Annotated in this window: 54 protein-coding genes, 1 pseudogene and 1 riboswitch (2 of these 56 cut by a window edge); of the genes and pseudogenes, 27 read left to right on the plus strand and 28 right to left on the minus strand. The window is 71.0% G+C overall.

Translation table 11 applies throughout. The features are described from left to right. The 5 genes from CHC05_RS34660 to CHC05_RS34680 all read left to right on the plus strand — a co-directional run. Positions 1-187 carry the 3' portion of a TfoX/Sxy family protein gene (locus CHC05_RS34660; protein ID WP_089254854.1) on the plus strand. It extends 146 nt beyond the left edge of the window, so 187 of the gene's 333 nt are visible here — the last part of the coding sequence; its start codon lies beyond the left edge, outside the window; the stop codon is at positions 185-187. Beyond that, positions 184-1,074 carry an NAD(P)H-binding protein gene (locus CHC05_RS34665; RefSeq protein WP_218824775.1) on the plus strand — a complete coding sequence of 297 codons (891 nt, stop codon included), beginning with the start codon at positions 184-186 and terminating at the stop codon, positions 1,072-1,074. Before CHC05_RS34660 ends, CHC05_RS34665 begins: the two co-directional genes overlap by 4 nt. Further along, positions 1,067-1,831 carry a putative protein N(5)-glutamine methyltransferase gene (locus CHC05_RS34670; RefSeq protein ID WP_089254855.1) on the plus strand — a complete coding sequence of 255 codons (765 nt, stop codon included), beginning with the start codon at positions 1,067-1,069 and terminating at the stop codon, positions 1,829-1,831. Before CHC05_RS34665 ends, CHC05_RS34670 begins: the two co-directional genes overlap by 8 nt. A gap of 62 nt (positions 1,832-1,893) precedes the next feature. Further along, positions 1,894-2,910, plus strand: coding sequence for an aspartate-semialdehyde dehydrogenase (locus CHC05_RS34675; RefSeq protein WP_089254856.1), 1,017 nt, complete (start codon positions 1,894-1,896; stop codon positions 2,908-2,910). Continuing rightward, positions 2,907-3,323: a PPOX class F420-dependent oxidoreductase gene (locus CHC05_RS34680; RefSeq protein ID WP_089254857.1), complete on the plus strand. Its 417-nt coding sequence runs from the start codon at positions 2,907-2,909 to the stop codon at positions 3,321-3,323. Before CHC05_RS34675 ends, CHC05_RS34680 begins: the two co-directional genes overlap by 4 nt. On the opposite strand, the gene CHC05_RS34685 is transcribed toward CHC05_RS34680, so the two are convergent. Continuing rightward, a complete protein-coding gene (locus CHC05_RS34685) occupies positions 3,320-4,669 on the minus strand; it encodes a M16 family metallopeptidase (RefSeq protein WP_089254858.1) in 1,350 nt (449 codons plus the stop codon). The two genes, CHC05_RS34680 and CHC05_RS34685, sit on opposite strands and share 4 nt — an antisense overlap. After that, positions 4,666-5,958 carry a M16 family metallopeptidase gene (locus CHC05_RS34690; RefSeq protein ID WP_089254859.1) on the minus strand — a complete coding sequence of 431 codons (1,293 nt, stop codon included), beginning with the start codon at positions 5,956-5,958 and terminating at the stop codon, positions 4,666-4,668. Before CHC05_RS34690 ends, CHC05_RS34685 begins: the two co-directional genes overlap by 4 nt. A 41-nt stretch (positions 5,959-5,999) precedes the next feature. Between CHC05_RS34690 and CHC05_RS34695 the strand changes: the two genes are divergently transcribed. Beyond that, positions 6,000-7,367, plus strand: a complete 1,368-nt coding sequence (locus tag CHC05_RS34695; protein ID WP_089254860.1) for a metallophosphoesterase family protein — start codon at positions 6,000-6,002, stop codon at positions 7,365-7,367. On the opposite strand, the gene CHC05_RS34700 is transcribed toward CHC05_RS34695, so the two are convergent. Together CHC05_RS34700 and CHC05_RS34705 are read right to left on the minus strand one after the other, a co-directional pair. Then, positions 7,353-7,637, minus strand: coding sequence for a GlsB/YeaQ/YmgE family stress response membrane protein (locus CHC05_RS34700; RefSeq protein ID WP_089254861.1), 285 nt, complete (start codon positions 7,635-7,637; stop codon positions 7,353-7,355). The two genes, CHC05_RS34695 and CHC05_RS34700, sit on opposite strands and share 15 nt — an antisense overlap. After that, the gene (locus tag CHC05_RS34705) at positions 7,634-8,038 is read right to left on the minus strand and encodes a YidB family protein (protein ID WP_089254862.1); all 405 of its coding nucleotides are present in this window, start codon (positions 8,036-8,038) and stop codon (positions 7,634-7,636) included. Before CHC05_RS34705 ends, CHC05_RS34700 begins: the two co-directional genes overlap by 4 nt. A gap of 149 nt (positions 8,039-8,187) precedes the next feature. Between CHC05_RS34705 and CHC05_RS34710 the strand changes: the two genes are divergently transcribed. Next, positions 8,188-10,635, plus strand: a complete 2,448-nt coding sequence (locus CHC05_RS34710; RefSeq protein WP_089254863.1) for a penicillin-binding protein — start codon at positions 8,188-8,190, stop codon at positions 10,633-10,635. 251 nt (positions 10,636-10,886) lie between these two features. On the opposite strand, the gene CHC05_RS34715 is transcribed toward CHC05_RS34710, so the two are convergent. The 3 genes from CHC05_RS34715 to CHC05_RS34725 all read right to left on the minus strand — a co-directional run bounded on the left by CHC05_RS34715 (position 10,887) and on the right by CHC05_RS34725 (position 12,494). Further along, complete coding sequence (locus tag CHC05_RS34715; protein ID WP_089254929.1) at positions 10,887-11,819, minus strand: redoxin domain-containing protein; 933 nt, start codon at positions 11,817-11,819, stop codon at positions 10,887-10,889. A 240-nt stretch (positions 11,820-12,059) separates the two neighbouring features. Continuing rightward, positions 12,060-12,254, minus strand: a complete 195-nt coding sequence (locus CHC05_RS34720; RefSeq protein WP_089254864.1) for a hypothetical protein — start codon at positions 12,252-12,254, stop codon at positions 12,060-12,062. Positions 12,255-12,257: 3 nt separating this feature from the next. Then, complete coding sequence (locus CHC05_RS34725) at positions 12,258-12,494, minus strand: DUF6158 family protein (protein ID WP_089254865.1); 237 nt, start codon at positions 12,492-12,494, stop codon at positions 12,258-12,260. Positions 12,495-12,593: 99 nt separating this feature from the next. Between CHC05_RS34725 and CHC05_RS34730 the strand changes: the two genes are divergently transcribed. Together CHC05_RS34730 and CHC05_RS34735 are read left to right on the plus strand one after the other, a co-directional pair. Next, on the plus strand, positions 12,594-13,103 hold the full coding sequence (locus CHC05_RS34730; RefSeq protein ID WP_089254866.1) for a hypothetical protein: 510 nt from the start codon (positions 12,594-12,596) through the stop codon (positions 13,101-13,103). A 22-nt stretch (positions 13,104-13,125) separates the two neighbouring features. After that, positions 13,126-13,455, plus strand: a complete 330-nt coding sequence (locus tag CHC05_RS34735; protein ID WP_089254867.1) for a DUF3817 domain-containing protein — start codon at positions 13,126-13,128, stop codon at positions 13,453-13,455. Here the strand turns inward: CHC05_RS34735 and CHC05_RS34740 are convergent. Then, complete coding sequence (locus CHC05_RS34740; RefSeq protein WP_245871371.1) at positions 13,445-13,612, minus strand: DUF397 domain-containing protein; 168 nt, start codon at positions 13,610-13,612, stop codon at positions 13,445-13,447. The genes CHC05_RS34735 and CHC05_RS34740 overlap by 11 nt on opposite strands. A gap of 274 nt (positions 13,613-13,886) precedes the next feature. On the opposite strand from CHC05_RS34740, the gene CHC05_RS34745 reads away from it, so the two are divergent. The 3 genes and pseudogenes from CHC05_RS34745 (at position 13,887) to CHC05_RS34755 (ending at position 16,017) form a co-directional block, all read left to right on the plus strand. Continuing rightward, complete coding sequence (locus tag CHC05_RS34745; protein WP_089254869.1) at positions 13,887-14,066, plus strand: DUF397 domain-containing protein; 180 nt, start codon at positions 13,887-13,889, stop codon at positions 14,064-14,066. Between the two features lie 159 nt (positions 14,067-14,225). Further along, complete coding sequence (locus CHC05_RS34750; protein WP_179266502.1) at positions 14,226-15,086, plus strand: helix-turn-helix domain-containing protein; 861 nt, start codon at positions 14,226-14,228, stop codon at positions 15,084-15,086. 29 nt (positions 15,087-15,115) lie between these two features. Further along, positions 15,116-16,017: pseudogene (locus CHC05_RS34755) on the plus strand (helix-turn-helix domain-containing protein). On the opposite strand, the gene CHC05_RS34765 reads toward CHC05_RS34755, so the two are convergent. From CHC05_RS34765 to CHC05_RS34800, 8 genes are all read right to left on the minus strand, one after another. Continuing rightward, positions 15,988-18,570: an NACHT domain-containing protein gene (locus CHC05_RS34765; protein WP_089254873.1), complete on the minus strand. Its 2,583-nt coding sequence runs from the start codon at positions 18,568-18,570 to the stop codon at positions 15,988-15,990. The pseudogene CHC05_RS34755 and the gene CHC05_RS34765 overlap by 30 nt on opposite strands. Before the next feature lie 112 nt (positions 18,571-18,682). Then, a complete protein-coding gene (locus CHC05_RS34770; RefSeq protein WP_089254874.1) occupies positions 18,683-19,180 on the minus strand; it encodes a DUF6232 family protein in 498 nt (165 codons plus the stop codon). Between the two features lie 333 nt (positions 19,181-19,513). Further along, positions 19,514-20,797 carry an ABC transporter substrate-binding protein gene (locus tag CHC05_RS34775; RefSeq protein ID WP_089254875.1) on the minus strand — a complete coding sequence of 428 codons (1,284 nt, stop codon included), beginning with the start codon at positions 20,795-20,797 and terminating at the stop codon, positions 19,514-19,516. Between the two features lie 9 nt (positions 20,798-20,806). Then, positions 20,807-21,928 (minus strand): branched-chain amino acid ABC transporter permease, encoded by a 1,122-nt coding sequence (locus CHC05_RS34780; protein WP_089254876.1) that lies wholly within the window; start codon positions 21,926-21,928, stop codon positions 20,807-20,809. Then, the gene (locus tag CHC05_RS34785) at positions 21,925-22,809 is read right to left on the minus strand and encodes a branched-chain amino acid ABC transporter permease (RefSeq protein WP_089254877.1); all 885 of its coding nucleotides are present in this window, start codon (positions 22,807-22,809) and stop codon (positions 21,925-21,927) included. The genes CHC05_RS34780 and CHC05_RS34785 overlap by 4 nt, the downstream gene beginning before the upstream one ends. After that, entirely contained in the window at positions 22,806-24,671 is a 1,866-nt protein-coding gene (locus CHC05_RS34790) for an AMP-dependent synthetase/ligase (protein WP_089254878.1), read from the minus strand. The genes CHC05_RS34785 and CHC05_RS34790 overlap by 4 nt, the downstream gene beginning before the upstream one ends. Continuing rightward, positions 24,668-25,444, minus strand: coding sequence for an ABC transporter ATP-binding protein (locus tag CHC05_RS34795; RefSeq protein WP_089254879.1), 777 nt, complete (start codon positions 25,442-25,444; stop codon positions 24,668-24,670). Before CHC05_RS34795 ends, CHC05_RS34790 begins: the two co-directional genes overlap by 4 nt. Further along, positions 25,441-26,289, minus strand: a complete 849-nt coding sequence (locus tag CHC05_RS34800; RefSeq protein WP_089254880.1) for an ABC transporter ATP-binding protein — start codon at positions 26,287-26,289, stop codon at positions 25,441-25,443. Before CHC05_RS34800 ends, CHC05_RS34795 begins: the two co-directional genes overlap by 4 nt. Before the next feature lie 268 nt (positions 26,290-26,557). Further along, positions 26,558-26,689, plus strand: a riboswitch (cyclic di-AMP (ydaO/yuaA leader). A 7-nt stretch (positions 26,690-26,696) separates the two neighbouring features. Here CHC05_RS34800 and CHC05_RS34805 point away from each other — a divergent pair. Further along, on the plus strand, positions 26,697-27,653 hold the full coding sequence (locus CHC05_RS34805) for a C40 family peptidase (RefSeq protein WP_089254881.1): 957 nt from the start codon (positions 26,697-26,699) through the stop codon (positions 27,651-27,653). Between the two features lie 62 nt (positions 27,654-27,715). On the opposite strand, the gene CHC05_RS34810 is transcribed toward CHC05_RS34805, so the two are convergent. The 5 genes from CHC05_RS34810 to CHC05_RS34830 form a co-directional block, all read right to left on the minus strand. Next, positions 27,716-28,657, minus strand: coding sequence for a DNA-3-methyladenine glycosylase family protein (locus CHC05_RS34810; RefSeq protein ID WP_144022902.1), 942 nt, complete (start codon positions 28,655-28,657; stop codon positions 27,716-27,718). Between the two features lie 136 nt (positions 28,658-28,793). Beyond that, positions 28,794-29,717: a sigma-70 family RNA polymerase sigma factor gene (locus CHC05_RS34815; RefSeq protein ID WP_425426892.1), complete on the minus strand. Its 924-nt coding sequence runs from the start codon at positions 29,715-29,717 to the stop codon at positions 28,794-28,796. 397 nt (positions 29,718-30,114) lie between these two features. After that, positions 30,115-31,026 carry an N-acetylmuramic acid 6-phosphate etherase gene (locus tag CHC05_RS34820; protein WP_089254884.1) on the minus strand — a complete coding sequence of 304 codons (912 nt, stop codon included), beginning with the start codon at positions 31,024-31,026 and terminating at the stop codon, positions 30,115-30,117. Beyond that, a complete protein-coding gene (locus CHC05_RS34825; protein WP_425426890.1) occupies positions 31,023-31,901 on the minus strand; it encodes a MurR/RpiR family transcriptional regulator in 879 nt (292 codons plus the stop codon). The genes CHC05_RS34820 and CHC05_RS34825 overlap by 4 nt, the downstream gene beginning before the upstream one ends. 80 nt (positions 31,902-31,981) lie before the next feature. After that, on the minus strand, positions 31,982-32,995 hold the full coding sequence (locus tag CHC05_RS34830) for an NAD-dependent epimerase/dehydratase family protein (RefSeq protein WP_089254886.1): 1,014 nt from the start codon (positions 32,993-32,995) through the stop codon (positions 31,982-31,984). A gap of 74 nt (positions 32,996-33,069) precedes the next feature. Between CHC05_RS34830 and CHC05_RS34835 the strand changes: the two genes are divergently transcribed. Then, a complete protein-coding gene (locus CHC05_RS34835) occupies positions 33,070-33,750 on the plus strand; it encodes an SDR family NAD(P)-dependent oxidoreductase (protein WP_089254887.1) in 681 nt (226 codons plus the stop codon). Here CHC05_RS34835 and CHC05_RS34840 read toward each other — a convergent pair. After that, a complete protein-coding gene (locus CHC05_RS34840) occupies positions 33,680-34,390 on the minus strand; it encodes a dTMP kinase (RefSeq protein ID WP_089254888.1) in 711 nt (236 codons plus the stop codon). The two genes, CHC05_RS34835 and CHC05_RS34840, sit on opposite strands and share 71 nt — an antisense overlap. Before the next feature lie 135 nt (positions 34,391-34,525). Between CHC05_RS34840 and CHC05_RS34845 the strand changes: the two genes are divergently transcribed. The 10 genes from CHC05_RS34845 (at position 34,526) to CHC05_RS34885 (ending at position 43,663) form a co-directional block, all read left to right on the plus strand. Further along, positions 34,526-35,104: a nucleotidyltransferase family protein gene (locus CHC05_RS34845; RefSeq protein WP_089254889.1), complete on the plus strand. Its 579-nt coding sequence runs from the start codon at positions 34,526-34,528 to the stop codon at positions 35,102-35,104. Then, a complete protein-coding gene (locus CHC05_RS34850; protein ID WP_089254890.1) occupies positions 35,101-35,343 on the plus strand; it encodes a hypothetical protein in 243 nt (80 codons plus the stop codon). The genes CHC05_RS34845 and CHC05_RS34850 overlap by 4 nt, the downstream gene beginning before the upstream one ends. After that, entirely contained in the window at positions 35,340-36,086 is a 747-nt protein-coding gene (locus CHC05_RS34855; RefSeq protein ID WP_089254891.1) for a metallophosphoesterase family protein, read from the plus strand. Before CHC05_RS34850 ends, CHC05_RS34855 begins: the two co-directional genes overlap by 4 nt. Positions 36,087-36,091: 5 nt before the next feature. Then, positions 36,092-36,235 (plus strand): GPGG-motif small membrane protein, encoded by a 144-nt coding sequence (locus CHC05_RS41845; RefSeq protein WP_179266503.1) that lies wholly within the window; start codon positions 36,092-36,094, stop codon positions 36,233-36,235. A gap of 204 nt (positions 36,236-36,439) precedes the next feature. Beyond that, a complete protein-coding gene (locus CHC05_RS34860; protein WP_089254892.1) occupies positions 36,440-37,258 on the plus strand; it encodes an MHYT domain-containing protein in 819 nt (272 codons plus the stop codon). A 237-nt stretch (positions 37,259-37,495) separates the two neighbouring features. Continuing rightward, entirely contained in the window at positions 37,496-38,842 is a 1,347-nt protein-coding gene (locus tag CHC05_RS34865; RefSeq protein WP_089254893.1) for an ABC transporter substrate-binding protein, read from the plus strand. A gap of 86 nt (positions 38,843-38,928) precedes the next feature. Further along, positions 38,929-39,987 (plus strand): carbohydrate ABC transporter permease, encoded by a 1,059-nt coding sequence (locus CHC05_RS34870; protein WP_089254894.1) that lies wholly within the window; start codon positions 38,929-38,931, stop codon positions 39,985-39,987. Positions 39,988-39,989: 2 nt separating this feature from the next. Then, positions 39,990-40,955: a carbohydrate ABC transporter permease gene (locus CHC05_RS34875; protein ID WP_089254895.1), complete on the plus strand. Its 966-nt coding sequence runs from the start codon at positions 39,990-39,992 to the stop codon at positions 40,953-40,955. Positions 40,956-40,996: 41 nt separating this feature from the next. Beyond that, positions 40,997-42,019, plus strand: coding sequence for a LacI family DNA-binding transcriptional regulator (locus CHC05_RS34880; RefSeq protein ID WP_089254896.1), 1,023 nt, complete (start codon positions 40,997-40,999; stop codon positions 42,017-42,019). Positions 42,020-42,049: 30 nt separating this feature from the next. Beyond that, complete coding sequence (locus CHC05_RS34885) at positions 42,050-43,663, plus strand: glycoside hydrolase family 13 protein (protein ID WP_245871372.1); 1,614 nt, start codon at positions 42,050-42,052, stop codon at positions 43,661-43,663. A 153-nt stretch (positions 43,664-43,816) separates the two neighbouring features. On the opposite strand, the gene CHC05_RS34890 is transcribed toward CHC05_RS34885, so the two are convergent. Together CHC05_RS34890 and CHC05_RS34895 are read right to left on the minus strand one after the other, a co-directional pair. Continuing rightward, positions 43,817-45,289, minus strand: a complete 1,473-nt coding sequence (locus CHC05_RS34890) for an MFS transporter (RefSeq protein WP_245871373.1) — start codon at positions 45,287-45,289, stop codon at positions 43,817-43,819. A 35-nt stretch (positions 45,290-45,324) separates the two neighbouring features. Next, positions 45,325-46,389, minus strand: coding sequence for a LysR family transcriptional regulator (locus CHC05_RS34895; RefSeq protein ID WP_089254898.1), 1,065 nt, complete (start codon positions 46,387-46,389; stop codon positions 45,325-45,327). Positions 46,390-46,737: 348 nt separating this feature from the next. On the opposite strand from CHC05_RS34895, the gene CHC05_RS41050 reads away from it, so the two are divergent. Further along, positions 46,738-47,106, plus strand: coding sequence for a hypothetical protein (locus CHC05_RS41050; protein WP_144022903.1), 369 nt, complete (start codon positions 46,738-46,740; stop codon positions 47,104-47,106). Positions 47,107-47,157: 51 nt separating this feature from the next. On the opposite strand, the gene CHC05_RS34905 is transcribed toward CHC05_RS41050, so the two are convergent. After that, positions 47,158-48,219: a LysR family transcriptional regulator gene (locus CHC05_RS34905; protein ID WP_089254900.1), complete on the minus strand. Its 1,062-nt coding sequence runs from the start codon at positions 48,217-48,219 to the stop codon at positions 47,158-47,160. 382 nt (positions 48,220-48,601) lie between these two features. Between CHC05_RS34905 and CHC05_RS41055 the strand changes: the two genes are divergently transcribed. Both CHC05_RS41055 and CHC05_RS34910 read left to right on the plus strand, forming a co-directional pair. Next, entirely contained in the window at positions 48,602-49,039 is a 438-nt protein-coding gene (locus tag CHC05_RS41055) for a hypothetical protein (protein ID WP_144022904.1), read from the plus strand. Beyond that, positions 49,036-49,263, plus strand: a complete 228-nt coding sequence (locus CHC05_RS34910) for a hypothetical protein (protein ID WP_144022905.1) — start codon at positions 49,036-49,038, stop codon at positions 49,261-49,263. The genes CHC05_RS41055 and CHC05_RS34910 overlap by 4 nt, the downstream gene beginning before the upstream one ends. A gap of 43 nt (positions 49,264-49,306) precedes the next feature. On the opposite strand, the gene CHC05_RS34915 is transcribed toward CHC05_RS34910, so the two are convergent. The 3 genes in view from CHC05_RS34915 to xylA are tightly spaced (at most 32 nt apart) and all read right to left on the minus strand, a layout consistent with a single transcriptional unit that may run on beyond the window. Continuing rightward, complete coding sequence (locus CHC05_RS34915; protein WP_089254902.1) at positions 49,307-53,581, minus strand: AAA domain-containing protein; 4,275 nt, start codon at positions 53,579-53,581, stop codon at positions 49,307-49,309. 32 nt (positions 53,582-53,613) lie between these two features. Beyond that, positions 53,614-55,020, minus strand: a complete 1,407-nt coding sequence (xylB, locus tag CHC05_RS34920; protein WP_089254903.1) for a xylulokinase — start codon at positions 55,018-55,020, stop codon at positions 53,614-53,616. Between the two features lie 13 nt (positions 55,021-55,033). Then, a protein-coding gene (gene xylA, locus CHC05_RS34925) for a xylose isomerase (protein ID WP_089254904.1) crosses the window boundary here: on the minus strand, positions 55,034-55,456 show its 3' portion. Its footprint extends 768 nt past the window's final position; the window shows 423 of its 1,191 coding nt (coding positions 769-1,191); the start codon falls outside the window, past its right edge; its stop codon occupies positions 55,034-55,036.

Consider the following 55,456-nt stretch of genomic DNA (forward strand, 5'->3'; position numbering starts at 1 on the left):
GCGGGTCGGCAAGGAAGCGACCGAGGCGGCCCTGGCCGAGCCGCACGTCACCCCGTTCGAGATGGGTGGCGGCCGGCGTCCCGGCGGTTGGGTGGTGGTCGGCCCCGCCGGCCTGGCCAGCGAGGCGGCATTGCGCGACTGGGTCGGCCGGGGCGTCGCGTACGCGCGCACGCTGCCCGCCAAGTGAGCGCGACCCCGGCCCGCGAGGCCGGCCGCAGCCAGGCGCCGGGCCCGGGCGTGCTGGCCGTTACCGGGTCGACCGGTGAGCTGGGCTCCCGGGTGGCCCGCCGGCTCGCGGACGCCGGCCAGGCCCAGCGGCTCGTGGTCCGCTCCCCCGACCGGGCGCCCAAGCTGCCCGGCGCGACCGTCGCGGTGGCCGACTACGGCGACGCCGCGGCCGCCGAGGCCGCGCTGTCCGGCGTGGACACCCTGTTCATGGTGTCGGCCGCCGAGAGCGTCTACCGGGTCACGCACCACCTCACGTTCATCGACGCGGCCATCGCGGCCGGCGTGCGGCACCTGGTCTACACGTCGTTCCTGGGCGCCGCGCCGGACTCGACCTTCACCCTCGGCCGCCACCACTACGCGACCGAGCAGCACATCCACGCGAGCGGCATCTCGCACACCGTCCTGCGTGACAACCTCTACCTCGACTTCCTGCCCGACCTGGCGGTCGACGGGGTGATCCGTGGGCCGGCGGGCGAGGGGCGGGTGGCGGCGGTCGCCCGGGACGACGTCGCCGACGTGGCGGTCGCGGTGCTCGGCGAGCCCGGGCGGCACGCCGGCCAGGCGTACGCGCTGACCGGGCCCTTCGCCATCACCATGGAAGAGGCCGCGGCCACGATGACCGCGGTGCTCAACCGCCCCTGCTCGTACGCGGAGGAGACGGTCGAGGAGGCGTACGCGTCGCGGGCCCACTACGGCGCTCCGGCCTGGCAGGTCGACGGGTGGGTGAGCACCTACACGGCGATCGCCCACGGCGACCTGGCCGAGGTGAGCGGCGACGTCGAGCGGATCGCCGGACACCCGCCGATCGACTTCGCCGAGGTGCTGCGCCGGGCCGCCCGTGCCTGAGCGGGAGATCGTGGCCCGGCTGCGGGCCGCGGGGTGCGTGTTCGCCGAGGACGAGGCGCGGCTGCTGATCGGCGCGGCGCCGGACCCGGAGCGGCTGGCCGAGCTGGTCGCCGAGCGGGTCCGCGGTGTGCCCCTGGAGCAGGTCGTCGGCTGGGCCGAGTTCTGCGGGCTGCGGGTCGCCATCGGGCCCGGCGTGTTCGTGCCGAGGCACCGCACCGAGCTGCTGGTCCGGCTCGCCGCCGCGGCGATCCGCGCCGACCAGGTGCTCGTCGACCTGGCCTGCGGCTCGGGTGCGATCGCCGCCGCGGTGGCCGACCGGGTACCGGGCCTGTCGGTGCACGCGGCCGACATCGAGCCCGCCGCCGTCGAGGTGGCCCGGCGGAACCTGGCGCCGATCGGCGGTCACGTCTACCGCGGCGACCTGTTCGAGCCGCTGCCGCAGACCCTGCGCGGGCGGGTGGACGTGCTGGTGGCCAACGTCCCGTACGTGCCCAGCGGCGCCGTCGGCCTGCTGCCGCCCGAGGCCCGCGACTACGAGCCGCTGCGCGCCCTCGACGGCGGTGCCGACGGGCTCGACGTGCTGCGCCGGGTGGCCGCCGGGGCGCCCGGCTGGCTGCGCCCGGGCGGCACCCTGCTCAGCGAGATCGGCGTCGACCAGATCGACTCCGCCAAGGCGGCGCTGAGCGCGGCCGGGCTGGCCCCGGAGGTCGTTTCCGACGACGAACTGGACGCCACGGTGATCTTGGGACGTGGGTGAACGCCACCACAGCGTGGGAAACCCGATCAGCCCGAGGCCCCGGGCTCGGTAGATTCGCGGGCATGAGGATCGGAATCGTGGGTGCCACCGGTCAGGTCGGCGGTGTGATGCGGCGCATCCTGGCGGAGCGCGCCTTCCCGGCCACCCAGCTGCGGCTGTTCGCCAGCGCCCGTTCGGCTGGGCGCACGCTGCCGTGGCAGGGCACCGAGATCACCGTCGAGGACGCCGACACCGCCGACTACCGCGGTCTCGACATCGTGCTGTTCTCGGCCGGCAAGGGCGCCTCGAAGACGCTCGCGCCGAAGGTGGCCGAGGCCGGCGCCGTGGTGATCGACAACTCGTCGGCCTGGCGGATGGACCCGGCGGTGCCGCTGGTCGTCGCCGAGGTCAACCCGCACGCGATCGCCAACCGCTCCCTCGGCATCATCGCCAACCCCAACTGCACCACGATGGCCGTGATGCCCGTGCTGCGCCCGTTGCACGCCGCGGCCGGGCTGGTCTCGATGGTCGTGGCGACCTACCAGGCGGTGTCCGGTGCCGGGCTCTCCGGCGTCGCCGAGCTCGACGAGCAGGTCCGCAAGGTCGGCGAGCGGGCCACGGAGCTGACCCACGACGGCGCCGCGGTCGAGTTCCCCGAGCCGCACCAGTTCAGTCAGCCGATCGCCTTCAACGTGCTGCCGCTGGCCGGCTCGATCGTCGACGACGGCTCGGCCGAGACCGACGAGGAGCAGAAGCTCCGCAACGAGAGCCGCAAGATCCTCGAGATCCCCGGGCTGCGGGTCTCCGGCACGTGCGTGCGGGTGCCCGTCTTCACCGGCCACTCGATGCAGGTCAACGCCCGCTTCGCCGCCCCGCTGAGCCCGGCCCGGGCCGCCGAGCTGCTGGCCGGCGCGCCCGGTGTCGTCGTCGACGAGGTGCCGACCCCGCTCAAGGCGGCCGGCCGCGACCCGTCCTACGTCGGCCGGCTGCGCACCGACGAGACCGCCGACAACGGCCTGGCCTTCTTCGTCTCCAACGACAACCTCCGCAAGGGCGCCGCCCTCAACGCGGTGCAGATCGCCGAGCTGCTGACAGCGTGAGCTTCCACGAGCTGCTGGAGAGCAGTGACGCGGGCGTCCTCGCGACGATCAAGCGCGACGGGCGCCCGCACCTGTCCAACGTCAACTACACGTACGACCGCGCGGCCGGCACCATCCGCGTCTCGGTGACCGACCACCGGCAGAAGACCGTCAACCTGCGGCGCGATCCGCGGGCCAGCTTCGAGGTGACCACGCCCGACCTGGGCCGCTACGTGGTGGCCGAGTGCCGGGCCGAGCTGTCGGACGTGGCCGCGGACCCGAACGACGCCGCCGTCGACGCGCTCGTCGACATCTACCGGAAGATCGCCGGCGAGCATCCCGACTGGGCCGAGTTCCGGGCGGCGATGGTCACCGACCATCGCATCGCCCTGACCCTGCACGTCGAGCGCCTCTACGGCTGGCCCCGCGACTAGATAGCGGCGACGACCACCTCGCCGAGGCCGGTGGCCTCGAGCTCCGGGCGGATCGCGGCCGCGTCACCCTCGATCACCAGGGTGATGCCCTCGGCGTTGAGGTGGGCCGCGGTGGCCGCGGACACCTCCTCGACGGTGGCGTGCAGCAGCGACTCGCGCAGCCGGGCGTGGTAGTCGTCCGGCAGGTCGTGCACGACGAGCGTCGACAGCGCGCTGGCGTAGGCCCGCGGCGTCTGCAGGCCCACCGAGAGCTGCCCGGCCCGCCAGTCGCGGGCGACCGCGAGCTCCGGCTCGGTGACCCCCTCGGCCTGGGTGCGGGCGATCTCGCCGACGGCGTCGACCAGGGCCGGCGCGGTCACCGCGGTCTGCACCCCGGCGCTGGTGACGAACCGGCCGAAGCGCCGGGACAGGCCGTATTCCGAGCGGATGCCGTAGGTGTAGCCGCGCACCTCGCGCAGCAGGTGGTTGAGCCGCGAGGTGAACGCGCCGCCGAGCACGATCGCGCCGAGCGTCATCGGCACGTAGTCCGGGTGCGACCGGTGCGGCGCGGTGTGGCCGAGCCGCAGCGTCGACTGGACGGAGCCGGGCCGGTCGACCAACACGATCCGCCGGGTCGTCCGGCCGCCCGCCGGGAACGGGTCGCCGACCACCGGCGACGCCTCGTCGGCGCCGGCGAAGGCCGCCCGGCCCAGCGCGTCCAGGTCGATCCGGGACAGGTCGCCGGCCACCAACAGCGTGCCGGGCGCCATGAACCAGGACCGGTGGAAGCCGACCACGTCGGCGACGGAGAGCGCGCCCACCGTGCGCGGGTCGCCGGACAACGGCCGGCCGTGCCGCACCTCGGCGCCGAACAGGTCGCCGCGCAGCACCGCGTCGGCCCGCGGGCCGGGGTTGGCCCAGTAGAGGCGCAGGGACTCGGCCTCGTCGTCGCGTACCCGCTCGATGTCGGCCGGGTCCAGCTTGGGCCGGCGGACCGCCTCCGCGAGCAGCTCGACCGCCGCCGGCAGCGACGCGACCGGCACCTGGACGGTCGCCGAGAACGAGTCCCAGTCGACCGACAGGGACAGGTCGGTGCCGAGCGACTCGAGCGCGACCGCGTAGTCGGCGGCCGAGCGCGCGGCGGTGCCCTCCTCGAGGGCCTTGGCCAGCACCTCGGCGACGCCTTCGACGCCGATCGTCTCGCGCCCGCCGCCCGCGTCGAGCAGCAGCGAGGCCACGGCCAGGTTGGCGCCGGGCAGGTCGGCGGCCACCACCGAGCCCCCGGCCACCGACCGCCGGACCACGGGCGGGAAGCGGTAGGGGCGCGGCGTCCCGGGTTCCGGGCGCTGCGCGATGAGCTGCGTCATGCCACTGCCTCCATCGGCTCGTAGACGAGCGTCACGCGGTCTTCGGGGCGGAGCACCTCGCGGGCGACCTCCGCCAGGGCGGACGTGGTCACCGCGCGCCAGCCGGGCAGCCGCGAGCCGACCAGGGCCGGGTCGCCGAACAGGGTGGCGTAGCGGCTGAGCAGGTCGGCCCGGCCGTCCACGGTGGCCACCGCGGTCCACCACTCGGTCTCCAGCAGCGCCTGGGCGCGGGCCAGCTCCTGCTCGGTGACCCCGCCGGTGACGAGCTCGTCGACCACCTCGGCCAGGGCCGCGCCGAGCCGCGCGGCGGTGACGCCGGGGCGGGCGGTGGCGGAGGCGATCAGCGGCGCGGGCGCGTAGGCGAGGTCCACGCCGTATGCCCCGACGGAGTCGGGCTGGGCGAGCCGGGCGCCGTCGGCGAGCAGCCGGTAGAGCCGGCTCCCCCGGCCCTGGCCGAGCACCGTGGCCAGCACGGTCACCGCGTCGTGCTCGGGTGTGCCGTAGGGGTAGGTGCGGTGGGCCACGTACACCCGGGGCGCGGGCACCTCGGCCGCGACCACCGACGAGACCGGCCCGGCCCAGCCGTCGAGGGACCCGGTCGGCGCGGCGGGCCGCGAACCGCCGGCGGTGAGCCCGCCGAAGTATTTCTCGGCCAGCTCGAACACCTCGGCCGGACCGGCGTCACCGGCCACCGTCAGCACCGCGTTGTCGGGCGCGTAGTAGCTGCGGTGGAAGGCCTGGAACGTCGCCAGCTCGGCGGCGTTGAGGTCTTCCATCGACCCGATGGTCGGGTGGTGGTAGGGGTGGCCCTCGGGGTAGAGCAGCGGCAGCAACCGCAGCCAGGCGTCGCCGTAGGGCACGTTCTCGTAGCGCTGGCGGCGCTCGTTCTTGACCACGTCGCGCTGGTTGTCGAGGGTCTCCTGGACCAGCGCGGGCACGAGCCCGCCCATCCGGTCGGCCTCCAGCCACAGCGCGAGCTCCAGGTGCTCGGCGGGCAGCGTCTCGAAGTAGTTGGTGCGGTCCGGGTTGGTCGTCGCGTTGAGCGAGCCGCCGTTGCCCTGCACGAGTCGCATGTGCTCGGTCTTGGGGACGTTGACCGAGCCCTCGAACATCAGGTGCTCGAAGAGGTGCGCGAAGCCGGTCTGCCCGGCGGGCTCGTGCCGCGACCCCACGTCGTACCAGAGGTTGACCGCCACGACCGGTGCGCTGCGGTCCTCACTGACCACGACGCGCATGCCGTTGGCGAGCCGGGTGGTCTCGATCGGCCAGGGATAACCCGTCTCGGACATGGAGTGACGTTATCGGATGAGCGCCCGGGGATACTTGCCCGGTGCACAGCGAGCCGTATCTTCTCGACCCTTCCGCCGACGGGGTGCACGTGCTCTGGCACACCGGCGCGCCGGCTTCCGGTGCGGTGCTGTTGGGAAACCGGCGCGTCGAAGCGACCAGCTCCGCGCTGGTCGCCCTCCATGACGAGGATGGGGTACGCGCGACGGTGTACCGCCACTGGGCGGACGTACGCGGGCTCGGCGCGGGACGCACCCCGTACCGCGTGGTCACGGTCCTGTCCGACGGGGCGGTTGACGAGTCGGACACCTACACGCTGGCTCCCGCCGTGCCGGGCGGCCACCCCGTGCGGCTGTTGCTCACCAGCGACCACCAGCTGTGGCGGATGACGCCGGCCAACCTGGCGAAGGTGGCCGAGACGGTCGGCGTCGAGCTCGACGGGGTGCTGTTCGCCGGCGACATGGTCGGCGTGCCGGCGCGCGCCGGCGACTGGTTCGACCACCCGAACGGGCGGGGCTTCTTCGCGGCGCTGACCGGACGGGCCGACACGGTGATCGCGGGACGGCACTACCGGGGCGCGCCGCTGCTCCAGCACGCCCCGTTGTTCCCGGCGATCGGCAACCACGAGGTGATGGGGCGGCGGCACCACACGCTCCAGGAGCGGTTCGACGACCCGGCGCCGGGCGACTGGGACACCGCTGCCTACGAGGAGCTGTTCCCGGTGCCGCGCGGGCCGGCGGGGCCCCGCTGGTGGTCCCGGACCATCGGCGACGTCTTCGTCGTGTCGCTGTTCGTCACCCGGGCGTGGCGCGACCCGGTGGCCACGTATCTGGAGCCGGGGCAGTTCCTGTTCGAGCGGGTCGACGCCGGCTCGCCCCAGCACACCTGGCTGACGGCTGAGCTCGGCTCGGCGGCGGCCCGGGCGGCCCGGTTCCGGGTGGTGGTGTTCCACCACGCCAGCCACGGGCTGGGTGCGCACGTCGTGCCGGCCTACACGGATCCGGTCGAGGCGGGCGGGCGCTACGCGTACCCGGTCGAGAACGATGTCGTGTTGCGCGACCTGGCGCCGCTGCTCGGCGCGGCCGGGGTCGACCTGGTCCTCAACGGGCACAACCACCTGTGGAACCGGTTCCGCGACGCGGCCGGCGTCAACTGGCTGGAGAGCTCGAACGTCGGCAACTCCTACGGCGCGTTCCCGGAGCGCGGCGACCCGGGCGGCCTGGCGCCGGTACTGCCGACGGTCGCGCCGCTGACCGACCCGGCCGGCACGCCGCTGCCCTACGTGGCGGACGACGACGTGACCGTGTTCTCGGTGCTCGACTCGGCCGCGGGCGCCGTCCACTCGTACCGGTTCGACACCCGCGACCCGGACGGGCCGGTCGTGCTCTTCGACGAGCTACCGCTCGATTGACCGCTTCTCGGCGTCCTTGGTCGCCAGGCGGGTGAACACCCAGACGAACAGGATGGCCAGGCCGATCTGGATGCCGTGCCGGATCCAGTCGATGCCGCGGGTCTCACCGACGCCCAGGAAGTCGGCGATCACGCCGCCGACGAGGGCGGCGATGAAGCCGATGCTGATCGTGGCGACCATGGAGATGTTCTGGCGGCCGGGCAGGATCAGCCGGGCGAGTACCCCGATGATCACGCCGCCGATGAGTGCCCACAGGACTGTGGCGATCATGCGTGGTCCTCCCTCGGTTCGGGTTCGCCCAGGAGAACCGTCGTGAACGCGTCCTGGAGCGTGGTGGCGTCGGGCAGTGCGCCGCCGGGGCTGGCCCGGTCGACGAGTCGGGGCAGCAGGTCGGCCAGCGTGTCGGCGGCCTGGTCGGGCGTCATCCCGGCGGAGTCGGCCGCCGCGTCGAGGTTGGCCGCGCCGAGCGCGTCGCGGATCTGGGCGCCGCTGACCTCGCGGCCGGGAGAGGTGTGGATCCAGGACTGCACCTGCTGCTGGAGTCCACCCTGTTGGAGCTGGTCGAGCAGCCGGTTGAGATCGACGCCGTCGCCCGCCCGGTTCAGCACGCTGAGCAGGAGCCGGCGGACGCGTTCGTTCTGCGCCAGTTTCGTAATCTCGTCCAGATCCATCCCCGCTCCATATCTGGCATTTGCCCCTTTTCCTTGGAGGTTATGCCGCGTGTCGCGGCAGAGGTGACGGGTTTCACGCAACCCAACCCGCAACCAGGAGGGTCTTCGGCGCGTCTGGTCCAATACACGCCAAACATCCCGGGGGTCCCATGCACGTCCACGAGAACAGCCGGTTTCGCAACATCGCCACCCTGGCCCTGGTCGGTGTGTTATCCGGTGTGATCGTGGCCGCCGCGGCCTTCCCCCTAGCCGCCGCCTCCGGGCTGATCGCCAAGGCCGGAGCGATCTCGTTCGACGAGCTTCCGGCGAGCTTCACCGTCAAGCAGGCGCCGCAGGCCACGCAGGTGCTGGCCCGCGACGGCAAGACCCCGCTGGCCACGTTCTTCGACGAGAACCGCAAGGACGTGCCGCTCACGGCGATCGCGCCGACCGTGGCCCAGGCCCTGGTGGCCGCCGAGGACCAGGCTTTCTACCGGCACAACGGGGTCGACGTGCGGGGCCTGGCCCGGGCCGTCGTGGTCAACAAGGCGACCGGCGCGCAGCAGGGCGGCTCGACGCTGACCATGCAGCTCGTCCGGATGCTGGCGACGTACTCGGCGACCGACCCCCAGCAGGTCGTCGAGGCGACCGAGAAGAGCACCAGCCGCAAGATCAAGGAGAGCCGGCAGGCCCTCGCGCTCGACAAGGAGCTCGGCAAGAAGGGCGTCATCGAGCGCTACCTCAACCTGGCGCCGTACGGGCACAGCACCTACGGCATCTACGCCGCCTCCATGTACTACTTCGGCAAGACGCCCGACAAGCTCACGCTGTCGGAGTCGGCCCTGCTGGCCGGCGTGATCCGGGCGCCCAGCGTCTACGACCCGATGGACGAGGGCCAGCGGCCGCAGACCCTGGAGCGGCGTGACTGGGTGCTCGACCAGATGGTCAAGACCGGCGCGATCACCACGGCGCAGGCCACCGAGGCCAAGGCCGTGGAGCTCAAGTTCGTCGGCAAGACACCCAGCAACGGCTGCACGGCGACCAAGCCCAACAACTACGGCTTCTTCTGCGACTACTTCCAGCGCTGGTGGCTCCAGCAGGAGGCGTTCGGCAGCACCACGTACGACCGCGAGCGGCGCCTGCGCGGCGGCGGCTACCGGGTGATCACCTCGCTCGACCCGCCCGTGCAGAACGCCGCCTTCAAGAACGTCACCGACCAGCTCAGCGTCAACCACAAGGAAGCGCTGATGGTGGCCGCCGTGGAGCCGGGGACGGGCAAGGTGCGGGCCCTCGCGACCAACCGGACCTTCGGCATCGACGGCGGGGCCAAGCCCAAGAACAAGCCGCACAGCAACCCGGCCGAGGCCGAGCGCGGTGTACGCGGCACGTACCCGATCACCACGAACCCGCTGATCACCGGCGGTGGCGGCGTCCAGGGCTACCAGGCCGGCTCGACCTTCAAGATCTTCGCGGCGGTGGCGGCGCTGCAGAAGGGCATGCCGCTGGCCACCGAGATGAACGCGCCGCAGGTCTACCGGTCCGGCTACTACGCGCCGCAGGGCGAGCCCGGCAGCTGCAGCGACATCCCGCGGTACTGCCCGACCAACGACAACTCCAGCATGGCCGGCCAGCACGACATGTGGAGCGCGTTCGGCGCCTCGGTCAACACGTACTTCGTGCCGCTCGAGGAGCAGGCTGGGGCGTACAACACGATCCAGGCCGCCAAGGCCCTCGGCATCCGGTTCCTGGCGCCGTCGGAGGCCGAGCACGCGGCCAACAAGGAGCAGGCGGACACCTGGGGCTCGTTCGTCCTGGGCGTCTCGGCGACGACGCCGCTGGACCTGGCCAACGCGTACGCGACGCTGGCGGCCGACGGCTCGCACTGCGACCCGACCCCGGTCGAGCAGATCTTCGACTTCGAAGGCGCCAAGATCGATGCGGGGGCGCCGCACTGCAACAAGGCGGTCACCACCGAGGTGGCCCGGGGCGCGATCGACATGGCCCGGTGCCCGGTCGGCGACCAGTCCGCGTTCGACCAGTGCCGCGGCGCGACGGCCCGCACCGTGCGCGACGAGGTCGGCCACCCGGTGGCCGGCAAGACCGGCACGACCGACAGCAACCGCACGGCGTCGCTGGTGGTCACCACGACGACGCTGGCGGTGGCGGGCATCATGGCGGACCCGGACTGGCCGGAAACGCCGGAGAACATGGACCACAACAAGATCAACCCGGCGGTGTACGAGACCCTGGCCGACGCGATGAAGGGCAAACCCAAGGTCGACTTCCCGGCGCCGGCCCGCAGCACGGCCTACGGCGACCAGAAGACGATCCCGAACGTGTCCTGCCGCTCGGTCGACGACGCCCGGAACACGCTCGAAGAGGCCGGCTTCAACGTCAAGGTCGACGACATCCCGGTCTCGTCGAACTGCCCCCAGGGCTCGGTCGCCTACAGCGAGCCGAACCGCCGCAGCGTCGCGGGCGCGACGATCACCCTGAAGATCAGCGGCGGCCGACCGCCGGCCAACGAGCCGACGAACGGTCCGGGCAACCAGGACGACGGTGATCAGCCGAACAACGACATCGGCCCGGACAACGTCATAGACCGGATCTTCAACTAGCGCTTGCTCATCGGACATCGCGGTCCGCGCCGGGCCGCCCCGGCCACGCTGGGGCCGCGGCGGTCCGCGCCAGGGCCGTCACGCCCTGGGCCCGGCCGGCTCCGGGTCGGTGACGGCCCGGGGGCTGGGCCGCGTACCGGGTCGGCGCGCTCGCGGCCGGACGCCGCGTCGCGGACACCGGGGGTGGCTGCGCCGGGCGTCCGGTGCGCACGGACCGCGGCTCGGCTCGACGATGATCGACTGGGCGCGTCCTAGCCGCACGTGAAGGCGTAGGCCGCGGCGCCCGGTGCGTCGAACCTGATCTCCAGGATTCGTTCGGTGACCGTGTCCGGCTGGCGCACGAGCTGGTAGAGGCGGCCCTCGCGGAGCACGCCCGCGCCGTCGGCGTCGACGTCGACCCCGTGCGCGTCGCCGGGGGCGGCGCCGTCCAGGAAGACCTGGAACGGGATCGGTCGGCCGGTCGCGTTGGACAGCACGAGGTGCGCGTCGCGCGCCTGGAAGTGGAACACGATCCCACCCTCGGCTCCGGTCAGCTCGACCTTCTCCCGGCCGAGGAGCCACTCGCCGTCCAGCGCCCACTGGTTGAACGGCACGAAGCCCGGGAAGCGGTACACGCGGCGCTCGTCCCGGGCCGCGCCGTCCGACGCGAAACCGCCGCCGCGCGCGTACCCGAGATAGCTCTCGGGTGTTCGCAAGGTGTCCCAGTCGGCCTCGGCCTCCACGCCGCGCCCGACGACCGCGCCGGCCACCGGCTCGCGCTCCACGCCGAGCAGGCGCTGGACCAGCCGCTCCGACTCGACATAGCGCCCCTCGCCGAAGTGGGCGTCGCGGACCACCCCCTCGCGGTCGACGAAGTAGAGCGCCGGCCAGAAGTGGTTGTCGTACGCCGTCCAGACCGCGTAGTCGTTGTCCAGCACGACCGGGTACGTGATCTCCCGCGCGGCGGTCGCCTGCCGCACCAGGTCGACGTCGTGCTCGAAGGAGAACTCCGGCGTGTGCACGCCGACGACGACCAGCCCGTCGGCCTCGTACGCCTGCGCCCAGGCCCGGATGTATGGCTCGGTGCGCAGCCAGTTGATGCAGGTCAGCGTCCAGAAGTCGACGAGGACGACGCGCCCGCGCAGGTCGTCGGGGTCAAGCGGCCCAGAGTTGACCCACTCGGTCGCCCCGGCGAAGGTGGGCATCGCGGTCACGCCCTCACGGTAGAACGCCGCGTGGGCCGCCGAATGCGAAACACCGCCCCCGGCGCTGGGCCGGGGGCGGTGCTCGTGGCGTCGGTGTGCAGGTCGCCTCTCGGCGAGTGGCACGACGCGGCTCCAGCCGGACGGTATTCCGCGAAGGCAATGGGTGAGGCCCGGGGACACTGGACACACCGACAGTCAGCTCAACGGTGGCTCCCACGGGATCATTCCCCGTCCGCCGAATCAGTTTCCGGAGTGGTCGCGCTCCTCCAGACCGGCCCAGCCACGCGGGCTCTCGGACTCCCGGCTGTCGCGACCGTCGATGATCGACTTGTCGACCGCGGTGTCCTCGTGCTCGACGGCGAAGTCGTCGTCCGCGCCGCTGTCGGCCGGGTCCGTGTCGCCGGGCGCACGACCGAGCGGCTCACGCGTTCCCACGCGTCACTCCAGCCCCGCGCCGTCCCGCAGCCGGTGCGGGTCGACCTCGCGGCCCGGGTGGCGGACCAGGTACTCGGTCTCGAGCTCGGCCGTCCGCCGCAGGTGGTTGGCCAACGCCGGGTCGGAACCGTGCCGGAGCGTGTCGAGCCGCGTGCGGTGCAGGCTGTGCAGCTCGCGGATCAGGTCGTCGTCCGACAGTTCACTCGGGTCGACACCCACATCCTCAACAGATTCGGTCATGGTTCGATACTGCCCATTTCCGGCGCGAGGTAACCAAGATTCGCTCCCACTACGACGCGCTGTCGGAGGTCCCAGCGGGCGCCGGTACCCTCGTTGGACATGAGGCGTCTGGTCACCCCACCGATGCTCGCGAAGCATGTGCTGGCGATCGTGCTGATCGGCGGCTTCCTCGCGCTGGGCTGGTGGCAGGTCTCCCGGGCGTCCGCGGGCAACACCCTGAGCTGGGCGTACGCGTTCGAGTGGCCGGTGTTCGCGGGCTTCGTCGGTTTCCTCTGGTACCGGGAGATCCGCGAGGCGCTCGGCTTCCCGGCCGTCCGGCGGGCCGCGAACGGCCCCGAGGCCTCCGCGGGCACCGAGGCTTCGTCGGCTTCGGCGACTTCCGAGCCGGTGCCTACCCCCGTGCTGCCGCCGGTGCTCGGCACCCGGGCGCCCAAGATCGGTTCTGGCTTCCGCCGGCCGGTGCTGGTGCCGCGCCAGCCGGTCGCCGCGCCGGCGCCCGCCGGGCCCGACCCGGAGCTGGACGAGTACAACGACTACCTCGCGTGGCTCAACGCCAACCCGGGCGCCAAGGCGTCCGCCTATCCGGGCCGCCGCCGCGGTCCTGGTTGACCAGGAAGGATCCCCCCGCATCATGCGCGCAGCCCTCACCCGGTACCGGATCATCGCGTACGTCGTCGGCGTCGTGCTCGTCGTCCTCATGGCGATCGGCATGCCGCTGAAGTACCTCGGCGACAACTCGACGGTGGTCGAGACCGTCGGCCCGGCGCACGGCTTCCTCTACATGATCTACCTGATCGCCGTGTTCGACCTCGGCCGCCGCGCGCAGTGGCCGATCGGCCGCATGCTGCTGGTGATGTTGGCGGGCACGATCCCGTTCGTGTCGTTCTATGCCGAGCGCAAGGTCGCGCACTGGTTCCGCACCACGACCGAGCCCGCGGAGCCGGTGGCCGTCACCTCTTGAGCGCCGCGCACAGCGCGCGCCACGCTTCCGGGGGAAAACGCAACACCGGTCCACCGAGGTTCCCCCGAACGAGCACGACGTCGGCCGTAACCGCCACGTCGACACATTGGTTTGATTCGCAGTGACTGCTGCGACGCCAGACAAGAGTCACGCCCATCAATACAATCTCGCACAGCACCGTGACGCTTGCGAAGAGTGACCGCCGCGATGAGCGCGCTCACTCACGGTGATTCCATTTTCATCTCGCGTGATCTTCATTCCAATGGGATAAAAATCGCAGCATCTGAGCGCTCCGGCTTCCAATGTGGACGCTCGACCGCTAAGTTCCTATCCTGGCGCGGCCCTCTGTGGCAATCCCGCATGCCGCGCTTTTTTGTGCCCCAGAGAAGCCCGAGCCTGCGGAGATTTTGATGTCCGGAAGCAACACTGCCATGCCCGTTTTCCGTCGCAGCTCACGCTGCGAAGCGACCAACTGCGTCGAGGTCGCTACCGTCAGTGAGGGCGCGATCTTGCGCAACTCCACCACGCCCGACACGCGACTGGCCTTCGACGCCGCCTCGTGGCGTGGCTTCATCGCCGGTGTGGCGGCCGGCGAGTTCGACCTGCGCTGAATTTTCCTCGAATCGGCACGCCGGCCGTTCGAGCCGGCGTGCCGCACATATACAAAGTGGATGGCCCTTCGTCTATCGACGGGTGTAAGCTTGGCTTAATGCAACCTGGCTAATCGCAATGTGCCAGATGGCCCACATCTCCACACCGGAGGCGGAGGCGTGACGACCGTCCAAGGGCCCACTGCCGGCCGGCGCCGACTGCGCACGGCCCTGCGGGCTGCTCGGGAACAAGCCAAGCTGACTCAGGAACACGTTGCCGAAGCGATGGACTGGTCGCTGAGCAAGCTGATTCGCATCGAGACCGGTCGCGTCAGTGTGTCGACCAACGACGTCCGTGCGCTGCTCCACCTCTACCGCATCGACGGCACGGCCGAGGCCGAAGAGCTCATCGTGCTCGCGCGGCTTGCCAGGCAGAAGCCCTGGTGGCAAGACGCCCGCTCGGCGATCCCGGCGCACTACGCGCAATACATCGGCCTCGAGGCCGAGGCGTCCGCCATGAGCTGCTTCCAGTCGAGCGTGATGCCGGGCCTGGCCCAGACGCCCGACTACGCGCGCGCGGTGATCACCCACCGCACCCCGGGCCAGGTCCGCCCCGAAGAGGTCGACGCCCGCATCGAGGTCCGCATGCGCCGGAAGTCCGAGATCCTCGGCCGCGACGACCCGCCGCAGTTCGACATCATCCTCGACGAGGCCGTGCTGCGCCGCGTGATCGGCGGCACCCGGGTCCACCGCGAGCAACTCGAACACCTGGTCTCCTTGGCGTCGGCGCCCAACGTCACCATCCAGATAGTCCCGTTCTCCGCCGGAGCCACCACGTCGGCAGGCTCCTTCGTGATTTTGGGCTTCCCGGACGAAGCCGACGGCGACGTGGTCTATCTGGAAAGCGCGCTGCTGGAAAACTTCCTGGAGCGCCCGATGGAAACGGCACCCTACCACGAAGAGTTCGCCTGGCTCCGCTCCGGCGCGTTGAGCGAGATCGACTCGATCGCCTTCATCGAAAAGGTAGCGGGCGACCTCTAGCTGTTGCGGTGATCCGCGATTCTTGACTGATGACGTCGGATTCGCCGACCAGTCCGGTCATCGCCGGCCGTCGTTTACGCGCTCTGCTGCGCACCGCACGCGAGGTCAATGTCACCACGCAGGCCGAGGCGGTGCGCCAACTCGGCTGGTCGCTGTCGAAACTCATGCGGATCGAATCCGGTGGGGTGTCGGTCAGCGCGGCCGATGTTGCCACTCTGGCGGCCCTCTATCGCGTCGGGCCGGAGATGGAAGCCCAACTCGCGGAGCTGTCCGCGGCCGCGCGCGGACGGGGCTGGTGGTCGGACCTCCTTCGCAGGCACGAGTTCGGCACCAATTACCGCACCTATGTGGGCCTGGAGTGGGGAGCTTCCAGCGTCAGCTCATATCAGATGATCTTGGTTCCGGGCATCTTCCAGACGCCGAGCTACATCGAGCACATCCTCTACGGCGATCTGCCTACCGGTTCGTCGCAGCACCGAAGGAACGCGAGCTCGGTCCGGCGAACCCGGCAGGAAGAGATCCTCAACCGAGCCTCGCCACCGCAAATCTTCGCGCTGCTCGACGAGTCCATCGTCCACCGCCCGTCGGCGATCACCAGACGATGTGCGAGCAGCTTCGTTGGCTCGTCGAGCTGACACGACGCCCCAACATCGAGATCAGAGTTCGCCCCTTCGCTGCCGGGGTCCCGCATTATCTGACCTCCTTCACGCTGCTTGGCTTCGAGCAGGACCCGGGCGTTCTCTACGCGGAGAACGTTCAGAGCGACATGCTCAGTGAAGTCGCCGAGGAGGTCGCGCGGGCACGGACAGCATTCGAGCGCATGTGGACCGAGGCATTGCCGAACACGCAGACGCGCGCGCTGCTCCGCCGGGCGGCCGACGCCTACGCGTCCGGCAGGGGCTCAGGTCTTGTCGATGGCGCTCGACAATGAGCGGCTCCGACCTCGTCGACCGTGGCCGTTGTGCAAGCGCAGAGCTTGGGAACCGGCGTTGGTCTCGACGGTCAGCGCCTCCTCGAGCCGGTCCCACGACTCGGTCGGCAGCACCGCCCACCACAGCCTCGCGAACCCCCGCACCTGCGACTGGGCCGCCGGGAAGCCCCCGGCCGCTCCCGCGAGCAGCACCAGGTTGACAGTGTAGAGAGCAGCACGGTCGATGACGTCGAAGACCGTGGGACGGTAGTCCGACGGCACCTCCCCGGAGCGGGCGCCGGCGACCAGGTGACGCGCTGACTCTACGATCTGCTGCCGAAAGGGCTCATCGCGGGCCAGCAGCAACTGCCGAGCGAACTCGAGGGCCGGGCGACGTTCGACGAGCGGCTGGTGTGACAGCAACGCCCGCAGCATGCCGTCGTCCGGCTTGGGGTGGGACGAGGGGTCTGCGCGGTGAATCGCATGCTGGCGCGCGTATCCCTCCAGCAGCCGGATCGCGCGGTCCGCGAGCAGGAACTCGCCGAAGGTGGCATGCAGGAACTCGTAACTCTGTCGGCCCGGACCGCTTCCCTCATCGGCGTGCGAGACGTGCACGAAGAAGAAGTTGCCCATCGTCTGCCGGGCCCGGCCCAGCCGCGCGCCGAAACCCCGCTGGCTGTGCGGCTCGCCCGCGCCGAGAAGGGCTTCGAGATCGCGGTCGAGATCTTCTTCCGCCGCGTACTGCCGACCCCGGTTGAACATGGCGTACGCGGCGATGCTGAGCGCCCAACGTTCGGTGGCTATGAGCGCCGGCACGTCCTCCGGCGCCGGCGGCCGCTCCGGCTTCTCGATGACCTGCCGGCGGATGAAGCTCTCCAGCAGGCGTTGGTATAGCGCAGCCGTCGACAGGTCGCCCGCGTCCAGGCGTTCGGCGGCGGGATCGGCGGCGTAAATCGCCAACATCGTGAGCAGCAGCGGTTGCCGGGCCAACGTTCCATGATGGAGGACCTCGTCGACCGTCAACGGCCGGAAGCCGTCCGCTGCGGCGTTCACCGCATTCCACGCCGACAGCCAGGACCCGAGCTGGGCGTTGTCGAAATCTTCCAGCTTGACCAGCAGGCAACCCGGCGGGATGCGGGCGCGGTCGACGACCAGCGTGCGCGAGGTGACGACGACGGCGACCGGGCGGCCGAGGTCGTACTCATGCTCCTGGAAGGCCTTGACCTCCGTCAGGTAGCTCGACTGGGCGGCACCGGTCGCCTGCATCAGCTCGTCGAACCCGTCCAGGAGGACCACCCGCACCGCGTCGCGGCCCTCGTCGGCGATGCGCGCCCAGGAGACCTGCTCGTGCAGCAGATCTTGCAGCGCCGTCTCGATCTGCGCGTGCACCGAGTCGTCCGCGTTGACCCGCCGCAGCTGCACCGGCACGACGGTGAACGACTCCGACGGCAGGCGGGCGGCGAGAACCGAGGTCAGCATGGACTTCCCGGCGCCCGGATGGCCGAGCACGACCAAGGGCGCTCGGACCGACTGCGGGTGCGCCAGAAAGGCGGCGAGGAACTCGTCGAGCCTGTCGTGCACCGGCTGGTCGGTCCACCAGGCTTCCTGCGACGCCCTGGCGCCAGGACCGGACAGGGCGGTGCGGAAGCGCGGGGTGACAAAGCCTTCGCTCACGGTCGGCAGGGACAGACCCGACGGCACGCTCCCCGTCCGCAGAAGCGGCTTGTGGAGGGCCGCGGCGTTCACCCGGGCCAGGCGCGACCGGTAGAGGTCGACCTCGGGTCGCCCTCGGGTGTTCGCCGACGCGAGCAGGTCGTGCAGCTTTCCCATCGCCTCCGACTGGCCGGCGAGGATCTCGGCCATCGCCTGGTTGAGGGTGTTGAGGCGGTCGCGGGTCGCGGCGTGTTCGCCGATGGAGGCCCAGACGAAGAACTCCGGCACATCGGCCGCCATCTGCGTGTAGCGCTCCCGATAGAGGCTGATGGCGAGGTCGCTCACCTCCGCGCGCAGAGCACCGGCGTCGACGTCGAGCTCCCGCCAGGCGCGCAGACCCTCGAAGAACGCCACCGCCTTGTTGGCCAGAGCCGTGAAGCGGGGCGCCAACTCCTCGACCAGGTTCTCCTGGAAGCCCCGGGTAGGACCGGGCATCGGCATGTCGGCTGCCAACAGGGCGGCCGTCCACTCCTGCTGCTTCACCAGATGTCCCGGGGCGGAGGCGAGCTGTAGCTTCTCCTCCTCCGTGACCTCCAGCCGCGCGAAGCTCGGGCCGACCCGCTGTGCGATCGCATCGAAGATGGCCGACAGCGCGACGGTCGTGTGCGCTGCCGCGATCAGCTCCAAGCGGTCGCGGCCACCGGCGCTGCCGAGCCGCTCCGTGGCCCGCCCGAGGCCGTCACGCAGCGCGCCGGTCAGCTCTTGCTTGGCGTCGACCAGCGCCAGCACCGGCGGGAACACCACGGCGCCCAGCAGCAGTCCCGCATCGGCGAGCCGGTCGAGGAGGCGGAGGATGCGGTGTTGGCGGCCGTGGATGATCTGGAGTGCACCCGCGTAGGTGAGCGGTGAGGAGTCCCGCATGCACGCAGGGTACTCAAGACAACCAATAAAGAAAGGTCGCCGGCGAACCCTAGGGAGTTCGCCGGCGACCCGCGCCCGCCCGCCGTGCGAGCGCTCTATTCGGGAAAGTCGTTTACCACGGGTAGACGTTGACCAGGGGCGGTGAGGCCATGCCGCCCATGCGGTAGACCTCCTGGGCGCGGAGCAGGGCTCTGGTTACCTGGCCGTATTCGCGCTCTTCGTCTGAGCTGAACAGCAGCACCGTCATGCCGCGGTAGTCGCCCCAGAGCTCGTAGGCCCGCGGGCGCATCCGGTGGCGGAAGGAGACCAGGGCGATCGGCACGAACGCCGCCGCGCCCAGCAGGAGGAACACCGTCGGGCTCAGGGTCGCGCCGCTGAAGCTCATGGCGATGCCGACGCTGCCCAGGACCGCGCCGGTGACCAGGACCGACCGCATGGTGAGGCGGTCGTGCGGGCCGCGCGCGGTGCGCAGGTTGGACAGGTCGCGCACCGGGAACCGCCGGCCGGCCACCACGAAGGCCTCGCTCGTGACGAGGATGCCGGGCTGCCGGTAGAGCGGTGTCGGCGGTGGGCTGGCCGAGGTGATGGGTTGCGGGCGGGTTGCGTTCACGGGGTGCCTCCAGCAGCTCCGTGGTGCGGGCTGTGCTGTGACGTGCCGTTCCCGATCGGCCCTCCAGAGAAGCGAAGGCAGGTCGCGTTGATCCGCGGAGAGCCCGCCCGATGAGCGGCGGAAAAGCTCTACTGCCATTGTGCGAAACGCAAGCTAGTTGAGGGAAGTGCCGCAATCGGCCACCTGGCACTTCGGGATGCCGCTGGCGGCGGTGTAGCCGGGTATTTACCCAGGTTGGGCGCGGTATGCACCGTCACTCCCGTGGGTGGGACCCGAAAATTGCGACAAAGCGGCCGCCGTGCCCGCGGGACACGGCGGCCGCCGGATGGATCCTCAGAGCTGTTCGAAGCAGGGCTTGTCGAGAGTGAACGCCTTCGCGGTCGGACCCTCGAAGAGCGGGCGGACCGGGGTGACGCCGGTCGGCGCCGCCGCGTCCACCTTGGAGATCTGCGTCTGGCGGAACGTCCCTGACGCGCCTCCGGCGTAGTTGCCGGCACCCGTCGGCAGCATGCCCTCGTAGTCGACCGAGTTGAGCTGCTTGACGGCGGCCAGCACGCCCGCCCGGGTCAGGTCACCGTTGGCGTTCGCCTTCTCCAGGGCGGCCTTCATCGGGTACGACCAGACCCAGCCGGACGTGTAGCCGTCGGAGGGCGTCTTGCCCGGCAGCGCGTCCCGCATGGCCTTGTGGCCCGGCGAGTCGGTGCCCCACGAACCCCACGGCCCGCTCTGCTCGTAGAGCGCGGTCAGCGCCGGACCGGCCGGGCTCTGCAGCAGGGCCGGGTTCCAGGTCGGGCTCGTACCGATGAAGCGGCCCTTGAAGCCCCGGGCCGCCGCACCGCCGATGACCGCGGCCGCGTCGGCCGGGCCCGTCGTCAGGATCACGACGTCGGGCTGCTGCGAAAGGATCGCCCCGATCGCGCCGGCCTGCTTGTCGGTGCCGCTGTCGGTCTTCACGTTGGCGAACTCGAAGCCGAGCTTCTCCGACGCGAGCTTGGCGCCGGCCGCCGCGTCGTCGCCGTAGTCACCGGCCAGGTGCACGGCCATGACCTTCTTCGGCTGGTAAACCTCGTTGGCGTAGTCGAGCGCGTTCATCGACTCGATGCAGTAGTTGGCACCGGACTCGATGATCACGTCTTCGAACGCGTACGCCGAGGTCCACGCGGCCGGCGAACCGACCACGTTGTTCGACTTCATGTCGGGCAGGATGGCCGCGGTGGTCGGCGACCCCAGGGTCTGCGCCAGCGCCAGGATGTTCGGCTTGATCTCCTGGTACACCTGGTTGGTCACCTGCGGGTTGTATTTGTTGTCGCGGATGTATTTGGTGACGTCGACCTCGTAGTCGCCGATGCCGCCGTTCGTGTTGACGCGCTTCCAGAACGCCTTCTGCGCGTCGGTGATCGGGACCGCCAGCGCCCGGAACGGGCCCTCGGTCAGGTCCGACAGGATGCCGAGGTAGATGCAGCCCTTGTCTTTGTTGACGGCTTCGGGGCAAGGCTCGGACGTCACACCGACGTCGGTTTTGATGCCGGACTCCTCGGTCTCCGCATCGCTGCCACGGCAGCCGCCGAGGGCGACCGCGAGGAGGACGACCACGGCACCGGATGCCAGTCGCTTCATGCGCACCTCTTAGTAGGAGAAGGGCCAGGACTTCCAGTAGTTGCGCGCACGGACCCACAGGCCGAAGAGCCCGCGCGGTTCGAAAATCAGGAACACGATGATCAGGACGCCGTAGAGGATCGACTCGACCTGGAGCACGTTGGGCACCTCGTTGGCGTCCGTGCTGATGAACGGGAGAAACGCCTGCAGCTCGCGGATGATCCGGGGCAGCAGGGTGATGAAGAACGCCCCCGCGATCGCACCGGAGATGGTGCCGGCACCGCCGATCAACACCATCGCGATGTACTGGACCGACAGCAGCAGGCTGAACGACGTCGGCTCGATGTAGCCCGTCACCGTGAACAGCAGCGCGCCCGCGCAGCCGGCGTAGAAGGACGAGACCGCGAACGCGATCGTCTTGTAGCGGGCCAGGTTGACGCCGATCACGCCGGCCGCGATGTCGCGGTCGCGGATCGCCGTGAACGCCCGGCCGACCCGCGACCGGGCCAGGTTGCGTGCCGCCAGCGCGAACACCAGCAGCAGCGCGGCCATCAGCCAGAACAGCTTCTGGTCGCGGGTGACCGAGGCGCTGGTGGTGAACAGCGAATAGCCGAAGATCTCCAACGTGGGTGCGGGCCGGCCCACGCCGACGCCGCCGGTGACGCTGGCCCACTCGTTGAAGACGTGCTGGCCGATGAAGACCAGGCCCAGCGTGACGATCGCCAGGTAGAGGCCGCGCAGCCGGGTGGCCAGCGGTGCCACGATGACGCCGAACAGCCCGGCGACCAGGCCCGCGGCGGGCAGCCAGACGAGGATGTTGGTGACGCCGTAGCCGACGGTGCGGCCGTCGGGGTCACCGCTGATCACCGACGCCGTGTACGCGCCGATGCCGAGGAAGAAGGCGTGCCCGAGGGAGACCTGGCCGGCGTACCCGGTCACGAGGCCCAGCCCGATCGCGCCGATCGCGGCGATGCAGCAGGTCGCGAGCAGTTGCAGCTCGGCGTCGGCCAGCAGGAAGGGCAGGAGCGCGGTCACCGCGAGCAGCACGCCGAACGCCACCTTGCGGGTGGTCGTCGGGAACAGGCTCATCTCGCTGGGGTACGAGGTGAACAGCAGCGGCCGGCCGCGCGGAGCCTTGGTGGCGACGGTCATACGCGCTCGACCTCCCGCGTGCCGAAGAGCCCGTAGGGGCGGACGAGCAGGACCAGCAGCATGAGCACGTACGGCGTGATCACCGAGACGTTGCCACCGAGCCACGGCAGGTCGTTCTGGTACGTGGCGACCAGCTCCTGCGCGACGCCGACCGCCAGCCCGCCGAGCACGGCGCCGGGCAGCGAGTCCAGCCCGCCGAGGATGATCACCGGAAGCGCGACGAGCGCGGTGAGCCAGAGGTTGCCGTCGAAGCTGACGCCCGCGGTCGCGAACGTGCCGCCCACCGCCGCCAGCGCGCCGGCCAGCGCCCAGCTCAGGGCGAACACCGCGCCGACCGAGACCCCTTGGGCCAGCGCCGCTTCCTGGTCGTCGGCGGCGGCGCGCATGGCCAGGCCCATCCGGGTGAACCGGAAGAACGCGAACAGCGCGGCGACCAGCAGTGCCGTGGCCAGGAAGGCGGCGACGTGCCGCTGCTGCACCTGGAGCGAGCCGAGCTGCCAGCTGTCGAGGCCCCAGGGGTCGTGCACGTTGCGCACGTCGAGGCCGATGAAGATGTTGACCACCACGCGGATGGCGACGTCGACGCCGAGCGTGATGATCGCGACGACGAACGCCGGGCGGCCGACCATCGGGCGCACCGCGCCGCGCTCGATGCCCAACGCCAGCACGGCGGTCAGCAGCGCGGCCACCGGCAGGGCGACCCAGAACCCGAGCGGGCCGGCCAGGTGGCTGACCAGCACGACACCGGCGAGCATCAGGGCGGGCTGGGCGAAGCTGATCACCCGGGTCGCCTTGTAGATGATGACGAAACCGAGCGCCAGCAACGCGTAGACGCTGCCGACGCCCAGCCCCCGGACTATCCCCTCGAGCAGAGCAATCATGTCTTGACTCGGGCGGTGTAGAGGTCCTCGACCAGGTCGCCGAACAGGTCGGCTACCGCCGAGCGGCGGACCTTCTGGGTCGCGGTCAGCTCGCCGTCCTCGTGGTCGAGCTCCTTGGGCAGCATGCGGAACTCGCGCACCTGCTCGACCGGCGCGTGCCGGCGGTTGACGTCGTCGACCACCGACTGCACCAGCGCGCGTACCTCCGGCTTGTCGGACAGGTCGCGATAGGTGGTGTAGCCGATCCCCCGACGCTGCGCCCACTCGCCGACGGTGTCCCACTCGATGCCGATCAGCGCGCCGAGGAACGGCCGGCGGTCGCCGACCAGGATCGCCTCTTTGACGTACGGCGAGGCCTTGAGCGCGTTCTCGATCTCGCTCGGTGCGATGTTCTTGCCGCCCGACGTGATCATGATGTCCTTGGCGCGGTCCGTGATCCGCAGATGGTCGGGGCCGTCCCACTCCCCCACGTCGCCGGTGCGCAGCCAGCCGTCCGCGGTCTTCGCCCGCGCGGTGGCCGCCGGGTCGTTGAAGTAGCCGACGAACACGCCGGCGTGCCGGAGCTCGATCTCGCCGGTGGCCGGGTCCAGGCGCAGCTCCACGTCTTCCTCGGGCTCGCCGACCGTGCCGAGGCGGACCCGCCTGGGCCGGTTGCCGGTCGCGATCGCCGAGCTCTCGGTCATGCCGTAGACCTCGTACATCGGCACGCCGATGCCCATGAAGAAGCGCAGCACGTCGGGTGCGATCGGGGCGGCGCCCGAGGCCGCGAACCGGACCCGGCCGATGCCGACGCGTTCGCGCAGGGCCCGATAGAAGAAGAGCCAGCCGACCGCGTACGCCAGCCGGGTCCCCGTGGTGTGCACCCCGCCGGTGCGCACGAGCGTGGCGCCGATCCGGTCGGCCACCCGCAGCCAGAGCCGGGCGTTGAGCCGCTTGAGCGGCGACGCGTTGGCCAGCTTGATCTGCACCGTGGCCAGCATCTTCTCCCAGATCCGGGGAACACCGAACAGGATCGTCGGCTGCACCTCGCGCAGGTTGGCCTGCACGGTGGCGATCGACTCGGCGAAGTTGACCTGGATGCCGGCGCCGGCGTTGAACCAGATCGTGAAGATCCGCTCGGCGACGTGGCACAGCGGAAGGTAGGAGACCGACAGGTCGCCCGGCCCCGGCGGTGAGCCGGCGAAACCCCGGCCCCGGCTGATCGTGCGCACCGCGAAGTCCACATTGGCCACCGAGAGCATCGCGCCCTTCGGCGGGCCGGTGGTGCCCGAGGTGTAGATCAGCGTGGCGATGTCGTCGGGGGTCGCGGTGGCCATCAGGTCGGCGACGGCGTCGGCGTGCGCGGACCGGTGCTCGCGCCCGAGCGCCAGCAGGTCGTCCCAGGCGAGCAGGGCCGGGTGGTCGTAGCGGTGGCGGATGCCGCGGGGCTCCAGGTAGACCACCCGCTCCAGGTCGGGGCAGTCACCGATCACCTCGAGCGCCTTGTCGACCTGCTCCTGGTCCTCGGCGACCAGCACCTTGGCGCCGGAGTGGGACAGCAGGTAGCCGACCTCGGGCGCCGGGTTCGTCGGATAGAGGCCGACCGTCATCGCCCGCACCGCGACCGTGGCCACGTCGGTGAACAGCCACTCGGGCCGGTTGTCGGCGTGCACCGCGACCCGGTCGCCGGGCTCGACGCCGAGGGCGAGCAGGCCGTGCGCCACGGTCAGGGCTTGGTCCCAGTAGTCGGACCACGAGTACTGCCGCCAGATGCCGTGGTGTTTCTCGCGCATCGCGACGCCGTGCGGCGTCGCCGCCGCCCGGTCGCGGATCCGGGACGCGATCGTGGTCACCGTGTCGGTGCGGGCCGGCGCCAGCGTCATGCCCGTTCCACCTCCCCCAGATAGGCGCGGATCACGTCGGGGTCGTGCTGGATCTCGGCGGGGATGCCGGTGGCGACCGGGCGGCCGAAGTCGACCACCATCACCCGGTCGGCGAGGTCCATCACCAGGCCCATGTCGTGCTCGACCAGCACGATCGGGATGTCCAGCTCGTCGCGGATGTCGAGGATGTAGCGGGCCATGTCCTCGGTCTCCTCGACGTTCATGCCGCCGACCGGCTCGTCGAGGAGGAGCAGCTTGGGCTCCATGGCGAGGGCGCGACCGAGCTCGACGCGCTTCTGGACGCCGTAGGGCAGCAGGCCGACCGGCAGCCGCCGCCACTGTTCGAGCTCGAGGAAGTCGATGATGTCCTCGACCTTGGCGCGGGCGGCGACCTCGGCCCGGCGGGCGCGACCCAGCCAGGCCAGGGCGGCCAGCGTCCCGTACCCGATGTGGTGGTGCCGGCCCAGCATCAGGTTGTCGAGGACGGTGAGGTTCGCGAAGAGCTCGACGTTCTGGAAAGTGCGCGCCATGCCGCGGGCGGCGATCTGGTGCGGCCGGCGACCGATCAGGTCGGCGCCGTCGAAGACCACCCGGCCGTGCTGCGGGCGGTAGACACCCGAGAGCACGTTGAAGATCGAGGTCTTGCCGGCGCCGTTGGGCCCGATGATGGCGAACAGCTCGCGGGCGCCAACGGTGAAGCTGATCCCGTCGATCGCCTTGACCCCGGCGAAGCTCAACCGGACGTCGTCGAAGACCAGGATCTCCTCGCTCATGACAACCACCGCTTGCGCCTCTTGTAGTGCTTGACGTCGCGGAAGGAGCGGCGGGCGGCGCCCGTGTCGGCGGCGCCGAGGCCCAGGTAGAACTCGCGCACGTCGTCGTCGGCGAGCAGGCGGTCGGCCGGCTTGTCGAGCACCACCTTGCCGGTCTCCAGCACGTAGCCGTGGCTGGCGATGCTCAGGGCCATCGCCGCGTTCTGCTCGACCAGCAGCACGGCCGTGCCCAGGCGGTTGATCTCGACGATGATCTCGCGGACCTGGTCGACCAGGCGCGGCGCGAGCCCGAGGCTCGGCTCGTCGAGCAACAGGTAGCGCGGCTCGGCCATCAGCGCCCGCCCCATCGCGAGCATCTGCTGCTCACCCCCGGACAGGTAGCCGGCCGTCTTCCGGCGCCGCTCCTTGAGCACCGGGAACAGGCCGTAGACGTGGTCGAGCCGGTCGCCGACCGCGCCCGCGTTGGTGTGGCCGCCGACGCGGAGGTTGTCCTCCACGCTGAGCTCGGCGAAGATCCGGCGCCCTTCCATCACCTGGCTGACGCCCCGCCGCACGATGGCGGCCGGCCGCAGGCCGTGGACCTGTTGGTCGTCGAGGGTGACCGAGCCCTTCGTGACGGCGCCGTCGTGCACGTCGAGCAGCCCGGTCAGGGCCCGCAGCAAGGTCGTCTTGCCCGCGCCGTTGGCACCGAGCAGGGCGACGATGGCGCCGCTCGGCAGGTCGAGGGAGACACCGCGCAGCACAAGCATCACGTCGTCGTAGACGACCTCTAGATTTCTGACTCGCAGCACGGCGGGCGCCCCGCTTATGTGGTCAGTGTGGCGTGGATCACAAGGTGGACACATTTAACTACGTGGTCACCACCCGGGGCTAGGGCCGCTTCGCGGATTTTGCACTGCCACTGAAGTTTCTTTGCGGGTCACCTGTGAGGTGTCCCGCATTCGGCGCGGACCATTCAGCCGAATAGGCGCAGTTCGCCCGCGCTGGGGTTGTGCTGGTGGGGCACGGGGTTACGGTGGGTCGGTCGGTGTGGTCCTCAGCCATCCCCCCGGGTGGCACCGCGCCGGTGCCGCCGAATCGCCGGCCCGCGCCGCGCCCGTCCCCCGGGCGCCACGACGACCCGGGCCAGGTAGGCGAATCGGGGACCCAACCGAGCACTGGGGTGAATCCGCGCGGTTCGCGCGGTAGGGCGTCCTTCTCGTCCGAATCCGTCAGCTAACCCGGTAGGCGGCCGCGGGAGAAGGGTCTGCCTTTGTCGTCAGCACGGATGTCGCTGCGTGCGCTCGTGCTGGTCGCGATGGCGGTCGTCGTCGCTGTGCCTGCTGGCGCCGCGTCGGCCGAACCGTCGGCCAGCGAGCTCACCACCAAAATCAACAAGTCGTCTGCCGAGCTGGAGAAGGTCGTCGAGGCCTACAACAAGCTCAACGAGGAAACCAAGGCGACGAAGACCCAGGCGGGCAAGGTGGCCTACCGCCTCGCCCCGCTGCAGAAGAAGCTCGACGAGGCCCAGGCCGATGTCGGTGACATCGCCGTGGCGGCCTACCAGTCGGGCCGGTTGGGCACCGCGACAGCGCTGCTGGGCGACAGTGACGGGCTGTTGTCGCGGATGGCGGCGCTGGACTCGTTGGCCCGGGAACGCCAGACCTCGATCGACACGTTCCAGGAGACCCGCGAGCAGCTGACCGCCGACCAGCAACGGCTGGCCACGGTGCGGGCCCAGCAGGACGCGCAGGCCAAGGAGCTGCAGGCCCGCAAGAAGAAGATCCAGGCCGACCTGGACAAGCTGTACGACCTGCGCAAGCAGGCCTACGGCTCGTCGACGTCGGGCGGGTCCGCCTACACCGGCAAGATTCCGTCGGTGTCCGGCAAGGCCGGCGTCGCGGTCCGGTACGCGTACAACGCCATCGGCACCCCGTATGTCTGGGCGGCCGAGGGACCCGACGGTTACGACTGTTCGGGGTTGACGCTGGCCGCCTGGAAGGCGGCGGGCAAGTCGCTGCCACACAACGCGGCGATGCAGTGGGACACGGTCGCCCACATCTCCCGAAGTCAGCTGGCCGCCGGAGACCTGGTCTTCTATTCAGGCCTGGGCCACGTGGCTCTGTATGTCGGTGGTGGTCAGGTCATCCACGCTCCCACGTTCGGCGAGTCGGTGAAGCTGGCGTCGGTCGACATGATGACGCCCTACGGCTACGGCCGGGTGCGCTGACCCGGTACACGAACCCGACGTGTTCCGGCACCCGCCAAGCGTGCCGGAACACGTCGGTCGCCTTAGACCGACGCCGGGACCGGGGTGTCAGCCCAGGTAAGCGCCGTGCGGGTCACGTAGGACCACCAGCCGATGTGCCGGCCGTAGCGGGCGCGTAGGTCGGCCGGGCTCGGTGCCGGGGTGCCGTAGAGCTGCTCGGCGGCCAGGCGGAACTGGCGCATCTCCAGCGGGACCTCGTCGGCCCGACCCAGGCCGCGCAGGAGTAGCGCCTCGGCCGTGAAGGTGCCGACGCCGGGCAGGGCCAGCAGGGCCGTGCGGGCGGCGCAGTAGGGCGCGGACCGCAGCCATCCCTCGCCGAGCTGAGCGACGCCGGCGGCCACCTCGCGGACGCGGCTGGCCCGCTGCGGGTTGCCCGTGTAGGCCAGCAGGCGGTCCTCCGGCAGGGCGGCGACCACCTCCAACGCGGGGAACGCCCGGTAGACCACGTCGTCGACGACCAGGGACGGGCCGAGGTCGGCCGCCATGCGTCGGCGCCGGGCGCCGGCGAACCACTGGGTGCTGCGCTGGGTGAGGGTGAAGTAGACGGTCGCCTCGGCCAGCGAGGGGAAGCGGACCTGGTGCAGCCCGCGGGCGACTCGCAGCAGCGGCGCCATCGCCGGGTCGGCGTCGGCCACGGCGTGGAAGCCACGCAGGTCGTCGCGGAGACCGAGCCAATCGGAGACGGTGCGCTCCACAGCGGCGGCCTCGCCCGACGACAGCCGCGACGAAGCGAAGACCGCCAAGCGCACGCCGCCGGAAGAGGCTTCCCCGACCTCGGCCACCACGGCCGCCCCCGCGGCGGCCTTGGTGACGTCGGGATGGGCGAACGCGCGGCGCACGACGCCGTCGGCGACGCGATGGTCGCCCGCCATCGGCGTGAACCCCTCGAGGGCCCGGACGCTGAGCGCGAACTCGTAAGGCTGGGCGGCCGGCAGGACCGCCCGATGAACCACGGTAGGTGTCATGGGACCAACCTCCCGCATGGGTACGACACTTTCCAGGCGGGCCGACCCAGCACACACCAACAGTGATCGACCCCACGAGGCCACGAAAACGGCCGGCGTCCCCGAGGGGAACACCGGCCGTCGACGTATGCGGTTGTTACGCGGCCTGCAGACCCTCGGCCCGGGCGAGCTCACGGAGCCGGCCCAGCGCCTGGATCTCGAGCTGGCGGATCCGCTCACGGGAGAGCGAGAACCGCGACGCCACCTCGGTCAGCGAGTGCTCGCGCCCGTCCTCGAGGCCGTACCGCGCCCGCATGATGCCGGCCGACCGGTCGTCGAGGTGGTTGAGCAGGCTCTCGATGCGCTGCCGCTCGAGCGTCGAGAGCACCACGTCTTCCGGGGACGGAGCGTCGTTGTCGGCGACCAGGTCGCCGAGGTTGGTGTCGCCGTCGTCGCCGACCGGAGTGTCCAGGGAGACCGTGTCCTGGGACCAGCGGACCAGCTCGTGCACCCGCTCGACCGGCACGCCCAGGGCGTTCGCGATCTGCTCCGGCTCCGGGTCGGAACCGAGCTCACGGGTGAGCTGGCGGGCCACGTTGCGCATGCGGTTGACGTCTTCGACCAGGTGCACCGGCAGTCGCACGGTGCGCTCCTGCTGGGCGATGGCCCGGCTGATCGCCTGCCGGATCCACCACGTCGCGTACGTGGAGAACTTGAAGCCGCGCTCGTAGTCGAACTTCTCGACGGCCCGCACCAGGCCGGTGTTGCCTTCCTGGATCAGGTCGAGCATCGGCATGCCGGACCGCACGTAGCGCCGTGCGATCGACACGACCAGCCGCAGGTTGGCGCGGATGAACAGGTCCTTGGCCCGGTCACCCTCGACCACCAGCGTCTTGAGCTCTTCGCGCTCGACTCCGGAGGGAACCTTGTCCTCGTCGAGAAGGTGTTCCGCGTAGAGGCCGGCCTCGATCGACTTGGAGAGCTCCACCTCCCGGGCCGCGTCCAGCAACGGCGTCCGGGAGATCTCGTGCAGGTAGACGCCGACCAGGTCGCGCTCTTCGGCGACCTCGTCCGTGCGCATCACGATGTTGTTCTCCACGTTGCCCACTGTCCCCTCGGTAACCCCAACGTTCTCGTGCTTCACACCGACCTGCCCCTCCCCGGTAACCCGCGAGGTGCCCCATCAGTGCTGACACCTACACAACAGTTGAGACGCTCCGGGGATTCCGTCTTGCGAGTCGAAACTGTCACGAATGCCTGAGTGGTTCCTGAGAGTGAGTGTCATATTCACTCGGCTAGCTCTCAGGGTCTGAAGATCGGGTCGCGGGCCTGCCGCCGTTGGCTCATCCGCGCGCCCTATTTATCACACCATTTCCGGCTGTTCTTCCGCAGCGACGTAGACCACTGCTCCGATGGGATCCGCATCACTGTGTAGTGAAACGCACCACAGAGCGCCACGGTTCACTGCGGAACCAACCTCAGGCAAGAAGCGAGAGTGCTTCCCGTACCTGTTGGTGTGAACGCGCGAGGGCGGCGCGGGCTTCCCCGACCGGGGCTCCTGAGACGAGAGACACCAGTGCGATCTTCAAATCGCCGTCGGCGGCGGTCAGCGCGCGCGTGCAGTCGGCTTCCGGACAACCGGTGGCCTCCATCAGGATGGAGATCATCCGGCCGCGGAGCTTCGCGTTGGTCGCCGACAGGTCGATCATGAGGTTCGAGTAGACCCGGCCGAGCCGCACCATCACGGTCGTCGAGAAGGCGTGCAGCACCAGTTTCTGGGCACTCGCGGCTTTCATCCGGGTCGAGCCGGTGACCACCTCGGGGCCGGTGTCGAGACCGATGAACAGGTCGACGTCGGCGCGGGCGGCGGCATGCGGGTCGGCCGCGACCAGCGCGGTGCGCGCACCCAGCGCACGGGCCTCGCGCAACGCACCGAGCACATAGGGCGTACGCCCGGAGGCGGCAAGCCCGATCACCAGGTCCGCCGGTCGCACGCAGGTGCGCGCTTCCCGCGTACCCGCGTCGCTGTCGTCCTCGGCGTCCTCGATCGCGCCGAACATCGCATCCTGCCCACCGGCCAGGTGCGGGCAGAACCAGTCGACCGGCGACCCGAAGGTCGGCGGGATCTCGGCGGCGTCGACCACGCCGACCCGACCCGACGTGCCGGCGCCGAAGTAGTGCACCCGGCGACCCGCCCGCAGCGCCTCGACCGCCAGGTCGACGGCGACGACGACCGCGTCGAGCACCTCGGCGACCGCGCCGGGCACGGTCCGGTCGGCGTCGTTGATCAGTCGCAGCACGTCTCGCGTCGGCAGCAGGTCGAGGTCGTACGACGCCGGGTTGCGGCGTTCGGTCGGCGCCGCGACGCGGACCACCTCGGGTCCGCTCACCCGCGCCGCCGCGTGACCCGGCGGGACCGCACCGCCTCCGCGGTGACCTCCAACGCCTTTCTGGCCTTCGCGCGGTTGCGCGCCGCGACCCCGACGAAGAGGCAGTCGACGACGGTGAGCTGGGCCAACCGGCTGGCGGTGGCGCCGGAACGGTAGGTGGTCTCGCGGGCGGCGGTGGTCAGCACGTGGTCGGCGACGTCGGCGATCGGCGACCGCGGGAAGTTGGTCAGCGCGACCGTCGTCGCACCCCGGGACCGGGCCACCTCGAGCACGTCGAGCACGTCGCCGGTGGTGCCGGTGTGCGAGATGCCGATCGCGACGTCACCGCGGCCGAGCAGCGCCGCCGAGGTCAGCGCCGAGTGCACGTCGGGCCAGTAGTACGCGGTGCGGCCGATGCGGTGCAGCTTCTGCTGGAAGTCGGACGCGACGAAGCCGCTGGCGCCGGCGCCGTAGATCTCGATCCGGCTGGCCGCGTTGAGCGCCTCGACGACCGCCTCGCAGACCTCGGGGTCGAGCTGCTGCGCGGTCTCCTCGACGGCACGCGCGTCGTTGAACGCGATCGTGGCGATGATCTGCGCGAAGTCGGCGCCGGGCGGGATGTCGCCGCCGACCACCCGGGCGTCGACCGGCTCGACGCGCCGCGCGGCTTCGGCGGCGAGCCGGATCCGCAGCTGGGGGTAGCCTTCGAGGCCGACGGACCGGCAGAACCGGATGACCGTCGCCTCCGAGGTCTCGGCCGCCGTCGCCAGGTCGGTGATGGTCCGCCGGGCCGCGTCGGCCGGATCGGCCACCACCAGCCGGGCGACCCGCTGCTCGGCCGGAGACAGCGCCGGGAGCAACCCGCTGATCTGAACGATCAGGCCCGCTTCGGGCATCGCAGAAACCTTCGCTGTCTTCGCCACGCATGAAACTTACTTTCACGCGCCGAGCGGCGTCAACTACCCACGGCGCGCGGTCAGGCCGACCGTGCGTGCCACTCCCGCAGGACGAACGCCTCGTCTTCGGCGGCCAACCCGCCAGCCTTGACGTCTTGCGGCGCGGACTCCATCCAGTGGGCGGTACGCAGGGCCGTGTCGGCAATCGGACGCGCCGGCAGACCGGCCTCCACCGAGCGGGTCACGTCCCTGGTCATGAACCCGGCGTATTCGGGCAACGGCAGCCACAGCGGCAGGGCCCGGTCGCCCGACCAGGGCCGCACGTCCTGCTCGACCAGGAACTCCTGGTCGACCCAGGTCAGTGTGGTGCCGGGCGGAGCGAGCGCGGCGCGCAGCTCGCCGAGGAACCGCGACCGTGGCATCGCCGGGCCCATCCCGTCGTACGCTCCCGCGAGCCTCGTCCGGCCGGCCAGCAGCACCCAGTCGGCGAGGTCGTCGACGTCCACGAACGACACCAGGTCGTCCGGCGAGCCCGGTGCCAGCACCTCGCCACCGCGGCGCATCCGCGCCACCCAGTAGGGGAAGCGGTCGCTGCGGTCCTCGGGCCCGACGATGAGGCCGGCCCGGAGGAGGAACACCCGGTCGGCGCCGATGCCGTCGCGGATCGCGTTCTCGCAGCTCACCTTGCACGGCCCGTACATCTCCATCTGGCCGTCCCGCGGGTTGTCGACCTCGGGCGGCGCCGGGTCGTGCAGCTTGGCGGTGTCGGCGCGCTGCCCCGGCGTGGCGTCGTCGGGGTAGACGTTGCAGGTCGACACGAACGTGTAGTGGCCGACCCGCCCGGCCAGTGCGGCCGCCGCGTGCCGGGCGTGGCTGGGCCGCAGGGTCACGTCGACCACCGCGTCGAACGTCTCACCATCCACTGCGGACAGTCCGTCGGGCCGGTCGCGGTCACCGGTGACGAACCGCACGCCATCCAGCGCGGCACCGGACTCGCCGCGGGCCAGGCAGGTCACGTCATGGCCGGCGGCGAGCGCTGTCCGGGCCACGGCCCGGCCGAGGAAGGCGGTTCCACCGAGTACGAGTAGTCGCATCGCCCGATCATCCGCACTGCGTGGCGTGCTTGCACAGGGGCTTTCACTGACAGCGGAACGGTTACGGTGAGGCCATGACAGGTCGAACCGTGCTGGTCTCCGGTGCGCACGGCGGGCTCGGCGGCGCCGTCGTCGAGGAGTTCGTCAACGCCGGCTGGCAGGTGGTCGCCCCGGTCCGCCGGCCCATGGCCACCGGCCGCCCCGAGGTGGTCGAGGTGGCGACCGACCTCACCGACCCGGCCGCCGTGTCCGCCGCGGTCGCGGCGGCGACGGCCGATCCGGACGCGCCGCTGCGCGCGGTGGTCAACCTGGTCGGCGGCTACGGCGGCGGCACGCTCGTGCACGAGACGCCCGTCGAGGAGGTCGAGCGCCTGCTGGCGGTCAACGTGCGGCCGACCTTCCTGCTCACCTCCGCCGCGCTGCCACACCTGCTCCGCGAGGGCGGCGCGGTGGTCTGCATGTCCGCCCGGGCGGCGCTCGCACCGTTCGCGACCGGCAGCGCGTACGCGTTGTCGAAGGCGGCCGTGCTCGCGTTCTCCAACGGGGTCGCCGCCGACTACCGGCAGCGGGGGGTGCGCTGCAACGCCGTGCTGCCCAGCGTCATCGACACGCCGCAGAACCGGCGCGACCAGCCCGACGCCGACTTCAGCAAATGGGTGCAGCCAGCCGAGATCGCCGGCGTGATCAAGTTCCTGGCGAGTGACGAGTCGGCGCCGACGAGCGGGGCCGCGGTTCCGGTGTACGGGCGGGCATAGGCCGCTCCAGGTCCGGCGGGAGATGCACCGGCGGCAGCCACGGGCGCAGCACGGCCAGCACCGCGCTGGTCACCTCGTCGGGCGCACCGCCCGCGTCGACGACGACGAAGCCGGGCGACTCGGGCAGTGACCGGTACGCCGCGTCGGCCGCCGCGAGGTATTCCAGGCTCTCGTGGTCGGTGCCCCGGGCCTCGATCCGCCGGTACGCGTCACGCGGGTCGATGGCCAGCAGCACGGTGACGTCCGGCGCGCGGAGCCGGCCGTAGCAGAACCGGGCCAACCGCTCGCCCCGGCCGCCGGCGTGCGCCCGGATGCTGACGTACTGGCAGACGGCATGCCGGTCCATCACCGCGATGTCCGCCCCGACCGCCGTGCGCAACTGGGTGCGGGCGATCGAGAGCCAGCGCAGCACGGACTCGACCCAGAGCATCCCGACGCGACCGACCAGGCTGGGGCCGTCGGGCCGCCCGAACCGCCGCGCGAAGTGCCCGAACCAGGCCCGGCCGCCGGCGTTCTGCCGGTAGACCGCCGGCACACCGGCGTCGGCGAGCACGACGGCCACCCGGTTGGCCTGGGTGGTCTTGCCGGACCCGTCGATGCCCACCAGCGCGACCGTGCGCAGCCGCCTGTCTCCCGCCATGCCGGACAACGGTAGCGGTCGCGGGCCCACCGGGCGTATTAACGGGATGAACTGGGCGGAATCACCCTCGTTAAAGGTGTGAGGCCCCGGACCCACGGGTACGGGGATGTTTCCTGACACGACGGGAGAGCCGATATGGCATCGAACGGGGACGCTTCGCTGCTGCTGACCCTCAAGCGGGTCGCCGCCGTCCTCAAGCAGTCGGAGATACCGTTCGCGCTGGCCGGGAGCTTCGCCGTGTACGCGCACGGCGGCCACTCCAGCGACCACGACGTCGACTTCCTGATCAAGGAGGAGGACGCCGAGCGGGCACTCGCCGCGCTGGTGGAGGCCGGCTTCAACGCGGAGCGGCCGCCGGAGGACTGGCTGGTCAAGGTCTACGACGAGGACGGCCACCTGGTCGACCTGATCCACCGGCCGATCGAGAGCCCGGTGACCGACGAGACGTTCGGCGACACGGTGACCCGCACCGTCGACGCCATCCAGATGCCGGTGCTCTCGGCGACCGGGCTGATGGTGCACAAGCTGCTCAGCTTCTCCCAGCACTACTGCGACTTCGCCCGCGGCCTGCCGCTGGCCCGGTCCCTGCGCGAGCAGATCGACTGGGACCGCGTACGCAAGGAGACCGCACAGTCCCCCTACGCGGAGGCGTTCCTGGTGCTGCTCGACCGGCTCGACGTCGTCCCCTACCCCGGTTACCGGAGGGACTCATGAACGACTACACGGAGGCCGAGGTGCAGCGCGCGCTGGCCGAGGACCTCGGGATCGCCGAACAGGGCATCTCCGTCGTCCGCGCCGGCGCCGGTTTGGTGCTGTGCGGCGAGGTGGAGAGCCCCCACCGCCGCGACGAGATCGTGCGCCTCGTGCACGAACGGTTCCCGGGCATCGAGATCACGGCCGACATCGGGGTGACCCGGGCGGCCGCGCCGACCGAGGCGGAGGAGCTCGCGTGATCAGGATCGCTGCCGTCGGAGACGTGCACATCGACCGCGACGTGCTGGGCCGGTTCCGGCCGGCGCTGGAGGAACTGCCGGACCGGGCCGACGTGCTGCTGCTCGCCGGCGACCTGACCCGGCACGGCACCGAGGCGGAGGCCAAGTGCGTGGCCACCGAGTTCGGCGGGTTGGGCGTACCCGTGATCGCCGTGCTCGGCAACCACGACCACCACTGCGACGAGGTGCCGGGCGTGCTCGCCGCGCTGACCGACGCCGGCATCACCGTGCTCGAAGGCGACAGCATCGTGGTCGACGTCGACGGGACGCGGCTGGGCGTGGCCGGGGTCAAGGGCTTCGGCGGCGGCTTCGCCGGCCGGTGCGCGAGCGAGTTCGGCGAGCCCGAGATGAAGGCCTTCGTGCGCACCACGGGTACGGTCGCCGAGCGGCTCGGCGCCGCGCTGCGCGACCTGGACTGTGACGTGCGGGTGGCCCTGACGCACTACGCGCCCGTGCCCGACACGCTGGCCGGCGAGCCGCTGGAGATCTACCCGTTCCTCGGGTCGTACCTGCTCGGTCAGGCGATCGACTCGGCGCCGACCGACCTCGCGGTGCACGGCCACGCGCACCACGGCAGCGAGCGCGGCCGCACGCCCGGCGGAGTCCGGGTGCGCAACGTGGCCCACCCCGTCATCAAACAGGCGTACAGCGTGTTCAACCTCGCGCGCGAACACGTTTCCCCGTCAGCGGCGTCGGGTATTTGATCTGCATGGACACACTCCTTTGGATCCTCGCAGTGATCCTCGTCGTCGCCGGCATCTTCGCGCTGTTCCGGCGGCAGCTCCTGTGGGGCATCGTGCTGATCATCGTCGGCCTGCTGGTCGGCCCTGGCGGCGTCAGCATCTTCAGTTGACGCCGGACCAACCCGGCCGGTGAACGCCGGCCGACCCACCCCCATCCCTTCGACCCGCCCGGGGTCGTCAGCGCGGTCCACCCACCGGTGGGCCGAGCTGGCGACCCCGGTCGCGTTCGGCTGTTCCGGCAGGTGTTCGGCGCCGCGTGATTAGCCGGACACTCTGTGCGTTAGTTTTCGGTGGGCCCGTGCGGGGATTGCCGGGTGGCCGAGATTCATCACTTCGCACATGGCGCGTTCAACCCGGTGGCGGCTTACCTGCTGTCCTTCATTGGCTGCCTGCTCGGGCTGGTCTGCACCGCGCGGGCACGGGCGACCCGCCAGCGGGCCCGCCGCACGCGCTGGCTCGTGCTCGCCTCGATCGCGATCGGGGGCGCCGGCATCTGGCTGATGCATTTCATGGCGATGCTCGGGTTCGCCGTGCCCGCCAGTCCCCTGCGTCTCGATCCCTATCTCACCCTGTCCAGCCTCGTGCTGGCGGTCGTCACCGTCGGCGGCGGGCTGTTCATCGTCGGCTTCGGCCGGCGCCGGGCCCTGCGGGTGATCGGCGGCGGCGTGCTGACCGGCCTGGGCGTGGTCGGCATGCACTACACGGGCATGCTGGCCGTGCGGGTCTACGGCGACATCAGCTACAACCCGCGGATCGTCCTCGCCTCCGTCGGCGTCGCCGTGGTCGCCGCCACCGTCGCGCTCTGGTTCACCGTCACGGTGGGCAGTTGGAGCCGGATCGCCATCGCCTCCGGGGTGATGGCGGTGGCGGTGTGCGGCATGCACTACACCGGCATGGCCGCCATCCAGGTCCGCCTGCACGAGTCGGGCATTCATCACGTACAGGGCGTCAGTCCCATGGAACTGCTCGTGCCCATCGTCCTGATCACCTCCGCCGCCCTGATCGGCATGGCCTTCAGCGGGCTCAAGGCGATGACCGAGGAGGAGTTCGAGGCGCCCCCGCCGAGCGCCGGCGGCCGCCACGGCGAGACGCCGTTCACCGTCGCGTTGCGTCCCGGCAGTGAGACCTTCTAGACCCTTCTATTGACCGCACGGCCAAATGCCCGCCTGGAGCGTTTCCAGGCGGGCATGCCGTATTTGTCAGGGTCACAACGGTGCATTTCTTTCTGTAAGTTTCTCGATTGTTACAGCGTCGTGCCTTCCTCTGTCTGGACGGACCTCCGTGCAAGCGCTTGCATGTGTGCACGCCCACATTCGACACCGGCAACCGGGCAGCCCGCCCGGGATTCGTCGGCAAGGAAGGAGGACGGCATGGCGGTCTCCACCAGACCTCGCCAGGCCCTCGTGCTCGCCACCACCCTGGCGCTGGCCCTCAGCGCCGCCGCGTGCAGCGGCGACAGCGGTGACGGCGACAGCGGCAGCACCTCGGCAGAGTGCGCTGCCTTCGACGCATACACCGGCAATGACGGCACGACCGTTTCGATTTACTCGTCCATCCGTGACGCCGAGGCCGACCTCCTCGAGGAGTCCTGGAGCCAGTTCGAGGACTGCACCGGCATCACCATCAAATATGAGGGCAGCGGCGAGTTCGAGGCGCAGCTGCCGGTGAAGGTCGACGGCGGCAACGCCCCCGACATCGCCTTCGTCCCGCAGCCGGGCCTGCTCAAGCGCTTCGCCGACGCCGGCAAGCTCAAGGAGGCCTCCGCCGAGACCAAGACGATGGCCGAAGCCAACTACCCCAAGGAGTGGCTGGACTACGCGACCGTCGGCGGCAAGTTCTACGGCGCGCCGTTCGGCTCCAACGTGAAGTCCTTCGTCTGGTACTCGCCGAAGCTCTTCGCCGAGAAGGGCTGGAAGGTCCCCACCACGTGGGACGAGATGATGGCGCTGAGCGACACCATCGCGGGCGCGGGCATCAAGCCCTGGTGCGCGGGCATCGAGTCCGGTGACGCCACCGGTTGGCCGGCCACCGACTGGATCGAGGACGTGATGCTCCGCGACGCGGGCGCCGACGTCTACGACCAGTGGGTCGAGCACACCATCCCGTTCAACGACCCCAAGGTCGCCTCGGCGGTCGACCGGGTCGGCAAGATCCTGAAGGACCCGAAGTACGTCAACGGCGGGTTCGGCGACGTCAAGAGCATCACCTCGACGTCGTTCCAGGAGGCGGGTACGCCGATCCTCGACAACAAGTGCGCGATGTACCGGATGGCGTCGTTCTACGCCAACCAGTGGCCTGAGGGCACCAAGGTCGGCGAAGACGGCGACACGTTCGCCTTCTACCTGCCCGCGGTCGACCCGGCCAAGGGCAAGCCGGTCCTCGGCGGTGGCGAGTTCACCGTCGCGTTCGCAGACCGTCCCGAGGTCCAGAAGGTGCAGACCTACCTGGCTTCCGGCGAGGCCGCCAACACCCGCGCCAAGCTCGGCAACTGGGTGTCGGCGAACAACAAGCTGGACATCGCCAACGTCGAGAACCCGATCGACAAGCTCGCCGTGGAGATCCTCCAGGACAAGAGCGCCGTCTTCCGGTTCGACGGTTCCGACCTGATGCCCGCCGCCGTCGGCGCCGGGACGTTCTGGAAGGGCATGGTCGACTGGATCAACGGCAAGAGCACCACCGAGGTGCTCAACCAGATCGAGGGCTCCTGGCCCAAGTAGTCCCCTGACGGTGGCCGGCCCGCAAGGGCCGGCCACCGCTTCGGTTCACCCCCCGTTTGTACCAAGCTCACATCCCTGGAGGGCGGATGGAGTTCGAAGACTTCGCGCCGAAGCTGTCGATGTTGTTGTACGGCGTGATCGCGTTTGTGGTGATCATCGGCGGACTGCTCCTGCTGCTCGACGTCGTGCCCAACTACTTCGCCCGGCGCCGGGAGGCGGCCCTCGTCGCCGCCTCGGTCAGCACCACCGACGGGCCCGCGCCCCCGCCGAGTCGGCGCCTGCGCAAGCCCGGCGAGGGCCTGCTCGGCCTCGCGTTCCTGATCCCCGCCCTCCTGCTGCTGCTCATCGGCCTGGTCGTCCCGGCGATCCGCACGATCATCCTGTCGCTGTCCAACGGCGACAGCACCGAGTTCGTGGGGCTGCGCAACTACGGCTGGATCTTCCAGGAGAACGACATCATCCGGGTGCTGACCAACACCCTCGGCTGGGTCGTCCTGGTGCCGCTGCTGGCGACCGGCGTCGGCCTGCTGTACGCGGTGATGGTCGACCGCGCCAGGTTCGAGGCGGTCGCCAAGTCGCTGATCTTCCTGCCGATGGCGATCTCGTTCGTCGGCGCCGGCATCATCTGGAAGTTCGTCTACGCCTACCGCGGCGACGGCGACCAGATCGGCCTGCTCAACTGGCTCTGGACCACCCTCGGCGGCGAGCCGCAGCAGTTCCTGAACAACGCGCCGTGGAACACCTTCCTGCTGATCGTCGTGATGGTCTGGATCCAGGCCGGCTTCGCGATGGTCATCCTGTCGGCGGCCATCAAGGCGATCCCGTCCGACATCGTCGAAGCCGCCCGCCTCGACGGGGTCACGCCGTGGCAGATGTTCTGGCGCGTCACGCTGCCGAGCATCCGGCCCTCGCTGATCGTCGTGGTCGTCACCATCACGATCGCGACGCTCAAGGTCTTCGACATCGTCCGGACGATGACCAACGGCAACTTCGACACCAACGTCGTCGCGCTCGAGATGTACAACCAGGCGTTCCGCTACCAGGAGAACGGCCAGGGCTCCGCGCTCGCCGTCTTCCTGTTCATCCTGGTCATCCCGATCGTCATCTTCCAGATCCGCAACCTGCGCCGCCAGCGGGAGGTTTAGGAATGACCACCACGACTCCCGTGCTCGCCGGCGAGGCCACGGCCGAGCAGCCCCCGCGCACCGCGGCCGGGCGGGTGCGCAAGCGCCTCAACAGCCGCACCGCCACGACCGTGTCGATCGTCATCGCGCTGCTGTGGACCGTGCCGACGTTCGGGCTGCTGCTCTCGTCGTTCCGGCCGGAAGACGAGATCAAGACGACCGGCTGGTGGACCTTCTTCACCAACCCGCAGCTCACGTTCGAGAACTACAACGAGGTCCTGTTCGGACGGTCGTCGTCGTCCGGGCAGCTGGCGCAATACTTCGTCAACTCGATCGTGATCACGATCCCCTCGGTGCTGTTCCCGATCGCGCTCGCCTCGCTGGCCGCGTACGCGCTGTCCTGGATCAAGTTCCGCGGTCGGGACTGGGTCTACATCGGCATCTTCGCGCTGCAGATCGTGCCGTTGCAGATGGCGCTGGTGCCGCTGCTCAGCTTCTTCTCGCGCGGCGTCTCGCTGGGCGGCGTCACCCTGATGCCGGCCTGGGACCTGGCCGACGAGCAGAAGTTCATCCAGGTCTGGTTCGCGCACACCTGCTTCGCGCTGCCGTTCGCGATCTTCCTGCTGCACAACTTCGTCTCGCAGCTGCCCAACGAGCTGATGGAGGCGGCCCGGGTCGACGGCGCGGGGCACTCGAAGATCTTCCGGAGCATCGTGCTGCCGCTGATCACGCCGGCGCTCGCGTCGCTGGCGATCTTCCAGTTCCTCTGGGTCTGGAACGACCTGCTGGTCGCGCTCATCTTCGCCGGCGGCACGCGAGATACGGCGCCACTGACGGTGCGGCTGGCCGAGCTCGCCGGCACCCGCGGCAGCGAATGGCAACGGTTGACGTCCGGCGCTTTCGTGTCGATCGTCGTACCGCTGATCGTCTTCCTGTCCCTGCAGCGCTACTTCGTCCGGGGTCTGTTGACCGGCAGCGTCAAGGGCTGATCCTTGCCGCGGCCGTCCTTCGACCCGCGAGGTGACGGACCATGACGAGGATCGACGACGTGGCCCGGCTGGCGGGCGTCTCCACCGCCACCGTGTCCCGGGCACTGCGCGGCCTACCCACGGTCTCGCAGACGACCCGGGAGCGGGTGCTGGAGGCGGCCGCCCAGCTCGGCTACATCGCCTCGCCGAGCGCCTCCCGGCTGGCCGGCGGCAAGACCCGGGCGGTCGCCGTGGTCGTGCCCCGGATCACGCCGTGGTTCTTCAGCACCGTCGTCGAGGCCGCCGAGGAACGGCTGCACCGGGCCGGCTACGACCTGTTGCTGTTCAACCTCGGCGGCAGCGAGCACGCCCGGCAGCGGCTGCTCTACACCAGCACGCTGCACAAGCGGGTCGACGCGCTGATGCTGGTGGCGACGCCGCTGGCCGGGCCCGACTTCGCCGCGGTGATCGGGCTCGCCCTGCCCGGGGTCACGGTCAGCGCCGGCACACCCGTGCCGGGCTGGCCGAGCGTGCGGATCGACGACGTGCGGACGGCCCAGGCGGCGACCGACTACCTGCTCTCGCTCGGCCACCGGCGGATCGCGCACATCTCCGGTGACCCGTCCGACGAGCTGGCCATCTCGACCCACCTGGACCGCCGGCAGGGCTACCAGCAGCGGCTGTTGGCGCACGGCGTCGAGCCGGACCCGGCGCTCGACATCGAGGCCACCTTCACCATCGCCGGTGGCACCCGGGCGACGACCGAGCTGCTGCGGCGCGGTGAGCCACCGACGGCGATCTTCGCCGCGTCCGACGAGATGGCGATGGGTGCGATCGTGGCCTTGCGCTCCGCGGGCCTGCGGGTACCGGAGGACGTCTCGGTGATCGGGGTCGACGACCACGACGTCTCGGGTGTGGTCGGGCTCACCACCGTCGCCCAGCCGGCCGCCGACCAGGGCCGGATCGCGGCGGAAACCCTGCTCGGCCCGCTGCGCGGCAACGTCAACGGCTATGGTGACCGCTCCGTGGTGCTGCCGACGAAGCTGGTCGTCCGCGACTCGACCGCGCCGCCCCGGGCACACTAGATATTCGTTACGAGTCCCTTGGAGCACCCCGTGAAGTGGTGGCGCGACGCCGTCATCTACCAGGTCTACCCCCGGTCGTTCGCCGACTCGGACGGAGACGGCATCGGCGACCTGCCGGGCGTCGTCAGCCGCCTCGACCACCTGGCCGAGCTCGGCGTCGACGCGGTCTGGCTGTCGCCGTTCTACCCGTCGCCGCAGGCGGACGCGGGCTACGACGTGGCGGACTACCGCGACGTCGACCCGATCTTCGGCCGGCTCGCCGACGCCGACAAGCTGATCGCCGAGGCGCACGCCCGCCGGCTGCGGGTGATCGTCGACCTGGTGCCCAACCACACCTCGTCCCGGCACCCGTGGTTCGCCGCGGCCCTGGCGGCAGCGCCGGGCAGCCGGGAGCGGGACCGCTACATCTTCCGCGACGGGCGCGGCGACGGCTCGGAGCCGCCGAACAGCTGGCAGAGCGTGTTCGGCGGCGGGGCGTGGACGCGGGTCGCCGACGGCCAGTGGTACCTGCACCTGTTCGACACCGCGCAGCCGGACCTCAACTGGGACAACCCGGAGGTCCGCGCCGAGTTCGAGGACATCCTGCGGTTCTGGCTCGACCGGGGCGTCGACGGGTTCCGGGTCGACGTGGCGCACGGCCTGGTGAAGCAGGCCGACCTGGCCGACTGGCACCTGCCGATCTTCCCGCTGACCGGCCCGGGCGTCGAGGGCGCGCCGCGTCCGCCGATGTGGGACCAGGACGGCGTACACGAGATCTACCGCCGCTGGCGGAAGATCCTCGACAGCTACGAGGGCGACCGGATCCTGGTCGCCGAGGCGTGGGTGCAGCCGGCCGAGCGGCTGGCGGCCTACGTGCGGCCCGACGAGATGCACCAGGCGTTCAACTTCGAATACCTGGAAGCGTCGTGGACGGCGGCGGACCAGCGGTCGGTGATCTCGCGGTCGCTGGCGGCGGGCGAGCAGGTCGACGCACCCACCACGTGGGTGCTGTCGAACCACGACGTGGTGCGGCACGCCTCCCGCCTGGCCCTGCCGGTGGGCGCGCCCCGCCCGAACGGCATCGCCGCCGGCGACCCCCAGCCCGACGCGGCCCTGGGCCTGCGCCGGGCCCGGGCGGCCACCCTGCTGATGCTGGCGCTGCCGGGCTCGGCGTACGTCTACCAGGGCGAGGAGCTCGGCCTGCCCGAGCACACCACGCTGCCGGGCGAGGCCCGCCAGGACCCGACGTGGTTCCGCACGGGCGGCGAGCAGGTCGGCCGGGACGGCTGCCGGGTGCCGATCCCGTGGGAGGCGGACGCACCGTCGTACGGCTTCGGCCCGTCGGACAAGAGCTGGCTCCCCCAGCCGCCGGCCTTCGGTGAGCTGGCGTTGGACCGGCAGCGTGGGGTGCCGGGCTCCACCTACTCGCTCTATGTGGCCGCCCTCGGGTTGCGCCGCGAACGCCACCTCGGCCAGGGCACGCTGTCCTGGGTGCCGGGTCCGGCGGACGTGGTCGCCTTCCAGAACGGCGACCTCCTGGTCCTGACCAACTTCGGCCCGAACCCGGCCGAGCTCCCGGCCGGCGCCGAGGTCCTACTGGCCAGCGAACCGGTCGCGGGCCGCGAGGTCCCGACAGACGTCACGGTCTGGGCCCGCCTCCCCTGACCTCCGCGACGGACGCGCACCCGACCCGTCAAGATCGGGTGCGCGTCCAGGTGATCTTTGCCGGGGTGAGCGCTACCCGCCGCGGACCTGGCAGCGGAGCGAAGCGGAGCGGTGTCTGGCGGGAGCATCGGTCGTGCCCCACGCGAGCCCGAGTCAGCGGCTATTGGGTTTGTCGATGTGTCCGGCCTCTGAATTGGTCTGGTCCCGGGATTCGTCGATCGGGTTTCTTGCCGTCACTTCCGCTCGGTCTTCGAGGAGTTTGTGGAGGCCGGAGATGTCGCGCGGGGAGGTTCGGGAGGCCAGCCAGTACATGATGCCGGTCGGGACGAAGAAGAGCTGGAACGCGGCCAGGCCGACCGAATAGTTCAGCGGTGACGCGTAGCGGGACGCCAGCAGGGCGAAGGCCACCGGGATCAGGCCGTTGCCGGCCGCTCGGCCTACGCCGTTGGTCAGGTTGCCCAGGCTGTAGACCGTGCCGCGGTATTCGGGTGGGTTGACGTCCGCGATCAGGGCGAACCAGTTCGGGGAGTTGGCCGAGGTCATGGCCAGCGCGATGATCGCGATCAGGAACGTGATGCCGACGCTCGGCTCCGTGACCACGCTGCCCAGGGCCGAGAGGACCACCTCGCCCGTGCCGGCGTTGACCGGCACGTCGATCTTGAACGGCAGGAAGAACAGGACGACATAGAGCGGCACGGCGGCCAGTACGCCGACCGAGGCGACCAGGGCCCGGCCGCGCAGGGTGCGCCGTTGCAGCTTGTCGCCGAGCATGCCGCCCAGGATCGAGAGCGCGCCGCCGAGCTGGAACATCGTCGCGAAGATGCTGCCCACGATGATCGCCGTGTCTTCCGGGTAGCCCTGGGAGATCGCGCGCTCCCGGAACAGCACCGGGAGCCAGACCAGCGAGCCGAACGCGATCTGGGCGGGCAGGCCTTGGAGGATCAACCAGACGTTGGTACGCCGGTGCACGATCGCGGGCAGGCTCTTGACGCTGATGCGGTAGTCGTATTCGTGGCCCTCGGCGATCGTCCCCGCCAGCTCCGGGTCGCTCTGGCCGCGCCGGATGTCGTAGGTGAAGAAGTAGGCGACCGTGGCGATCAGGCCGACCGCGCTCAGCACCACGAACGGGCGTCGCCAGTCAGCCGCGCCGAGGATGCCGCCGAGGCCGGTGCCGAGGAACGTGCCGATGCCCTGGGAGAGGCCCCAGAGGCTCATCACCAGGCCCCGGCGCTTCGGCTTGATCAGGTCGCTGACCACCGAGAAGCCGACCGAGCTCACCGCGCCGAGGCCGACCGCGGCGGCGACCTGGGAGACGAAGAACAGCAGATAGTTGCCGGCCACCGCGCTGCCGGTCATGCCGGCCGCCCAGAGCAGCGTGCCGATCATGAGTAGCGGCTTGCGGTTGCCGCGGTCGCCGTAGTACGCCCAGGCGACCGAGGCGATGGCGCTGACCAGGAACGACGTCGCGGTGACCGTGCCGACCAGGCCCAGCGGCACGTCGAACGAGTCCGCGATCGACCCGTAGAGCGGCGGCACGAGGCCGACCGCCACGTTGTCGAGCGAGGCCAGGACGATGAACACCACGACGCTGTAGATCCGGTGCACCCGGCCCCCGGTGGTGGTCACTCCGGGAGGCTACATCGGTGACCTGCCCCAGCGATCTAGCTTCGTTGGGTCGGGATCGGTGTGGCGGATGTGAGCGGCGCGCCGGATATCCGGTGCGGGCCCCGGTCGAGGTGGGCGACGCCGGCCCGGAGTGCCTCGATCACCGGGCGCAGCTCGAGCTGGTGCGCGTCGCGGACAGTCACGCAGGTCTCCATCCGCAGCGGCGCGGAGCCGGCGTGGATCGGGACCCACTTGAACCGGTCGGCGTCGCCACCGCCGAACATCATGCCGGCCTTGTACGGCAGCGCGACGTCGGAGGGCACCACCAGGATCCGGCCCCGGCGGCGGCCCGGCCGGCGGTGCTCACTGCGCAGCCGGATCACGCTCGTGGCGGTCTCGTAGGTCTCCATCGCGACCCGGCAGGCCGGGTCCGGGTCGGGGATGCCGGCCGCGATGATCGCGTCTTCGAGCACCCGCCGGGCCCGCACGTCGCGGGGCTGGAGGAACGCCTCGTAGTCGCTGACGAGCTCGGCCAGGGTGAGCCGGTCGTCCGGGAAGTCGCGGTCGATCATCGCCTCGAGGCGGGCCTCGTAGAGCCGGGTCGACCGCAGGCCCGGCCGGCGCACCGACGGGCCGATGATCAGGTGGAACTCGTTGCGCAGCAGGCGGTCGACCGGGTCGCCGTAGAACTGGTGCTCGGCCCGGAGCGGCTGCGACAGGTATTCGACCAGGAGCTTGTCGCCGGTCTCGGCCGACCGCAGCCGGTCCTCGGCGAGCGCGACGAACTGCGTGTGGTGCGGCCCGCAGGCCAGCGTCCAGATCGTCGGGGCGGCGGCCGCGGCGCCGATCCGCTCGTGCAGCGCGACTACCTGGCGCGCGATCCGCAGGACGCGCTCGCCGGCCGGGGTCAGCAGGTAGCGGCGGTCGACGTTGCGGCGCACCACGGGCTCGCCGACATGACTCTCGATCTTGGCGATCCGGTGCTGGACGGACTGCCGGCTGTATCCACCGTGGAACCCGGCCATCCGGCGGGCGGCGTCCTCATAGGAGCGCTCTTCGGCGAGCGCGATGAACGCCCGGAAGTCCCACTCGTCCAGTGGTTTCGGGCGTTGTTTTGACATCCGTTCAACGTAACGTCGCGGCGCGGAGACCAGAAGTGTCACATTGACGATACGAAGTGCCGGTGGCGGTTGTTACGCAGGGAAATCGCTCTCCGGCTAAAATATGATCTGCGTCACTATCTGCATTAGCACCGCTTCCACTTTATCCGGATTTATCGGGCGCAGGCCACGTTACGTTCCGTCGAACATTACCCAGCGCGAATCTCGTGCAAGCGCACGTTGCAGTTGCCCAGAGACCTGCCGGTACGCGGGCGCGGTCCGACGGTCCAAAAGGGAGTAGAAAGACAGAGCGGCTGCTCCGCTGGTGTCGGAGCAGCCGCGACCAGCCCTACCGGTCGAGGAGCCGACATGTCCCGGGTCAGCGAGAGCGTTGCGAAATGCCCTCCCCTGCTTCGACGTTGGCGCCGTGCGCTCCGCGCTCCCTCCGCAGCCTCACACACCGACGCGCCAGGCAACGCACATCGGGTACGTCGGCCGCGGCCGGTCGCGGCCCCGGCAGGTCATCTGGACAGCGCGATCTCCGAGGTGCATGCGGCCCGGGTCGCGATGCGCAATGCCCTGCTCGCGCTCGACCAGGCGATCGGCGACGGCGAACGGTTCGACGAAGCGTTCCGGCGGCTGGTCGACACCGAGATCAACGGCACGCGCGAAGAGGCGGCCATCCTGAGCGCGATGCTGGCCACCGCCGATCAGGCGGGCCCAGCCGCCGCCGCGTGAACCGGAGCCATCCAGAGCGCAAGCGTGCGATCGCCGGACGCAATCCGGCGCCTAGCGGCGCTGCGAAGGCAGCGCCCGAGAAGAGGCCAGCGGAGTGCCCGAGATCGGGTGCGGCCCCGCGTCCAGAGTGGCCACTCCAGCCTGGAGTTCCTCGATAACCCGCCGCAACACGGTGGCGTCGTCTTTGCGGATAGTCACATAGGTCGGCATGCTCAGCGGTCCGGACGACGCGTGGATCGGCACCCACTTGAACCGGCTGGCGCCCCTGCCACCGAACTCCATGCCCTTCTTGTACGGCTGCGCTACGTCGGACGGCACCACCATGACCCGGTTGCGACCGCCCTCCCGTCGCGCCTCCGTGCGCAGTCGCATAACGATCGCGGCGGTCTCCGTGGTCTCCATCGCAATCCGGGCGCCGCCGGGGTCGACCACGTCAGACTGTTGGATGGCCAGCTCGAGCGCGCGCCTGGCGCGGATGTCCTGCGGCTGAAGCAGCGCCTCGTAGTCACTGACCAAATCGCTGAGAGACAGTCGATCGCCTCGGAACCGCCGCTCGACCATCGCCTCCAGTTGGGCGCGGTACAACGGGATCGAAAGCAGGCTGGATTTGACGACCTCAGGGCCGATGATCAAGCGAAACTCTTGACGAACCAGCCGGTCGACGGGCTCACCCTGGAACTGCTCCTCACCGCGCGCAGTGCGCTCGAGATACTCGACCCGGATCTTGTCGGCGTCGCCGTTCTCCGCACGCAGACGGTCAGCGGCGAGCGTGACGAACTGGGTGTGGTGCGGTGCACAGGCAAGCGTCCAGAGCGGCGGCTCGACAGGTCCGGAGTCGATCCCGTCGTACAGCGCGACAAGGCGCCGGGCGACCGACAGGAACGTGTCGCCTGCCGCGGTCAGCGAGTAGGTCCCACCGGCCTTCCGCTGCAATAGCGTCTCGCCGGCCCAGGCTTCGATCTTTTCGACCGCCCGCCCGACGGATTGGCGACTGTAGCTGCCCCAAACATCGGTGAGTTGGGACGCGGCGGCGCGGTAGCTGCGGTTTTCCACGACCGCGATGAACACCCGGCAATCCCAGTCGGTGGGCTTATCCCGGTAGTTCTCAGTCACTCAACCAACCTAGCGTAATTGGGTCATCACGAAAAGTGTCGAGATGACGATACGGATCGGTCACATATCGCAGCGTTGTTACGGGGCGTCATCGTCACGCTCAGAGAACGCGCTCTCAGCTGAAAAGTGGCGTGGATCACATAAGCGCGGAACATCGGCATGATTTTTAGTCATTTACCGGGCTCAAATCGCCTCAGCGCCTACGTTACGTTCCGTCAAACGCTACCCAACGCGAGTCACCTGAAAGCAGACGTTGCGGCCGCTCACATAACGGAATGTCATATGCGCCATGCAGACGACCTTCAGGGAGTAGAAATGCAAGGCGGCTGCTCCGCTTCCACCGGAGCAGCCGCCACATGTCCCGACTGCCTGGAGCCGAAACATGCTTACTCCACACCGTACGCGAGAGCACTGGCATATACCCACCCCGTTCTCCGCTGCCGATGGCGGGCCGATCAGCCTGCGTCTTGCTCGGCCGAACCTCAACTGGCTCTTTTTCGTCGTTGGCGGGATCAACGTGGCGGAGGCCGCACTCACCGCGGTACATATGGAGCATCACACAGCGGTGAGAATTGCAGCGCACAGCGTGTCCGTCGCCCTCGCCGTGCTTCTCGCGTGGTGCGTCGACCGCAGCGCAGCCCGCGAACGGCTCGCCCGAGCCGGCATGGTGATCTCCGCACTCCCAGCGGTATACCTGCCGGCCAGCGAAGGACCGCTTTTGCTGCCGACGATCTTTATCGGTGCCGCCGTCGTTGTCACTGTCGCCGGTGAGGTCGGATACCGGGTAAGTCGCAAGTGCCGCTGCGGAGAGCGTTCGTGAGCGGCGGATACATCGAGATTGCCGTGTCCGAGGTGCACGCTGCACGGAACTCGATGCGCGACGCGCTCATCGCCCTTTACGACGCGCTCGAATCCGGCGAGGCAATGGATCCCGCCTTCCGGCGACTGATCTACAGCGAGATCCTCGGTGCCCGTGAGGAAGCCGCCGTGTTGACCGCCCTACTCGTCAACGCCAAACCCGACGCATCCTCGGCGAAACGTTGACTGATTAGTTGCTCCGCACCGCCCAGGCTGGTGCGGAGCATTACTACGTGGGCCGGACGGGTGCGAGGCCGAGTTCCTCGGCCCGGGTCCAGACCGCTTCCATCGCCTGGTCCGGGTCGCGGTGGAAGAGGCTCGCGCGCAGGCGCACGAAGACGCAGTTGCCGACCCGCTCCAGGACCGCCTGCCGGCGTAGTTCGGCCGCGAACGCCGTCGCGCCGCGGTAGCGGTCGTCGCAGGCGATCGCGAGCCGCCGGCCGTCGGGGGCGTTGACCACGAAGTCGATCTCGTACGCGCCCAGCCGGAACCGGGGCACCGGGCGCAACCCCGCCGCGGTCAGCCGCTGCCACACCTCGCGGGTGAACTCGCTCTCCAGCACCCGCGCGTCGGCCGGCTCCGGTGCGGGCGCGGGGCGGGTCACGTAGGAGAGCAGCAGCCCGCGGGCGTCGTCCGCGTTGAGGTCGCCGGCCCGCACCGAGTGGAAGACGAAGAGCTGGTCGCGGGCCCGGGACGCGGCGACGTTGACCCGGCGGTGGTAGTCGCGCTTGGTGAACGCGCCGATCGTGCCGTCGGCCGTGGCGACCACCGTGGACACCAGCACCACGTCGCGCTCGTCGCCCTGGAACGTGTACGGGTCGCCGACTCGCAGCGACCGCCGCTCGAGCTCGTCGGTGCCGAGCTCCGCGCGCAGGCGGTGCTGGAGATAGTCGGCCTGGCCGCTGGTCGAGAGCAGGCTGACCACGCCGATCGTCTTGCCCCGGTACGCGGGGTCGGCCACGATCTCCGTCACCCGGGCCACCAGCGCCTCGGCCTCGGCGACGTTGACCTCCCCGTACGGAGGCAGGCTCTGGCGGCGGCCGTCCGGCACGTACACGGCGGTGACCGCGGCGTCGAGCCCGGCCGGCCGGTCGGCGCGCAGCGGCTGGATCTTTCCGTCGTAGTACGTCTCGCTGGAGAACCGGATGATCGCCGGCACGCTGCGGAAGTGCTCCGTGAGCAGGATCCGCTGCGGCGAGCGGCGCACCGCGTGGTCGTAGAGGCTGCTCTCGGTGTCGAAGTGCACCGCCGACGGCATGCCGGCCGGTGCGAGGTGGGTGCCGATCAGCGCGTTGACCCGGTCGGCGGGCAGGCCGACGAGCTGCGGGCCGATCTGCTGGTCGTCGCCGACCACCACGGCGCGGTGGGCCAGGCCCAGCACCGGCAGCGCGAAGATGTCGGCCTGCGAGGCCTCGTCGACCACCACCACGTCGAAGATCGGGCCGGCGCCGGGGAACTGCTCCAGCGCCCGGTCGACCGACATGATCCACACTGGAACGGCCGTGGCCGCCTCCGTCATCGCCCGTTGCGCGGCGGCCTGCCAGTGCGCGGCGGTCTTGCCGGTGCCCTTGCCGATCTTGCGGAGTGCGGCGGTCCAGTCGGCCAGCGCCGCCTTGCGCCGGTCGTCCAGGGTGCGGGCGACCTCCAGCCAGGCCGAGCCGACCACCAGCTCGCCGGTCAGCCGGCGCTCCTGGTCGCGGGCCCGCTCCAGGCGCCGGGCGAGCTCACCGTCGCCGACTCCCCCGGTCACCTCGTCGAACCAGGTCTGCGCCTGCCGCCACGACCAGGCCCGCAGCGCGGCCTCGCCGCCGCCGTCGGGAGCCACGCCCCGCTCGTACGCGCCGGCCCACCCCGGTGCGACGTCGGCGAGCCGGGCGTGCAAGGCGGCGTACCGCTGAGCGTCCGGCCGGACGCCCCACAGCCGGCGGATCTCGGCGACCGCGCCGTTCCAGGCGACCGCGTCCTCGGCGGCCCAGGCCGCGGCCAGTGCGCGGAGCACCGGCGGTGCCCCGGGCGCGGAGGTGGCCTGGTCCAGCCAGCCGGCCATCGCCTCGTGCGTCGCCTCGACGCGGTCGACGGTGAACACCGCCGACGCCTGCTCGGCCAGGTCGGCGAGCTCGGCCAGCGCCGGGGCGTCGACCGCGCGGGGACACGCCGGGACGAGCACGGCCAGGTTGGCGCGCAGGGCGGGCCAGCGGCGGCTCTCCCAGTCGAGCGCGTCGAGCGCCTCGGCGAGCAGTTGGCCGGCCCACAGCTCCGGCTCGCCGCCGTGCTGCCCGGGTGTCGGCGCGCCCAGACGGGCGGACCACTCCGCCCAGCGGGCGGCGAGCTGGGCCCGCAGCTGCTCCCGCTCCACCCAGGCGACCAGCAGGTCGACGTCGGCGACCGTACGCGGCTGCTCGTCGTCGACCTGGCAGTCGGCGAGCAGCTTGGCCAGGTCGCCGTGGGTCAGCCGGCGGACCGGCTTCCCCGCGGCGAACCGCTCGCGGATCTGGCCGAGTTGGGCGAGCAGCCGGCGGGGCTGCCCGGCGTGCTCGGCGCCGATGTCCAACCGGTGGCCGGACAGCGCGGCGGTGCGCCGGCCCAGCTCGCCCAGCATCGACCGGCTCGCCGCCACCTGCTCGTCCCAGACCGCCTGCCAGCTCGGCTCGCGGATCAGGTGGCCGAGCCGGTCGGTCCAGCTGCCGGCCCGCCGGGCCAGCGTCTCGGCCGCGGCGCGCAACGCGCCGGCCAGCTCCTCGACGCCGTCCGGGCCCAGCCGGCGGGCGCCGTCCGGGTCGACGCCGCGATCCCGGGCCTGCTCGACCACCTTGGCCGCGTCACCGAGCGCCGCCCGCTGTGCCGCGACCGCCTCGCCGGAGGGCAGCGCGCCGTCGGCCGGCAGGTCGGCCAGCGCGTGCGCCCGGTCGGCCGGCGAGATCGCCCGCGCCAGGTCGCCGAGAAGCCCGAACTCCCCCGCCGTCAGCGGGGCCGGCAGCCCCGGCGGCACCGGGTCGGGCACGATGCCGTCCGCCCGCGTGCGGCGCAGCCACTCACCCACCTCGGCGGGCGAGGAGGGCACACCGCGGATCGGGTACGTGGTCGCCTCCCGCTCGGCCACCGCCAGCAGCTCGTCGCGGGCCGCAGCGAACCGGCCGTGTGCCGCGTCGATCTCGTCGGTGGTCCGGGCGACGTCGGCGGCCGCCACCGGGCGGTCGAGCGTGGCGGCGCGGTCGGACAGCTCGCGGGCGGCGATCTGCAACTGGACGAGCTGGTCGGCCGAGCGGCCGAGGACGGCCAGGCAGAGCGGCTGGAGCTCGGCGGGCAGCCCGTCGCGGAGCACCCGCAGCGGGTCCTCCTTCTGCGCCAGGACCAGCACGCGCTTGCCGTGTGCGACCAGGTGACAGATCAGGTTGCGGATGGTGTGCGTCTTGCCGGTGCCCGGCGGGCCCTGCACGGCCACCGTCCGGTGCGCGGCCAGCCGGGCCGCGATCGACTCCTGCGCGTCGTTGGTCGCCATCGGCATGAGCAGCCGCTCGCCGGTGCGCACCCAGGCGTCCGGGTCGTCGTCGGGCATCCGCAGCGCGCTGGGCTCGTGCGCGAGGATGCCGGCCAGTGCCCCGACCGCGCCGCCGCCGGGCGCGGCCAGCCGGTCGCGCTCGGCCTCCAGGAACCGGCGGACCATCCGCTGGCGCGGGCGCAGGAAGAGCACGCCGGTGTCGTGCACGTGCGGCTCGTCCAGCGGGTCTGCGCCGAACCGCAGCTTCGGCTCGAAGCCCAGCCGGCGCAGCGCCCGGTCGGCGAACTCCTGCCGCTCGGCCGCGTCCCACGGGTCGATGTCGACCTGGCCGCCCGGCGCGGCGAGGTCGAGCAGGTCGCCGACCCGGCGGTTGTCGAGCCCGCCGAGCGCGTCGACCTGGAGGCGGGCCGGACCCTGCGGGTGCACGGTGACGGTGGTGGTCTCCGGGTCGTAGTCGATCGCGACCGGCGTCGCCAGCAGCGGATAGCGCACCGGCTCGCCGCCGACGGGGGCGTCGAGGATCGCGTGGCCCCAGACGAGCTCGACCCGGGCGGAGTCGACGTCGACGCGATAGCGCAGGTCGTAGAGGCGGTCGTGCAACGCCCGGGCGGCGACGGCGTTCCGGAAGGCGGTCGCCCACGGCCGCCACTGCTCGTCGAGCCAGGTCGTAAACGCAAAGGTGCGGGTCTCGTCGTGGTCGCCCTGCAGTGTCGGCGGGTGGTCGGGCGTCAGATCCCAGGCCAGGTGGCGCAGCAGCGCGTTCGGGATCGACGGCGCCTGCGGCGGCATGGGCCGGCCGACCCGCAGCCAGCCGCCGCCGGGCTGCCGCGGGCCGAGCTCGACCGCGGGGTGCGTGGGCAGGTCGTGCTGCCAGAACGCGTCGCCCGTCGGCACCGCGCGAACCGGCTTGTCGAGCAGCGCCCGCACGGCGAGCAGGTACTCCGCGAGCGCTACGGCACGCTCGCGGATCTCGTGTGGCGCGTCGGCGCCCTCCGGCTGCTCCATCGCCGTCCGACGGTAGCGCGGTGGGGCCAGTGTTACGAGTTAGCCGGGCGGTCGTGGACGAGTTCGCGGACGGCGGCGTACTGCTCGCGGATCGCCGCGACCGGACGGGCGTCGTAGCTCTCCGTGCGGCCGTTCGCCCACGCCGGCGGTGCCGGCTGGTCCGAGATGGCCCAGGCGGCCTGGCGGGCGGCGCCGTCGGCGACGTACTCACCGGGCTCGGGCACCACGACGCCGCAGCCGAAGACCTCCGGAGCGATCCGCCGGACCGCCTCGCTGCGCGCGCCGCCGCCGATCAGGATCACCCGGTTGACCGCGGCGCCCTCGGCGATCAGCGCGTCGAGGCCGTCGGCGAGCGCGCAGAGCATGCCCTCGACCGCGGCCCGGGCGAAGTGCGCCGGCGTCGAGGTCTTCAGGGTCAGGCCGTGCACCGCGCCGGTCGACAGCGGCCGGTTCGGGGTGCGCTCGCCTTCCAGGTAGGGCACCATGACCAGGCCGTCGGAGCCGGACGGCACCTGGCCGGCCAGTTCGGCGAGCCGGCTGTGCGTCACGCCGAGCATCGCGGCCGCGGCGTCGAGCACCCGGGCGGCGTTGAGCGTGCAGACGAGCGGCAGGAAGCGGCCCGTCGCGTCGGCGAAGCCTGCGACGATGCCACTCGGGTCGGCGGCGGGCAGGTCGGCCACGCTGAACACCGTGCCGGACGTGCCGATCGAGACGACCACGTCGCCGGGCTGGGCGCCGACGCCCAGGGCGGCGGCCGCGTTGTCGCCGGTGCCCGGGCCGAGCACCGCGCCGCTGGGCAGCCGGCCGGCGTGGCCCGTCGGCGCCAGCACGGTCGGCAGCTGGGGCTCCCGGCCGAACGCGAGCGACAGCAGGTCGGGGCGGTAGACCCCGGTGGCGGGCGACCAGTAGCCCGTGCCGCTGGCGTCACCGCGGTCGGTGCGCAGGTCGGCCAGGGCGCCGGTGCCGCCGAGCCGCCAGGTCAGCCAGTCGTGCGGGAGGCAGACGGCCGCCGTGCGGTCGGCGTTGGCCGGCTCGTGCTCGGCCAGCCAGCGCAGCTTGGTGATGGTGAAGCTGGCCACCGGGACCGAGCCGACCGCGTCGGCCCAGGCCTTCGGGCCACCGAGCTCGGCGGTCAGGTCGGAGGCGGCCTGCGCCGAGCGGGTGTCGTTCCACAGCAGGGCGGGGCGGACCACCTCGCCCTGCTCGTCGAGACAGACCATGCCGTGCTGCTGGCCGCCGACCGCGACCGCGGCCACGTCGTCGAGCCCGCCGGCCTGGCGGCTGGCCTCGGTCAGGGCGCGCCACCACGCGTCCGGGTGCACCTCGGTGCCCTCCGGGTGCGTGGCGCGCCCTTCCCGGACCAGCGCGCCGGTCTCGGCGTCGCGGATCACTACCTTGCACGACTGCGTGGACGAGTCGATGCCGGCGACCAGCGGCATGGTCAGTTCTCCTTTAGCCCCGGGCGCCGAGCAGGTGCTCGACGGCCAACTGGTTGAGGCGGACGAAGCCGAAGCCCTTCGCGCCGGCCGCGTCCGCGTCGAAGTCCTCGTACGACGCGCGGTCGGCCAGCAGGTCGGTGTAGCTCTCGCCGGTGCCCAGCGTCGGCTGGCTCAGCTCGCCGACCTTGCTGGCGGCCAGCGCCTCCTGCACTTCGGGGTCGGCCCGGAAGGCCTGCGCCCGCTCTTTGAGCAGTAGGTACATCCGCATGTTGGCGGCCGCCGAGTCCCACACGCCGCCTGCGTCCTCGGTGCGCGAGGGCTTGTAGTCGAAGTGCCGCGGGCCGTCGTAGGCCGGGCCGCCGCCGGGCGCGCCGTGCTCGATCAGGTCGACCAGGGCGAACGCGTTCATCAGGTCACCGTGGCCGAAGACCAGATC

The organism is Asanoa hainanensis (assembly GCF_900188485.1).
Taxonomy (GTDB): Bacteria; Actinomycetota; Actinomycetes; order Mycobacteriales; family Micromonosporaceae; genus Asanoa; species Asanoa hainanensis.

Coding starts and splice junctions, on each gene's coding strand:
- CHC05_RS34675 (WP_089254856.1), top strand. CDS start 1,894: ATGAGGATCGGAATCGTGGGTGCCACCGGTCAGGTCGGCGGTGTGATG.
- CHC05_RS34685 (WP_089254858.1), bottom strand. CDS start 4,669: ATGACGCAGCTCATCGCGCAGCGCCCGGAACCCGGGACGCCGCGCCCC.
- CHC05_RS34690 (WP_089254859.1), bottom strand. CDS start 5,958: ATGTCCGAGACGGGTTATCCCTGGCCGATCGAGACCACCCGGCTCGCC.
- CHC05_RS34700 (WP_089254861.1), bottom strand. CDS start 7,637: ATGATCGCCACAGTCCTGTGGGCACTCATCGGCGGCGTGATCATCGGG.
- CHC05_RS34705 (WP_089254862.1), bottom strand. CDS start 8,038: ATGGATCTGGACGAGATTACGAAACTGGCGCAGAACGAACGCGTCCGC.
- CHC05_RS34710 (WP_089254863.1), top strand. CDS start 8,188: ATGCACGTCCACGAGAACAGCCGGTTTCGCAACATCGCCACCCTGGCC.
- CHC05_RS34715 (WP_089254929.1), bottom strand. CDS start 11,819: ATGCCCACCTTCGCCGGGGCGACCGAGTGGGTCAACTCTGGGCCGCTT.
- CHC05_RS34725 (WP_089254865.1), bottom strand. CDS start 12,494: ATGACCGAATCTGTTGAGGATGTGGGTGTCGACCCGAGTGAACTGTCG.
- CHC05_RS34730 (WP_089254866.1), top strand. CDS start 12,594: ATGAGGCGTCTGGTCACCCCACCGATGCTCGCGAAGCATGTGCTGGCG.
- CHC05_RS34735 (WP_089254867.1), top strand. CDS start 13,126: ATGCGCGCAGCCCTCACCCGGTACCGGATCATCGCGTACGTCGTCGGC.
- CHC05_RS34740 (WP_245871371.1), bottom strand. CDS start 13,612: ATGGGCGTGACTCTTGTCTGGCGTCGCAGCAGTCACTGCGAATCAAAC.
- CHC05_RS34745 (WP_089254869.1), top strand. CDS start 13,887: ATGCCCGTTTTCCGTCGCAGCTCACGCTGCGAAGCGACCAACTGCGTC.
- CHC05_RS34765 (WP_089254873.1), bottom strand. CDS start 18,570: ATGCGGGACTCCTCACCGCTCACCTACGCGGGTGCACTCCAGATCATC.
- CHC05_RS34775 (WP_089254875.1), bottom strand. CDS start 20,797: ATGAAGCGACTGGCATCCGGTGCCGTGGTCGTCCTCCTCGCGGTCGCC.
- CHC05_RS34780 (WP_089254876.1), bottom strand. CDS start 21,928: ATGACCGTCGCCACCAAGGCTCCGCGCGGCCGGCCGCTGCTGTTCACC.
- CHC05_RS34785 (WP_089254877.1), bottom strand. CDS start 22,809: ATGATTGCTCTGCTCGAGGGGATAGTCCGGGGGCTGGGCGTCGGCAGC.
- CHC05_RS34790 (WP_089254878.1), bottom strand. CDS start 24,671: ATGACGCTGGCGCCGGCCCGCACCGACACGGTGACCACGATCGCGTCC.
- CHC05_RS34795 (WP_089254879.1), bottom strand. CDS start 25,444: ATGAGCGAGGAGATCCTGGTCTTCGACGACGTCCGGTTGAGCTTCGCC.
- CHC05_RS34800 (WP_089254880.1), bottom strand. CDS start 26,289: ATGTGTCCACCTTGTGATCCACGCCACACTGACCACATAAGCGGGGCG.
- CHC05_RS34810 (WP_144022902.1), bottom strand. CDS start 28,657: ATGACACCTACCGTGGTTCATCGGGCGGTCCTGCCGGCCGCCCAGCCT.
- CHC05_RS34815 (WP_425426892.1), bottom strand. CDS start 29,717: ATGCGCACGGACGAGGTCGCCGAAGAGCGCGACCTGGTCGGCGTCTAC.
- CHC05_RS34825 (WP_425426890.1), bottom strand. CDS start 31,901: ATGCCCGAAGCGGGCCTGATCGTTCAGATCAGCGGGTTGCTCCCGGCG.
- CHC05_RS34830 (WP_089254886.1), bottom strand. CDS start 32,995: ATGCGACTACTCGTACTCGGTGGAACCGCCTTCCTCGGCCGGGCCGTG.
- CHC05_RS34835 (WP_089254887.1), top strand. CDS start 33,070: ATGACAGGTCGAACCGTGCTGGTCTCCGGTGCGCACGGCGGGCTCGGC.
- CHC05_RS34840 (WP_089254888.1), bottom strand. CDS start 34,390: ATGGCGGGAGACAGGCGGCTGCGCACGGTCGCGCTGGTGGGCATCGAC.
- CHC05_RS34845 (WP_089254889.1), top strand. CDS start 34,526: ATGGCATCGAACGGGGACGCTTCGCTGCTGCTGACCCTCAAGCGGGTC.
- CHC05_RS34850 (WP_089254890.1), top strand. CDS start 35,101: ATGAACGACTACACGGAGGCCGAGGTGCAGCGCGCGCTGGCCGAGGAC.
- CHC05_RS41845 (WP_179266503.1), top strand. CDS start 36,092: ATGGACACACTCCTTTGGATCCTCGCAGTGATCCTCGTCGTCGCCGGC.
- CHC05_RS34865 (WP_089254893.1), top strand. CDS start 37,496: ATGGCGGTCTCCACCAGACCTCGCCAGGCCCTCGTGCTCGCCACCACC.
- CHC05_RS34870 (WP_089254894.1), top strand. CDS start 38,929: ATGGAGTTCGAAGACTTCGCGCCGAAGCTGTCGATGTTGTTGTACGGC.
- CHC05_RS34875 (WP_089254895.1), top strand. CDS start 39,990: ATGACCACCACGACTCCCGTGCTCGCCGGCGAGGCCACGGCCGAGCAG.
- CHC05_RS34880 (WP_089254896.1), top strand. CDS start 40,997: ATGACGAGGATCGACGACGTGGCCCGGCTGGCGGGCGTCTCCACCGCC.
- CHC05_RS34895 (WP_089254898.1), bottom strand. CDS start 46,389: ATGTCAAAACAACGCCCGAAACCACTGGACGAGTGGGACTTCCGGGCG.
- CHC05_RS41050 (WP_144022903.1), top strand. CDS start 46,738: ATGTCCCGGGTCAGCGAGAGCGTTGCGAAATGCCCTCCCCTGCTTCGA.
- CHC05_RS41055 (WP_144022904.1), top strand. CDS start 48,602: ATGCTTACTCCACACCGTACGCGAGAGCACTGGCATATACCCACCCCG.
- CHC05_RS34915 (WP_089254902.1), bottom strand. CDS start 53,581: ATGGAGCAGCCGGAGGGCGCCGACGCGCCACACGAGATCCGCGAGCGT.
- xylB (WP_089254903.1), bottom strand. CDS start 55,020: ATGCCGCTGGTCGCCGGCATCGACTCGTCCACGCAGTCGTGCAAGGTA.